Source organism: Agrobacterium sp. ST15.16.055 (assembly GCF_027956555.1).
Classification (GTDB): Bacteria; Pseudomonadota; Alphaproteobacteria; order Rhizobiales; family Rhizobiaceae; genus Agrobacterium; species Agrobacterium salinitolerans.
Genome location: NZ_JAQKGN010000021.1, coordinates 1 through 57,671, shown reverse-complemented (window position 1 = coordinate 57,671; position 57,671 = coordinate 1). Strand labels below are relative to the sequence as shown.

Here is a 57,671-nt window from a genome sequence, read left to right as displayed (position 1 = left end):
CGACCGGCTTTATCGCATAGTCCTCGAATTCCTTCTCACCGAGCACACCGGCCCAGGAATCGAAGATTTGAACCGCATCGGCACCGGCATCGACCTGCGCCACCAGATAATCGGCGGAAACCTCGGCCAGAAAAGCCAACAGCTTTTCCATGGCGGCCGGCTCCTGATAACCGAACAGCCGCGCCGGGGCCTGATCCGGCGTTCCGTGTCCCGCGATCATGTAGGTCGCAACCGTCCATGGGGCACCGCAAAAACCGAGAAGCGTCGTTTCATCCGGCAAAGAGGTGCGCAGACGGGAAACGGTTTCGAAAACGGGCGAAAGATGCGCCATGACATTTGCGCCGTCCAGCTTCTCGATACCGCTGACATTGATCGGGTCCATGGCCGGACCTTTTCCTTCGCTGAAAGACACGTTGCGATGAAGCGCATCCGGAATCACCAGAATATCGGAAAAAAGAATGGCGGCATCCAGCCCAAACCGGCGAATGGGTTGGAGAGTAACCTCCGTCGCCAGTTCGGGATTATAACAGAGATCGAGGAAACTACCGGCGCTCTTTCGCGTTTCCCTGTACTCGGGAAGATAACGCCCAGCCTGTCGCATCAGCCATATGGGTGGTGGTGTGACCGTCTGCCCGTTCAACACCGTCATAACCTTGCGTTCGCTCATGGCACCCAGCTTCTAAAAAATAAAATCAAAGAGATTTAAAAGATTTTCTATTTCTTAGAGTCTGTGGGTAGCAAGGATTAAAATCATTCCAGTCGAAATGCCGCAGCCACCAAGTTTCAAGCGTGCCTGCGGATATTATCGGTCCGTTTGTTCTGTAATAATCCGTAGAATCTGAATTTTATAAATTATTTCAGTAGTTTATGTCAGAACAAAATAATAGAGCGATTGTGGATGATTTGTGGAAAATTTTGAACAGTTGCGCATTCTTCCAACAATCCACAAGCACGTCGGAGACGACTTAAGCCACTTGCGGATTGTGGAAAAACACCACTTTATTCACGTCGCGGTTCGACCCGCAGGACAATTCGGAGATTTGTCCCGGTTTATCAACAGCGGGAGAAAAACAGCGTGGAGAACAATAAAAGCTTCTTCCATCTGCACCTGATTTCGGACTCAACGGGGGAGACTCTAATGTCGGCTGGTCGGGCCGTCTCGGCCCAGTTCCATGCTTCCATGCCTGTGGAACATGTCTATCCGATGATTCGAAACCAGAAGCAGCTCGCGCAGGTCGTCGATCTCATCGACAAGGAACCGGGCATTGTTCTCTATACGATCGTCGACCAGCAGCTGGCGGAGTTTCTGGATTTGCGATGCCACGCGATTGGCGTACCCTGCGTGAATGTTCTTGAACCAATCATCGGCATCTTCCAGACCTACCTCGGTGCGCCGTCCAGACGGCGGGTGGGTGCGCAACATGCCTTAAATGCGGATTATTTCGCGCGGATCGAGGCGCTTAATTTCGCTATGGATCATGATGACGGGCAAATGCCGGAAACCTATGACGAGGCCGATATCGTCATTATCGGCATCAGCCGCACATCGAAAACACCAACCAGCATCTATCTCGCCAACAGGGGAATAAAGACCGCCAATATTCCTGTTGTTCCCAATGTACCGCTACCCGAAAGCCTGTATGCCGCCACCCGGCCGCTGATTGTGGGCCTGGTCGCGACATCGGACCGCATATCGCAGGTGCGGGAAAACCGCGAACTCGGCGCGACGGGCGGATTTGACAGCGGTCGCTACACGGATCGCGCCACCATCATGGAAGAGCTGAAATATGCGCGAGCGCTCTGCGCCCACAACAATTGGCCGCTGATCGACGTTACGCGCCGCTCCATCGAGGAAACGGCGGCGGCCATCCTTGCCCTTCGTTCGAGGACACGATAATCCGAATCGCATCATTCGGAGCAGACAGTCGATGAAACAGGAACTGATCCTCGCCTCGTCCAGCGCATCCCGCCAGATGTTGATGCGCAATGCGGGGCTGACATTTTTAGCCATCCCGGCGGATATTGACGAGCGCGCGCTCGATGAACAGCTGGAACGAGACGGAGCCAGCCCGGAAGAGGTGGCACTGGAACTCGCCAGGGCCAAGGCTCTTGCCGTCAGCAGGCTCTATCCCGGAGCATTGGTTCTCGGCTGCGACCAGACCATGGCGCTCGGCGCCCGCGTCTATCACAAGCCAAAAACCATGGCGGAGGCCGAATCGCATCTCCTGTCATTGTCCGGCAAGGTTCACCGCCTGAACAGCGCCGCCGTTCTCGTACAACATGGTGAGGTGGTGTGGCAGATTGTTTCCAGCGCTGAGCTGACCGTTCGGACTTTGAGCGCCGAATTTGTCTCCCGCCACCTGCAACGGGTGGGAGAAAAGGCCTTGAGCAGTGTCGGTGCGTACCAGCTCGAAGGAGAAGGAATCCAGCTATTCACCTCGATCGAGGGTGACTATTTCACGATTCTCGGCTTGCCGCTTCTGCCGCTTTTATCCAAACTGCGCGACATGGACGTTATCGATGGCTGATTCACGTGAAACATTAACCATAAACGCATTCGTTGTCGGCTATCCGATCAAGCATTCCCGATCGCCCATCATCCATTCTTATTGGCTGAAGAAATTCGGCATTGCCGGTTCCTACAAGGCTGTGGAAGTCTCCCCGGATGATTTTGCGAATTTCATTGCAACGCTGAAGCAAGGAAAACCGGGCACGGCCGTCGGTGGCAATGTCACCATTCCCCATAAGCAAGCGGCTTATCAGCGAGCAGACAGGCCCGATGCGCTGGCGGAAGAACTCGGTGCCGCCAACACAGTCTGGATGGAGGAGGGCGAACTCCACGTTACGAATACGGATGGTTATGGTTTTGTCTCCAATCTCGATGAGCGACATCCGGGTTGGGACAGGGCCGAGCGGGCCGTGGTTCTAGGCGCTGGCGGTGCAAGCCGGGCGGTCATCCAATCGCTTCGTGATCGCGGCATTGCCGAAATCCACGTCCTCAACCGTACCGTCGAACGGGCCCGCGAACTGGCCGACCGTTTTGGGCCGCGGGTTTTTTCCCATCCCCAGGCAGCGCTTTATGAGGTCATGCAGGGTGCCGGACTTTTCGTGAATACGACGTCGCTCGGCATGGACGGGACGGAAGCGCCGCATCTTGATTTTTCGCTGTTGGCCGCCCAGGCCGTCGTAACCGATATCGTCTATGTGCCGCTGAAAACCCCGATCCTCAAAATGGCGGAAGAGCAGGGCATGGCTACCGTCGACGGGCTCGGCATGCTGCTTCACCAGGCAAAACCCGGCTTCGAGCGGTGGTTCGGCAAAACGCCGGAGGTCGATGAGGCCCTGCGTTCTCTCATCATCGAGGATATGGAGAAACAGTGATGATCGTCATCGGTCTCACCGGCTCGATTGGAATGGGAAAAACGACGACGGCGAGGTTGTTCGCGGGAGAAGGCGTTCCGGTTCTCGATTCCGATGAGGTCGTGCACGGGCTTTACCGGGCGGAAGCCGCCCCGCTGATCGAAGCGGCCTTTCCGGGCACGACCGTTTCCGGTGCGGTGGACAGGCAGAAACTCGGTGAGATCTTGCGGCAGAATCCGGCTAATTTTAGCAGACTGGAAGAGATCGTACATCCGCTGGTGCGTGGAAGGCAGGAGGCTTTTCTGGCTCAAGCAAGGAAAGAGGATCGGCAATTCGCCCTCCTCGATATTCCGCTGCTGTTCGAAACCGGGGCGGAAAGCCGCGTCGATAAAGTCGTTGTGGTCAGTTGCGCGCCGGAGATTCAGCGAGAGCGAGTTTTGTCCCGACCGGGAATGACGGAGAAGAAATTCGAAATGATCCTCGCCCGCCAGATGCCCGATGTGGAAAAGCGCCGGCGTGCCGACTTTATCGTCGATTCCGGAAATGGTGTCGAAGCGGCAAGGGATCAGGTAAAAGAGATTCTGCAGAAACTGGCCGCTGAGTCGCGCCGTGGAGATATGAATGCGTGAGATCATTTTCGATACGGAAACGACGGGGCTCGAATCGAAGCTGGACCGCGTGATTGAAATCGGCGGCATCGAGTTGATCAACCACTTTCCCACCGGCCGAACTCTGCATCTGTACATCAGCCCGGAAGATCGCAAGGTTCACCCCGACGCACTTGCCGTTCACGGGATTACCGATGAGTTTCTGAAGGATAAACCCAAATTCGCTGAGGTCGTCGACCAGATTCGTGACTTCTTCGAGGGTGCGCGCTGGGTGGCGCACAACGCCACGTTCGACATGGGCTTCATCAACGCCGAATTTGCCCGTCTCGGTATTGAACCGGTCTCTGCCGAGCTGGTGACGGATACGCTTTCGCTCGCCCGTCGCAAGCACCCGATGGGACCGAACTCGCTGGACGCGCTTTGCCGTCGTTACGGCATCGACAATTCCCATCGCACCAAGCACGGCGCGCTTCTCGACTCCGAACTGCTCGCCGAGGTTTATATTGAAATGATTGGCGGGCGCCAGACGGCGCTCGGTTTCGGTTCCGCCGCCAAGCAGGAAACCATCATCGTCGAGGATGATGTACCGCTTGAGCCGCTGCAAAGGCCGCGGGCTTTGCCCTCGAGGCTGGATGCGGAAACCGTCGCGGCCCATTGCAAACTCGTTCTCGGCATGGGCGACAAGGCGATCTGGAACCGTTACCAGAATTGATACCTGTCCAGGCACTGTAAACGGTGAATGCCGTCAAAGAAAAACCCGGGCATGAACCCGGGTTTTGTTTTGTCTGAATTCTGCAGCGCAGAGCCGCGTCACTTAGTTCGGTACCGCCTGAACCTTGGCCTTGGCCTGTTCCTCGGCAACGCGCTGGGCGAACATCTGCGCGAAATCGATTGGATCGATCATCAGCGGCGGGAAACCGCCATTGCGGGTAACGTCCGCAATGATCTGGCGCGCGAAAGGGAACAACAGGCGCGGGCATTCAATGAACAGCACCGGCAGCATATGTTCCTGCGGGAAGCCGGCAATGCGGAACACGCCGCCGTAAACCAGTTCGGCCGCGAACAACACCTTGTCGCCATCCTTGGCTTCCGCGTTCAGCGTCAGAACAACATCGAAATCCGAACCGGAGATCGGGTTTGCGTTGACGTTGACATTGATATTAATCGACGGCGCATTGTCACGTGCCTGAAGCGAGCGAGGAGCACCCGGATTTTCGAAGGAAAGATCCTTGATGTACTGGGCAAGAATGTTGAGGGAAGGACTTACTGCGTCCTGTGCACCATTTTCAGCGGTCATTACATTTCCTCACGGCATGAATTCGTGGAAGGCGGTCTACCATTTCGACCGGGGGCTTACAACCCTTCGTGATCGGGTCACCGCGATCCGTTCCGCCCGGGATCAGGGTTTTGGCAGGTCGCGATTGTCCGGTTTGCGCGACCATGGGGAATCATCCTTTGGCTCGTCGCGATGAAACTCTTCCTCGTCGAGATCCACTACCTTCGAATTGCCCGTATGTCCCGGGTCGTTCCGAAAGCCGGAAAAATCTCCGGGCTGAGAACCAGATTGCTGGCCGGAGTGCCGAAAGGAACCAGCAACGACGACGCGCGGCCCGAAGGCCTTCCAGAAAAAGCGCCGTACGGTGGGCGACAGAAGCAGAAGGCCGAGAATGTCGGTAATGAAACCGGGAATGAAAAGCAGGATCCCGGCAACGACGCGCATGGCGCCATTCACCAACTCATCCGCCGGCTGCGCGCCGGTACGCCCCGCGTCCTGGAGGTTTCTCACCATGCCGATGCCTCCGAGCCGCAGGATGAGCAACCCCAGAAACGAGGTGAACAGGACAAGCGCCAATGTCAGCCACAAACCGATTGTCTTGCCAATAATGATGAAACCGGCAATTTCGAGGATGGGCATCATCAGGATGACGATGGGGAGAAAGGAAAAACGCATCTTCTAGCCTTGCGTGTGCATCTCTGGCAGATTGCCGGTTCCCGGGACACCGATGATTGAATCTGCGCATTTGAATGATGATAAGATGCAGACTATATGATGGTGTAGTTTTCGAATTTAAATGGCGGTTTTGGTAAAAGATGGGCTTTAGCGACTTTATCACATTGTTTTTTCTCGTTGCAGCGGTGCTGATCTTTTTTCAGCTGCGCAGTGTCCTCGGCCGCCGCACGGGCAATGAGAAGCCGCCATTCGACCCCTATAGCCCGCGAGATGCGGTGAAGGGCCCGGTTGCAGATGATAACAAGGTCGTGACCTTGCCAAAGCGCAGCGAGGGGGACGACGAAAACCGTTTTGCCGAGGCGGACGCGCTTGCGCCCGTCGATACGCCGCTCAATGCGGCTCTGCGTGAGGTGATGACCAGGGACCCGTCCTTCGGGCCGAAGGAATTCCTGAACGGCGCCCGCATGGCCTATGAAATGATCGTCATGGGCTTTGCCGATGGCGACCGCAAGACGCTCAAGAACCTTCTGTCGAAGGAGGTTTTTGACGGTTTCGAGGCGGCCATTTCCGAGAGGGAAGGTCGTGGCGAGGTGGTGAAGTCCACCTTCGTGGGCATCGAGAAGGCAGATATCACCCAGGCCAGTGTGCGTGATTCCGAAGTGCAGATCACCCTGAGGATCGTCAGCCAGTTGATTTCGGCGACCTATGACAAGGATGGCAAGCTGGTGGATGGCGATCCGGATGCGGTTGCGGAGGTGGACGACATCTGGACCTTCTCGCGCGATATCCGCTCGCGCGATCCGAACTGGAAGCTGATCGCCACCGAATCCGAGCAATGACCGCGCCCTTTTCGATCGAAGAAGTTTCTTTCAGCGACCTGCCCGGTTGGCGGCAAGACGATCCGGGCAAGCTTTTTCCGGCGATGGCGACAATCCTGTCGCACCTTCGGAACGCAAAACCCTACAGGACAGGCGCGCTCGGGGTCACGGCAGCGGAACTGGTTTCGCTTCTGGAAAGCGCAGAGAAAAGCCCAGTAGACAGCCCGGAGCAGGCGCGCCGGTTTTTCGAAACCAATTGCGTGCCTTTCAGGATTTCTTCGGCTCCGGGAAAAAGCGGTTTCGTGACCGCTTTTTACGAACCCGAACTGGAAGTGTCGTCTGAAGCCGACGACATCTGGCGTTATCCGATTTACCGCCGTCCGCCCGAACTGGTGGATATCGACGACGCCAATCGGCCCGCCGGTTTCGATACGTCCTATGCTTTCGGCAGAGCGGATGAAAACGGTATTTGCTATTTTCCCGACCGGCGGGAGATCGATGAAGGGTATCTGGAGGGCAGGGGCCTTGAGATTGCCTGGGCAAGATCGAAGGTCGACGTGTTTTTCGTCCATGTGCAGGGTGCGGCGCGTCTGGTGTTTCGCGATGGCGCGGTAAAGCGCATCACCTATGCGGCAAAGGCCGGGCATGCTTTTTCACCGATTGGCCGTCTGCTTATCGATCGCGGGGAACTTGATCCGAAAACCGTGTCGATGCAGACGATCCGCAAATGGCTCGCTGACCATCCCGACGAGGTGGATGGGGTACTATGGCATAACCGCTCCTATATTTTTTTCCGGGAGGCGGATGTCGCCGGTCAGGATATGGGGCCGATTGCGGCTGCGAAGGTTCCGTTGGTCGCGGGGCGCGCGCTTGCGGTGGACAGGCTCATCCACACGTTCGGGCTTCCCTTCTTCATCCATTCACCGTCGCTTACGCATCTCGATGACGGAAAACCTTTTGCGCGGCTGATGCTGGCGCTCGATACGGGTTCAGCCATTGTCGGCCCGGCCCGTGGCGATATCTTCACTGGCTCCGGTTTCGAAGCAGGAGAGCTTGCCGGTACGGTGCGCAATGAGGCCGACTTTTATATACTGATACCGCAGGTGGCTGCGCAGAGGTATCGGTGATGAAGAGCAGTCGCAAGCTCGGCAAGGAAGAGCGCATTCTGTGGGGAAAGGTCGCAAAAACCACGCGGCCGATCTCCGGCAGACTGGAAGATTTGCTGGCTTTCGAGGACATGGAGGAGCCTCTGGTTGAACCCGAGCTTTCCCAGACCGGAAAAAGCAGCTTTCCGCGCATGCTTGCGGAGCCGGCCGAGCCGCCAGCAGCGGCTCCGGACAAAAAGCCGAAAATTCATCAGCCGATGGAAAAACCGGTCAAGCGCAAGCTCACCCGTGGCCGGCTACCGCTGGAAGGGCGGATCGATCTGCACGGTATGTTCCAGAGCGAAGCTCATGCGGTGCTGCTTGATTTTCTGTTGCGCGCGCATGAACGCGGTCTGAGGCATGTACTCGTCATAACGGGCAAGGGCCGTTCCATCGGCAGCGACGGTGCGCTAAAAAGGGCGGTGCCCATGTGGTTTTCCAAACCGGAATATCGCCACCTGATTTCATCCTATGAGGATGCATCCGCCAATCACGGCGGCGACGGCGCGCTTTATGTGCGGCTGGCGCGTCGGCGCGGTGAAAAATCATGACACCTTTTGCGGAGGCCGTGCGGCAGCTTCGTGAGCGCAAGGGCGTGACGCAGAAGGAAATGGCCGCCGCCATCGGCGTGTCGCCCGCCTATCTTTCGGCGCTGGAGCACGGCAAGCGCGGCAAGCCGAGCTTTGATCTGTTGCAGCGCATTGCCGGATATTTCAACATCATCTGGGACGAGGCGGAGGAATTGTTCTTTCTGGCCGGCTCGTCCGACCCGAAAGTGGTTATCGACACCATCGGCCTGCCGCCGCAATATACGGCTTTCGCCAACCGGCTGGCACGGGATATTCGCAAGCTGTCGCCGAGTGTGGTAGAGGAACTGTCAGCCGTGCTGCAAAAAAGCCGTTCTTGCGATTGAAACCCCTCTATCCCCTGCTTTATGCAGCATCCTGAAGCATGCGGCCTTTGGGATTGGGTGTAGAATTTCTATAGTCGCATGTCGGATTTGAGTGATTCGCTGGCTTCAGGCCCTCTCACTGGAAACCTGGCCCGAGAAAACTTTGGAAAGAGTATTTATGACCGAAACATCGTCAAGCGAAGTCGGCGCGAACGCGGAATATGGAGCCGATTCGATCAAGGTCCTCAAGGGCCTTGATGCCGTGCGCAAACGGCCCGGCATGTATATCGGCGATACCGATGACGGTTCCGGCCTGCACCACATGGTCTATGAGGTCGTCGACAACGCCATCGATGAAGCGCTTGCCGGCCATGCCGATCTGGTGACGGTGACGCTGAACGCTGACGGATCGGTGACGGTGACGGATAACGGGCGCGGCATTCCAACCGACATCCATTCTTCCGAAGGCGTTTCCGCCGCTGAAGTCATCATGACCCAGCTGCATGCGGGGGGTAAATTCGACCAGAACTCCTATAAGGTTTCCGGTGGTCTGCACGGCGTCGGCGTCTCGGTGGTGAACGCGCTTTCCGTCTGGCTGAAGCTCAGAATTCGCCGCAATGGCAAGGTGCATGAAATCGGCTTCACCCATGGTGTCGCCGATGCGCCGCTTTCCGTCATTGGCGAATATGAAGGCCGCTCGGGCACGGAAGTGACCTTCCTGGCAAGCCCGCAGACCTTCACCATGACGGACTATGATTATGGAACGCTGGAGCATCGCCTGCGCGAACTCGCATTCCTGAATTCCGGCGTGCGCATTCTGCTGACAGACAAGCGCCATTCCGACGTCAAGCAGGAAGAGCTGCTGTATGATGGCGGTCTCGAAGCCTTCGTCCGTTATCTCGACCGCGCCAAGAAGCCGCTGGTTGACAAGCCAGTCGCCATCAAGGGTGAAAAGGACGGCATTACGGTTGAGGTCGCGCTGTGGTGGAACGACAGCTACCACGAGAATGTGCTCTGCTTCACCAACAACATTCCCCAGCGCGACGGCGGCACCCATATGGCCGGTTTCCGCGCGGCGCTGACCCGTCAGGTAACCTCCTATGCGGAAACCTCGGGCATACTGAAAAAGGAAAAGGTGAGCCTGCAGGGCGAGGACTGCCGTGAAGGTCTGACGGCCATTCTTTCCGTCAAGGTTCCCGACCCCAAATTTTCCTCGCAGACGAAAGACAAGCTCGTTTCGTCCGAAGTGCGTCCGGTCGTGGAAAGCCTTGTCAACGAAGCGCTCTCCACCTGGCTGGAAGAACATCCTTCCGACGCACGAATTCTGGTCGGCAAGGTGGTGGAAGCGGCGGTTGCCCGCGAAGCTGCCCGCAAGGCGCGCGAACTGACGCGCCGCAAGGGCGCTCTCGATATCGCCTCTTTGCCCGGCAAGCTTGCCGATTGCTCAGAGCGCGATCCGGCGAAATCCGAACTTTTCCTCGTCGAGGGTGACTCCGCTGGCGGTTCGGCCAAGCAGGGCCGCTCGCGCGAGACTCAGGCCATCCTGCCGCTGCGCGGCAAGATCCTCAATGTAGAACGCGCCCGTTTCGACAAGATGTTGTCCAGCCAGGAAATCGGCACGCTGATTACAGCGCTCGGCACCTCCATCGGCAAGGATGAGTTCAACGCCGACAAGCTGCGTTACCACAAGATCATCATCATGACGGATGCTGACGTCGACGGCGCTCACATCCGTACCCTGCTCTTGACCTTCTTCTTCCGCCAGATGCCGGAACTGATCGAGCGCGGCCATCTCTATATCGCCCAGCCGCCGCTTTATAAGGTCACGCGTGGCAAATCCGTGCAGTACCTCAAGGATGAGAAGGCGCTGGAAGAATACCTCATTTCGATGGGTCTTGAGGAAGCATCGCTGACCCTCGGCACCGGTGAGGTTCGCGTCGGCGCCGATCTTCGCGAAGTCATTCTCGATGCGCTGCGCATGCGTTCGCTGATCGACGGGCTTCATTCCCGTTACAGCCGCTCGATCGTGGAACAGGCGGCGATAGCCGGCGCGCTGAACCCCGAGCTTTCGGCCGATGCCGCCCGCGCCGAGGAGACCGTTGCTGAAGTGGCACGGCGTCTCGACATGATCGCGGAAGAAACCGAACGTGGCTGGTCCGGCACGGTGCTGCAGGATGGCGGCTTGCGCTTCGAGCGCATGGTGCGCGGCGTCAAGGAAGTCTCGACGCTGGATATGGGCCTGCTCGGTTCGGCCGATGCCCGCCATATCGATCAGCTCGCAGCTCGTATGCGCGATATCTACGCCACGCCGCCGGTCCTGCAACGCAAGGACGGCACGATGGAACTGGCCGGTCCGCGCGCGCTTCTGGATGCAATTTTTGCCGCTGGCCGCAAGGGTCTTTCCATGCAGCGTTATAAGGGTCTCGGCGAAATGAATGCCGAGCAGCTGTGGGAAACGACGCTTGACGCCAATGTTCGCTCGCTTCTCCAGGTCAAGGTCAACGACGCCACCGATGCCGACGGCCTGTTTGCCCGCCTGATGGGCGACGAAGTGGAGCCGCGTCGCGACTTCATCCAGGAAAACGCGCTTAGCGTCGCGAACCTCGATATCTAATCCTGTGGAGCGTTTCGCGGAACGATTCACGTGAAACGAAACTTTAACAAAAGGCCCGGTGGTCAATTCCGCCGGGCCTTTTGTCGTTCTGAGAACATCAATCAACCTTGCCGGTGAAGCGACCTTCGAAGGCCACATCCGAAAGCGGCAGACGCTTGCTCGGCACTTCCCGCTCCGCTAGATCATCAGGGAGAACGGACTTGTCGGTCAGCGTGCCGATGGCGACCGCGGCCTCAACCTTGTAGCCTTCCGGAATGTTCAGTTTTTCAACGATTTTATCCTTCAATATGCCACCCATGCCGTGCGCGTGGTAACCGAGCAGATGTGCCTGCATGGCAAGCGAAAACCAGGCGGCACCCGCATCAAAGGAATGGGTAGCGGATGGCTTTTTCTCGCCTTCACGCGAGATGTTGTGGTCGCGGGAAGTGACGAAGAGCAGCACGGAGGCATTTTTTGCCCAGCGCTGGTTTCCCTCCATCAGCAGTTCCACGAAGAGCGGCCAGTCTTCGCTATCCTTGTGCGCATAGACAAACCGCCATGGCTGATAGTTGGAGGCAGACGGCGCCCAGTGCGCGGCATCCAGAATGGTCATCAGATGCTCTTGCGGCATGGCGTGGCCATCGAAGGCGCGTGGAGACCAGCGATCGAGGAAGAGGGGATCGACGGGATATTCTGATTGCCGGGAATTACTGTTCGTCACGAGCCATGTCCTTATGATTGAAGGGAAGGAAAAGGTATTTTTCGAAACTTGGCTCAGTCAAGGGGTGACAAGTATGAATGCATCGTTCATATATGCATCACCTTGTCTGACAACCGGGAGAGAGTTCCATGAAATTGATGCGTATTGGCCAGCCCGGCCAGGAAAAACCAGCCATTCTCGACGCGGAAGGAAAAGTCCGCGATCTGTCCGCCCATGTCAAAGACATTGGCGGCGATGCCATTTCTCCAGAGGGCCTCAAGAAGATCGCCGCGATCGACCTCGGCACACTTCCGGTGCTGAACGAAGAGCGCATCGGCGCCTGCGTTGCCGGAACGGGAAAATTCATCTGCATCGGCCTCAATTTCTCCGACCACGCCGCCGAAACAGGTGCGACCGTACCGCCGGAACCGGTCATTTTCATGAAGGCGACCTCGGCCATTGTCGGTCCGAACGATAACGTCACCATTCCGCGCGGTTCTGAGAAGACCGACTGGGAAGTCGAGCTCGGCGTCGTCATCGGCAAGACCGCCAAATATGTCTCGGAAGCCGATGCTCTCGACTATGTCGCCGGTTATTGCGTTTCGCATGATGTTTCCGAGCGCGCCTTCCAGACGGAGCGCGCCGGTCAGTGGACCAAGGGCAAGTCCTGCGACACTTTCGGCCCCATCGGCCCCTGGCTGGTGACGAAGGACGAAATCACCGATCCGCAGAACCTCGGCATGTGGTTGAAGGTCAATGGCCAGACCATGCAGGATGGCTCCAGCAAAACCATGGTTTACGGCGTTGCCCACGTTGTCTCCTATCTCAGCCAGTTCATGTCGCTGCATCCCGGCGATGTCATTTCCACCGGCACTCCCCCCGGCGTCGGCATGGGTCAGAAGCCGCCGCGTTACCTGAAGGCTGGTGACGTCGTGGAACTCGGTATCGAGGGCCTCGGTTCCCAGAAGCAGACTTTCGTCGCCGATATCTGATCGCTACGGCGTTCAACGGAAAGTGAGGCGCTGGCGGGAAACCGCCGGCGCCTTAAATTTTGTGCACCTGCGAAAAGCTGCTATGGTTGAAAAAAAGAGCGTGATCGCGAGGGAGGCGTCATCAGTGTTCTACCACCTCTATGAAATGAACCATGCAGCCATGGCGCCGCTGCGCGCCGGTGCCGATATGATGCGCCAGGCCTGCAACAATCCTATGAACCCGCTTTCCAGCACGGCTTTCGGAAGAAGCCTCGATGCTGGCTTCGAGGTTTTCGAACGCCTGACGCGCCGTTATGTCAAACCGGAATTCGGACTTGCCACGACTATTGTCGATGGTGAGACCGTCGCCGTTGCCGAAGAGACCGTCTGGTCGCGTCCGTTCTGCAATCTCGTTCATTTCAAAAAAGAGGTCGATCCTGCCCGCCCGCCCGAGCCGAAGGTACTGCTGGTTGCGCCGATGTCCGGCCATTATGCCACATTGCTGCGCGGCACCGTGGAGGCCTTGCTGCCTTCGGCAGATATTTACATTACCGATTGGATCGATGCCCGCATGGTGCCGGTGAGTGATGGGACCTTCGATCTTGACGATTACATCAGTTATGTCATCGACATGCTGCGCGAGATCGGTCCAGGCGCGCATGTGGTCGCCGTCTGTCAACCGTCCGTGCCTGTTCTGGCCGCCGTTTCGCTTATGGAGGCCGATGGCGATAAATTTGCACCGGCATCCATGACGCTGATGGGCGGTCCTATCGATACGCGCATCAATCCCACAGCCGTCAATGGCCTGGCCACGGCGAAGCCAATCGAATGGTTCCGCGATAATGTCGTCATGCAGGTGCCGTGGCCCCAGCCCGCCTTCGGCCGCAATGTCTATCCCGGCTTTCTGCAACTCTCCGGTTTCATGTCGATGAACCTCGACAAGCACATGACGGCGCATAAGGATTTTTACCTCAACCTGATCAAGAATGACGGCGATTCCGCGGAAAAACACCGCGAATTTTACGATGAATATCTGGCCGTCATGGACCTGACGGCGGAATTCTATCTGCAGACGGTGGAAACCGTCTTCATCGACCATGCGCTTCCGAAGGGGAACATGCTGCATCGGGGTAGGGCGGTCGATCCCGCTGCTATTCGCAAGGTCGCATTGTTCACTGTCGAAGGGGAGAATGACGATATTTCCGGCGTTGGCCAGACGAAGGCGGCCCATGATCTCTGCCGTAACATCCCTGAAGATAAACGCGCACACTACATGCAACCGGATGTAGGGCATTACGGCGTCTTCAACGGTTCGCGCTTCCGCAAGGAAATAGTGCCGCGCATGCTGGATTTCATTGGCAAACACCAGACAGCCTAAGGCAAAACGGCAGGTGACGCCGCGCATTTGCGTGGCCAAGGGATGGACGAATCGGTTATGAAGGCTTCATGTTTTCGCTCCTCAGAAAGTCCCTGAAGTCGCCGGCGCCAAAGAAGATCGTGCCGAGCCAGCGCACCGTCGCGGTTGCGGGCCGGCAGGTGCCGATCACGGTCAGGGAAAACCCGCGGGCCACGCGCATCACCTTGCGCATCGAGCCGGGCGGCCGGGCGCTGAAGCTGACGATCCCGATGGGCCTGCATCACCGTCAGGTCGACGATTTTCTCGAAAGGCATCAGGGCTGGCTGGAGGGCAAGCTTCAGAAGTTCAGCCCTGATGACGGTCTGCGTCCCGGTGCGACCATCGATATCAGAGGCATCTCCCATCGCATCGAACACACCGGCAGCCTGAGGGGCCTGACCCACGTCGCGAAAGACGCTGATGGTGCGGCTGTTCTGAAAGTCAGCGGCGCGCCCGAGCATCTGAGACGGCGGATCGCGACTTTCCTGAAAAAGGAAGCAAAGGCTGATCTCGAACGGTTGGTTGCCATTCACGCCCGCGCCGCCGGCAGGCCGGTGCGATCCATCAGCATGAAGGATACACGCAGCCGCTGGGGCTCCTGTTCCCATGATGGAAACTTGAGTTTCTCCTGGCGCATCGTCATGGCCCCGGAAAGCGTCATCGATTATCTCGCAGCCCATGAGGTCGCGCATCTCCGGGAAATGAACCATGGCCCGAAATTCTGGGCGCTGTGCGAAAAACTCTGCCCGCACACCAATGAAGCCAAGGACTGGCTGAAACGCCACGGCTCCAAACTTCACGCCATCGATTTCGATTGAAACTGGCGGCGGGCATCGCCATCTGGATTCACGTGAAACATTCCATCAAAAAGGGATGCGATTTGGCTCGACTCTTGTCGCATTTCATGTCAGGTCGCGGGTATGAAACCGGATATCAAGATTTGCGGATTGAAGACACCGGAAACGCTGGAGCGCGCCATCAGGCGCGGTGCGTCCCATGTCGGTTTTATTTTCTTTGAAAAAAGCCCGCGCTACATCGAGCCGGATCTTGCCGGCAGGCTGGCCGAAGCCGCCCGTGGCGCCGCCAAGGTGGTTGCCGTCACCGTCGATGCCGACAATGATTATCTCGATGAAATTATCGATCTCGTAAGGCCGGACATTCTGCAACTGCATGGCAGCGAAAGCCCGGAGCGGCTGCTGAACATCAAGGCGCTTTACGGTCTGCCTGTCATGAAGGCGATTTCCATTCGCGATGCCGGTGATCTCGCCAAAATCGAGCCTTATATTGGCATTGCCGACCGTTTCCTGCTGGATGCCAAGGCGCCTGCCGGTTCCGACCTGCCGGGTGGAAACGGCATCTCGTTTGACTGGACGATTCTGCGCTCACTTGACGAAAGTGTAGATTACATGCTTTCCGGTGGGCTGAATAAGGACAATGTCGCCGAGGCTCTGGCGGAAACCAAGGCAGGCGGACTAGATTTGTCGTCCGGCGTCGAAAGCGCGCCGGGCGTCAAGGATTTGTCCATGATAGATGCGTTTTTTGATGTGGTGAATGATTGGTCGAAAGGCCCAAAGGGAGCTTGAAGTGAACGACGCGCCAACACCCAATTCTTTTCGCGCTGGTCCTGATGAGGACGGACGTTTTGGCATTTACGGAGGTCGCTTCGTTGCCGAAACGCTGATGCCGCTCATTCTGGATTTGCAGGCGGAATGGGATAAGGCCAAGACCGATCCCGCGTTTCAGGCGGAACTCAAGCATCTTGGCGCGCACTATACCGGCCGCCCGAGCCCGCTTTATTTTGCGGAGCGCCTGACGGCGGAACTTGGCGGCGCGAAGATTTATTTCAAGCGCGAAGAGCTGAACCACACGGGTTCGCACAAGATCAATAATTGCCTCGGCCAGATTCTGCTTGCCAAGCGCATGGGCAAGACCCGCATCATTGCCGAAACCGGTGCCGGCCAGCACGGCGTTGCCTCGGCAACCGTTGCGGCGCGCTTCGGCCTGCCTTGCGTCGTTTACATGGGCGCGACCGATGTCGCCCGTCAGGCCCCGAATGTGTTCCGCATGAAGCTTCTGGGTGCCGAGGTGAAGCCGGTCACGGCCGGTCATGGCACGCTCAAGGACGCCATGAACGAGGCCCTGCGCGACTGGGTCACCAATGTTGAAGATACCTATTACCTGATCGGCACCGCGGCCGGCCCGCATCCCTATCCGGAAATGGTCCGTGATTTCCAGGCGGTCATCGGCGAGGAAGCCAAGGCACAGATGCTGGAAGCGGAGGGCCGCCTGCCGGATATGGTCATCGCGGCCGTTGGCGGTGGATCGAACGCCATCGGCATCTTCCATCCTTTCCTCGATGACAAAAGCGTGCGCATCGTCGGCGTCGAAGCTGGGGGCAAAGGCCTGTCGGGCGAAGAACACTGTGCCTCGATCACGGCTGGCTCCCCCGGCGTGCTGCATGGCAACCGCACCTATCTGCTGCAGGATGAGGATGGCCAGATCAAGGAAGGCCATTCCATTTCCGCCGGCCTCGATTATCCCGGCATCGGCCCCGAGCACTCCTGGTTGAGTGATATCGGCCGCGTGGAATATGTGCCGATCATGGACCATGAGGCGCTGGACGCCTTCCAGATGCTGACCCGCCTTGAAGGTATCATCCCGGCTCTCGAGCCGAGCCATGCCTTGGCCGAGGTCATCAAGCGGGCGCCGAAGATGGGTAAGGATGAGATCATCCTGATGAACCTCTCCGGTCGCGGCGACAAGGATGTCCACACCGTCAGCAAGTTCCTTGGAATGGATGTATAAGATCATGACCGCACGTATGGACAAGCGCTTTGCCGATCTGCGCGCTGAAAACCGCCCGGCTCTGATTACCTATTTCATGGGCGGCGACCCGGATTTCGAAACCTCGCTCGGCATCATGAAGGCGCTGCCGGAAGCGGGCGCTGACGTCATCGAACTCGGCATGCCCTTTTCCGACCCGATGGCGGATGGCCCGGCCATTCAGCTGGCCGGCCAGCGCGCGCTGAAGGGCGGACAGACGCTGAAAACCACGCTCGATCTCGCCCGCGAATTCCGCAGGCAAGACGATGCAACGCCGATCGTGATGATGGGATACTATAATCCGATCTATATCTACGGTGTGGAGAAATTTCTGGACGACGCGCTCGCGGCTGGCGTCGATGGCCTGATCGTGGTCGATCTGCCGCCGGAAATGGACGATGAACTCTGCATCCCGGCACTCGCGCGCGGCATCAATTTCATCCGTCTGGCGACACCCACGACCGATGGCAAGCGCCTGCCTGCCGTCCTTAAAAATACCTCAGGTTTCGTCTATTATGTCTCGATGAACGGTATCACCGGTTCAGCACTTCCCGATCCCTCGTTGATCTCGGGCGCTGTCGGTCGTATCAAGGCGCATACGGAACTGCCGGTTTGTGTCGGTTTCGGTGTCAAGACGGCCGATCATGCAAAAGCGATCGGCACCGTGGCGGATGGCGTTGTGGTCGGTTCGGCCATCGTCAACCAGATTGCGGGCAGCCTGACCAAGGACGGGCAGGCGACCGCCGACACCGTGCCGGCCGTTACGACGCTGGTAAAAGGACTTTCAACGGGCGTGCGTGCATCGCGCCTTGCCGCTGCGGAATAAGCGCGCGGCCCAGTCAGGAGTAGACAGTTGAACTGGATCACCAATTACGTTCGGCCGCGGATCAATTCCATGCTTGGCCGCCGCCCGGAGGTTCCGGAGAACCTATGGATCAAGTGCCCGGAAACGGGCGAGATGGTCTTCCACAAGGATCTCGAGGACAACAAGTGGGTCATCCCGGCGTCCGGTTACCACATGAAGATGCCGGCCAAGGCACGCCTTGCCGATCTTTTCGATGATGGCGTCTATGAGGCCTTGGTCCAGCCGAAGGTCGCACAGGACCCCTTGAAGTTCCGCGATTCCAAAAAATACACCGACCGTCTGCGCGACAGCCGCACGAAGACCGAACAGGAAGATACGATCCTTGCCGGTGTGGGCCTCTTGAAAGGCCTGAAGATCGTCGCCGTCGTGCACGAATTCCAGTTCATGGGCGGATCGCTCGGCATTGCCGCCGGCGAAGCCATCGTCAAAGCCTTCGAGCGCGCCATTTCCGAGCGCTGCCCGCTGGTGATGTTCCCGGCCTCGGGCGGCGCGCGCATGCAGGAAGGCATTCTTTCGCTGATGCAGCTGCCACGTACCACGGTTGCCGTGAACATGCTGAAAGAAGCCGGCATGCCCTATATCGTGGTTCTGACGAACCCGACGACCGGCGGCGTCACGGCCTCCTACGCCATGCTGGGCGATGTGCATATCGCCGAGCCGGGCGCCGAGATTTGCTTCGCAGGCAAGCGTGTGATTGAGCAGACCATTCGCGAAAAACTTCCCGAAGGCTTCCAGACCTCGGAATATCTGCTTGAACACGGCATGGTGGACATGGTGATTGACCGCCGCGAAATCCCCGACACGCTCGCCAATATGCTCAAGATCATGACGAAGGCGCCTGCTGAGAAAGCAAATGCGGTCGTCCCGCTGGCCGCTTCGGCCTGAGGAAAAAAATATGTCGCCCGGAGGCATAAATTGCCTTCGGGATGATGCTATACGTTGCCTGATTTCATTTTTGGGGCGGCGGACAAATGGCAAGCAAAACGCCTGAAAGGCGAACGGAAGACATGACGAAGCCCGCGATCGGTGAGGCCGAAAAGATCATTGAAGAGCTGATGCAGCTCCACCCCAAGGGCTTTGATCTTTCACTCGACAGAATTTCCCGTCTTCTCGAAAAACTCGGCAATCCGCAAAACAGAATGCCGCCAGTGATCCACGTGGCGGGCACCAATGGCAAGGGCTCCGTCAGCGCCTTTTGCCGTGCCCTGCTCGAGACTGCAGGGCTCTCTGTCCACGTTCATACCTCGCCGCATCTGGTAAATTGGCACGAACGATACCGTATTGGCGTGGCGGGCGATAAAGGCCGTTACGTCGAAGACGAGATATTTGCGGATGCGCTGCGCCGCATTGAAGCTGCCAATGCTGGTCAGACAATCACGGTTTTCGAAATCCTGACTGCGGCTATGTTCGTGCTTTTTGCGGAACAGCCCGCCGATGCTGCGGTCGTTGAGGTTGGCTTGGGCGGCCGTTTCGATGCGACCAATGTCATCAATAACCCGGCGGTTTCCGTCATTATGCCAATCTCGCTTGATCACCAGGCTTATCTCGGCGACCGCGTGGAACTGATCGCTGCCGAAAAGGCCGGTATCATGAAAAAGGGCTCGCCTGTCGTCATTGGCCACCAGGAATATGACGCCGCACTAGACACGCTTGTCGCGACGGCCGAACGTATTGGTTGCCCGGTCTCCGTTTATGGGCAGGATTTTTCCGCCCATGAAGAATTCGGCCGCATGGTCTATCAGGATGAGTTCGGCCTGACGGATGCGCCGTTGCCAAGGCTTCCCGGCCGCCATCAGCTCGCCAATGCCGCCGCAGCGATCCGCGCTGTGAAGGCAGCCGGTTTTGAGGTGACGGAACGGATGATTGAAAAGGCCATGACCTCCGTGGAATGGCCCGGCCGTCTTCAGCGCATCCTGACCGGCAAAATCGCTGAAATGACCCCGAAGGATTCGGAAATCTGGATCGATGGCGGTCATAACCCCGGTGCGGGTGAAGTGATTGCCGAGGCCATGGCCGGCTTTGAGGAAAAGACGCCGCGCCCGCTCTTCATCATCGCGGGCATGATCAATACCAAGGATCCGGTGGGGTATTTCAAGGCTTTCGCCGATATAGCCGAATATGTCTTCACCGTGCCCATCGGCGGCACGGATGCGGCGATCGATCCCGTCGTGCTTGCCCATGCCGCTTTTGATGCCGGTCTGGTGGCAGCGCCCACATCGTCGCTGACGCATGCTCTGGAAGAGCTGTCGCGCCGTTTTAATGCCGAAGGACCAGCGCCGCGCATCCTGATCGGGGGCTCGCTTTATCTTGCCGGCAACGCGCTTGCCCTTAACGGCACGGTTCCCCAATAAAAAAAGCCCGGCAGCGATGCCGGGCTTTCTCATTCCATTGATATTGCTTATGCGGCGCCGGAAATCCAGGCTGAGAGCGCTGTCTTGGGGGCAGCGCCAACCTTGATGTCGGCCACTTCGCCGCCCTTGAACATGGCGAGCGTCGGGATGGAACGCACACCGAACTGGGCCGCGAGTTCCGGGTTTTCGTCGATGTTGAGCTTCGCGACCTTGACCTTGCCGGCCAACTCGGACGAAATTTCTTCAAGGCTCGGCGCAATCATCTTGCACGGGCCGCACCATTCAGCCCAGAAATCCACCACGACGGGTTCGGCGGATTCGAGGACTTCGGACTGGAAGTTGGCGGCATCGACTTTTACGGTAGCCATATCTGGCTCTCCTTTCAGTAAATCTTTTCCGCTATCGATGTGATGCGGGCGCGTCGAAATTTCAATGCCCCGGTATCTCACTTTGTCTTTATTGCGGCAAGTGCCTCCGCCATGGCATCGTCACCAACCCGCACGAAAGCGGCATTTTCCGTATAGATCAGCGCGCAGACAAATTCCTTGCCGGGATAAAGCGGTGCAAGAATTTCGCGATAGATCGCAAGCTGCGCGGTGTGGGAGAAAGGTATCTCGCGTGACGTGCGCGGCGGAACCCGGTTTGTCTTGTAGTCGACCAGAATGACCCGATCACCGTCTACCGCCAGCCTGTCGATGCGGCCGGAGACGGCATAGTGCTGCCGGCCGAGGGTCATCGTGCCCATGATCGACACTTCCGCACGGCTGTTGGCGGAAAAGGCCGGCTGCACCGCCGGTTCGGAGAGAACCCGCAAAACCGCCTGGATCAAATGTTCGCGCTCACTGGCAGGCCAGAAACGCGCTGCACGTTCGGCATAACGTCGGGCTGCCTCTTCCCGCTCGCTTTCCGCAAAATCCGGCAGGGCTTGCAGCATGCGATGCACCAGCTTGCCCCTTTGCAGGGCAAGGCTGGAAGCTTCCGTTTTTTCCCCGAACAGTGGTGAACGCACGGCCAGATCGTCCGCGCCGTCATCAATGATGGTGCCCGCACCCGATGGGCTGAGCGGCCTTGGCAGGGAGGGCAGGGCAGGCAGGGGTGCAAGAAGGCCTAGCGGAAGCTTGTGGTCTTCTTCCTGCTGGGTTTCCGCCGGCTTCTGCGGCGCAGGTGCCTGGCGTGCTTCAGACTTGCGCCAGACAAGCCCCTGCCATTCCTCGCCATCGGCACTGAACAGTTGCGGCTGGCAATGATCCTGATTCTCCGCAAGCGCCGCCTTGACGATGGCGTGCCAACATTCAGGGTTTTCTTTCTGGCCGCGATAACCACAGACGACAAGATGATCGGCGGCGCGCGTCATCGCCACATAAAGCAGCCGTCGATATTCGTCTTCCGCTGCCGTTTTCAGGCGTTCTTCGTCCGAGCGAATGAGGTGGTTGGAAAAGCCGCTGCCGGGCAGCCAGACCGGGAAGGCGTCTTCAATCGCTTCCACGAAGCGCAGTTTCGGCACATGGCTGTGGTTGAAGGCTTTCGAGCCGCCATCCACCACAAAAACCACCGGTGCTTCCAGCCCCTTGGAGGCGTGCACGGTCATGATGCGCACTTCGCCGCGATCCTTGTCCTGCTCGCGCTTCACTTCCGGTGAATCGGTTTCCAGGACGGAAAGAAAGGCCTGAAGGCCGGGCAGGCCAGTTCTTTCGTAATCCAGCGCAAAGGACAGGAACTCGTCGAGAACGTCGCTCGCTTCGTTGCCAAGCCGTCCAAGGAATTTTTTGCGTCCGTCATGCAGGGTCAGAACAGCCGCGAAAAAATCATGCACTGTGGCGGTTTTCGACAGTGAAACAAAATGCCGAAGTTTGTCGGTGACGATGGATAAACGGCTGGTTTCTTGGCCCGAAAGGACTTGCAGCCTCTGCCACACGCTCTCCGTCTCGGATCGCGTGGCGGCGATCTCGAAGACATCGTCTTCCGTCAGGTTGAAGAGCGGGCTTTTCAGCAGCGCCGCCAGCGAAAGATCATCTTCCGGCAGCACCACGAACCGGCCAAGCGCCAGAAGGTCCTGTACGGCGATATGGTCGGTCAGACGGAGGCGGTCGGCACCGGCGACGGGAATGTTCTTGCGCCGCTTCAACTCGCGGGTCAGCGCGTTGACGAAGGCGGCGCGTTTTCTGACAAGCACGAGAATGTCGCCGGCCTCGATAGCGCGCTCCACGCCTTTTTCGATGATAGTTTCGTTTCCGATCATGTCGGCAATGCGCGCGGCGATACGGCGGGCGACGATCGTGGCCGGCGCGCTTTCCCGCAGCGCATCGAAGGGGGCCGTCCAGTCTTCTTCATCCTCTGTGGTTTCCGGCGCCACCATATCCCACACTTCAACGGTGCCGGGATGGCCGGCGCGGTTGGAACGATGTTCGACTGGCTCATTATCGGCACTGAGGCCGCTCGCATTTTGCGGGATCGAGAAGACCTGATCGACGGCGGCCAGCACATCTTCAGTGGAACGGAAGGAGAGCGGCAGGCGGATGCGATGAAAGGCCTGCTCCACCTGATCGACACGCCTTTGGGTCTCGTCGCGCTCCTGCGAGAACCGTTCCGGCCGGGCGCCCTGAAAGGAATAGATCGACTGTTTTTCGTCACCCACAGCAAACAGCGTCCGGCGTCCCATGCGGGCGCTTTCTCCGGTGAAGAAATCCGCCGCCAGCGACTGGATGATCGACCATTGCACCGGGCTGGTATCCTGCGCCTCGTCGACCAGAATATGGTCGATGCCCTGATCCAGCTTGTAATGCACCCACGCACCCGCCGTATCGCGGTTGAGCAGATTGGCGGCGCGCTCGATAAGGTCTTCGAAATCGAGTTGGCTGCGCTGCTTTTTCAGATCCTCGAAATCGCTGATCAACCGTTCGGCCAGCACAAGGGCGCTTTTTGTCGCCGCTAGCATGCGCACCAGACGATAGCGATTGCGGCAGGCCACGACATGGTCGCGCGCCAGCGTCAGCGCATCGACGAGATCAGGCGCGGATTTCTGCATGCCCTTGTTGATGACGTAGGCATCCGATTTCCTTTCGCCTTTGGCTGTCAGAAGCGCCGCTTCGATGAATTCCATCCGCCGCACCGGGTCCGACTGCCGTTTTGCCTCCCGGAGCGCATAAGCGACCTCTATGACGCGTGATCCTCCCACCTCGTCAGCAAGGGTTAGATACGTATCGAGCGCAAGGCCCGAGAGGCCGGGCAGAGGCCAGAAGGCGGCCGCAGCGGTTTCTTCGGTTTCCCCATCTGCGATCTGCATCGCCTGCCGCAACCGCGCATCAATGCCGCCCGACTGTTTGGCATCGAGCAGAAAGCCACGAAGGGCACTGCGATTGGCGATGATGGCGGAAAGCAGCGATTCCAGCCCGCTTTCGTCAGCCAGATCGAGCACGTAAGCGAGCGATTGCGCCAGCTCCTCGTCCCGCTCCGTCGAAACCGCCGTCAGAAGCGAACGGCGTGCTTCGGCGAGCAGCGTTGTTGCGGCGCGGTCGTCAAGAACGGAGAAATGGCCGGCGACATTGGCCTCCAGCGGGAACTGGTGCAGCAGGGCTTCGCAGAATGCGTGGATGGTCTGGATTTTCAGCCCGCCCGGTGTTTCCAGCGCCTTGGCGAACAGCCTGCGCGCTTCGGCAAGCTTGATGCGATCCGGTACCTTGCCTTCGATGGCGGCGATGCGGTCCTTGAGATCGGAATCCGGCAAAGTTGCCCATTCCGCCAGCCGGTCGAACACGCGGCTCGACATTTCCGATGCTGCGGCCTTGGTATAGGTGAGGCACAAAATCGCCGAGGGGCGGCACCCGGCCAGAAGCAGGCGAATGACGCGCTGGGTCAAAACATGGGTCTTGCCGGAGCCGGCATTGGCCGACACCCAGGCGGAACTTGCGGGATCGGAGGCAAGCCGCTGACGGGCACTGGTCCAGTCGATCCAGCTTTCAGGCGTATCGCCGGCGGGTCCGGCGTCAAACGGATCAATCGTCATCGCCGTCTCCCGGTTCCGCCGTCGACCACTCCGAAACCCGCGCGAGGTGGTCATATTCCCCGCCATAGGATTGCTGCTCTTCCGGCACCAGCCGTGAGGCGAAACCGTTTTCACCTTCGCGCAGCGAGCGCACGAATTTCGCGAGCTGGTCGATCGATTCCGTTGCCAGTTCGATAGCGGATTTCGGTGGTCTTTTGCCGCTTCGGCTGGAATGTTCGTTATTCACCTGATCGGCAAAAAATCGGTCTCCCGGTCGCAGGCGTACATAAATGAGGTTTTCGGGCGTGGGCGAACCCGTTTCGCGGAAGGCACCGCGCATCAGTGCCGCCGCTTCCAGCGCCAGCTGCGGGTCGAGCAGCGCGCGCGCCTGATTGACGGAAGGCGCAAGTCCTGTCTTGTAGTCGATAATATCCGCCTGACCGTTTGTCTTGATGTCGATGCGGTCGGCGATCCCAGTCAGCCTTATGCCCGCTTCGGCAATTTCCTGCCCGGCGCGAGCCTCGTAGAAGCTGTGGCGAATGGATGGATGACGTTCTTTTTCCCAATCGATGAAGGCGCGGGCCACCGCCGCAAAACGCGGACGCCAGATGACATCCACATGCACAGGCAGGTTTTCCGCGTCGAAACAGTCGTCGAGAATGCGTTGCATCGCCTCAAGCGAGGCCGGTGTGCCGGGAATATGCCCCTCACGGGAATAGCGCTCGATAATCCCGTGATAGAGCGTGCCGCGATCGGCGGCGTTCGGATCGCGATTGAAGGGGGCGAGCGGGTCCAGCTTCAGGATGCGCCGCGCATAGATTGAATAGGGATCGCGGCGCAGACGTCCCACTTCACTGAAGGAGTAGCTCTTCGGCTGCAGATCGGCCGGCGGTTTGGGGGCAGGGCGCTTTGCCGTTTCCTGATTGATGTTTTCATCCATCAGACCCGCCCAATGGCGATAGGTCTCGCCGCGCTTCCTCAGTTGTTCGGCGAAATTTTCGCCGCCCAGCGCCAGCAGCCGTTGCAGCCAGCGGGAGGCGACGGCCGGGGTGGAGCCCTGCCTCAGCGCCCGGGTGTAAAAGATTTGCCGGGTACCGTTCGCCATCTCGAAGTCATGCGCGAGCTGTCCGATGCGCCGTTCCGGCGGCTCCAGCCCGATGGCGGTCTTCATGCTGCGGGACAGGAACGGATTGTTCGCCGTCTGGCCGGGCCAGAGCCCTTCGTTGAGACCGCCGATGACGACGGTGTCGACGCTTTGCAGCCGTGCCTCCAGCGCGCCGAAGATGAAAATGCGCGGATGGCGCATGGATCGTGGCTTGATCGATTCGCCTGCCACCAGCGCTGCAAAAATATCGATCCATTGCGGCCCGTCGGCGTCGAGGATCTCGCCGCTCTCCATCAGTTCCGCAAACAGGCTTGAGAGCTTGTCTCCCGCTTCGCCGGACCATAATGCGGCCAGATCATTGCTGTCGTCGGCACAGATGGCCTCGATGACCCGGCCTGTCCGCCCGGCCCAATCGGAAAGCGGCAATTTATCGGTGAAGGCGCGGCCGGAGCGGTCACGACGAATGAAGGCGGAGCCGAGTGGCTCCGTGGCAATGGCGATCCGCCGCGCGAGATCACGGGCCGCATCGACACTTCCCTCCGGCAGCGCCACCCGCCATGCGGGCGGGTGCCGGTCATCACGCTGTGCAAGGAGTTGCGTATCGAGAACCACCTCGAGATTGCCTATCTCGGTTTCGACACGGCCGCCGCGCAGCGCGATCAGCTCCAGCGCTTTGGAGGCTCTGATAAAAGCATCGCCGGAAAGCCCGAAGCGGGCGAGGGGATGCTTTAGAAGCGAAATGATCGGCACCGGGTCTCCGGGCCTGAGAATGGCTTCCAGCGCGAGTTGCGTCAGTCCTGCCTGCGGCGTGGCCGAAAGCGGCGTACCGGCCGAATCGTCTGCCTCGATGCCAAAACGTTGCAACTCTGTCGCGACCCGCCGCGCCAGTCCGCGGTCGGGCGTTATCAGCGCCGCCTGAGAGGGTCGTTCAGGCCCCGGAGCCTCCAGCGCCAGCCGGAGCGCCACCGCGATGGCGGTTGCCTCTTCACGCTCATTGGCGGCCTCGATCAATGTGGCCGCCGCGAAGGCTTCGTCGAAAAAGCCGGGTTCCCTGTCTTCGCGCCAACGGTTCCAGTCGCTTGTGGATTTCGCGGGCGCGAGTGCGGTCGAAAACACCGCCGCCCGTTTTTCCAGATCACGATCAAGAGCGCCGATCTGAACCACCTCGTCCCTGAGCATGCCGAGCTTCTGCAGCAGCATATAAAGCCCATATTGCGAGTGCGTGCGGCTCGAAGGATCGGTGGGGTCCTCGGCAATCGCCTGCCATTGCTCTTCGGGCATGGCAAGATCGAGTCCCGGCAGCACGACCGTACCTTGCGGCAGGGCGGCAACGGCGGCGATGAGATCGGCGGCGGCCGGAATGGAGCCCGTGGAGCCCGCCACGATGATCGGCCCCGTGTCCGGCAAACTGGCAAGCCGGTCCGCTTCCGCTCGCAGGATGGCGTTGCGATGCCGGCCTGCGGAGGAACGGTTGAGTTCGGCAAGCCGCGCCGGCCAGAAGACGCTGGCGATCTTCAGGAAGTCCGCCGTCAGCTGCCACCATTGCGCATGTTCGCCGGTATCGAGATGCTGAAGCGTCTCCCAGTCCTTTTCTTCGGTATCCATGGCATCGATCACCTCGCCGAGCGCCCGCGCGAGCCAGATGGCATCCGCGGGGCTGGCAGGGGCGACGAGCGGTGAATCCGAATGGATCGCCCGGATGGCGTCAGGCAGGCTGTTGCGCCAGGCGAGTATGAGGCGTGCCAGTTCGATCAGCCGGCCGGTGCCGGAAATCGGCGGCGCCAGATCCATGATCTCAGGATTTTCGATATCGAAGAAACCGCTATCGTCATCCGTTTCACCAAGAGGCCGGATCAGCGGCAGAATGGCGGATCGGCCGCCCAGAAGATCGACGAATTCGGAGCGCAGCACGCGCGCAGAGCGCCGCGTCGGCACATAGATCGTCACGCTCGCAAGCGAAAGAGGATCGGTCGGATCATATCTATAGCCTGATGTCAGCCGCCCGTCACACAGCGTTTCCGCGAGCGTTTTGAGGAACGGTGTTCCCGCAGCGATCGTCAGGACGCGCTTTGCGTGATGGGTGAGCGTCATGCGAAACGTTTTTCCCTGAATTGCCGGATGATGCTTTCCGCATCGTCAATTGCATCAGGCGTTCCCACGGTAATCCAGTGGCCATCCAGCGACAGCCCGAAAAGCCGGTCTTTTTCAATGGCGCGGTCGAAATAGATATTGAGGTTGAAAGCGTCCGCCGGCGCATCGTCAAGCAGCCGCGAATCCATGGCGATGGCGCCGGCATAAACCACCGGGTTAGCGTCACCGTCGCGATAGCGAGCCAGCTTTCCGTCGTCGGCTAGGTCGAAATCCCTCTTGCCGTTGTGGCCGGTGGTGCGATCCATGTCGACACAGAGCAGGGCCATGTCCATGCGGGCCGTGTCAAAGAATTGCGCAAGCTTTCGCAGATTGCTGACGGCGTTCAATTGCTCGCCGATCCAGAAAAGATCGGCGTTCATGACAAAAACCGGGCCGGGCTTCAGAAGCTTCAGGCCCTTGGCCAGCCCGCCGCCGGAATTCATCAGCTCCGACCGTTCGTCGGAAATCAGGATTTCGGCGTCTGCGCGGTTTTCGAGATGGGCGATCATCTGTTCGGCATGGTGATGCACATTGACGACGATGGTTTCAGTCCCGGCTTCGACAAGGGCGTCGAGCGCGTAATCGATCATCGGCTTGCCGGCGATTTTCACAAGCGGCTTTGGGATCGTATCGGTGATCGGGCGCATCCGTGTGCCAAGCCCGGCGGCCAGCACCATCGCGTTTTTGATCGTCATCGTGGTCAACCGTCTTTCAGTTGTCGAATTCCATGCCCATGCGCAAGCACCAGTCCTTGAGCGGCGCGAGTTCCGGATGCGAAAGCGCTGCACTGAGATAACGGAACGTCCTCGGCATATGTTTCATATAACCGGGTTTCTTGTCCCGTTCCAACAGCCTCACCCAGATGCCTGCAAGCTTGCAGTTGCGCTGCGCCGACATGATGGCGAAAGCCTTGAGGAATGTGGTCTCATCGAAAGCGGGCGTCGCTTTTCTGCTATCGAGATAATGCGAAAGCAGGCGTGTCTGCAATTCGGGAGAGATGGTAACCCGCGCATCCTGCACGATGGAAGCGAGATCATAGGCGGTGGGGCCAATCATCGCATCCTGAAAATCGATCAGGCCGACCTGACGGATGCCGCTGTTCTGCGCCTGCCAGAGAATGTTCGGCGAATGGAAGTCACGCAGCAGAAGCCCCGTCTCGCAGCCGGCCAGCGCATCGATCAGGCCGTCCCAGATGGCGTAATAGTCCTGTTTCTCGCCATCGGTAAGCGCTCCGCCGCGTTTATGGGGCAGATACCATTCCACCAGCAGCGAGACTTCGATCTTCATCGCCTGCCGGTCGAAGGGAGGAATGTCGTAGGTGCTGCCATCGCGCATCGGCAGCAATGCCGGGGGTGGTGTCTGGTGAAGGGCGGCGAGACAGGCGACACTTTGAAGATAACGCTCTTCTATTGGTGTGCCGTCGGCAGCCAGCACGCCCTCCCGTCCGAGGTCCTCCAGCAGGAGAATGCCCTGATCGACATCCGCAGCCAAAATCTCCGGCGCGCAGAAGCCGCTGTCTCGCAGATAATCGCCGATCGCCACGAAGGAGCGGGCATCCTGGGCAAGATGGGCGATTTCCGCATAGGTCTTGCCATCCGCAACGATCGCGCCTCTCATGGGGCGGCGCCAGTCCATCAGAATAAGCTCGGGACCATCGGTGGAAATCGTCTCATAGGCGCGTGTGGAGGCATCGCCACTCAGAAAACGGCGGGTCGCATCGCCTCTACCACTTTTCGCCAGGAATTCACGAATGGCGAAAACACGGTCGAGCCGTGCTTTTTGTTGTGCGGGAGCCTCTATTACGGCCACGCGGCCTTCGCCCGAATGCGTCAGCCGCAGGGTGATCGTCTGCTCCGGCGGCAGAACCTCTGCGGCGATGTCAGGCCACTCGATCAGGCAGACGCCCTCCTCCAGCATCTCGTCAATGCCGAGTTCATCCAGCTCCGAAACATCCGAAAGCCGGTAGAGATCGAGATGGGCGACGGGGATTCGGGTGGCATAGGTCTGGATGATGGTGAAGGTGGGGCTTGGGACCTCAAGATCGGGTTCATCCGCCATCGCCCGGATGAAGGCACGGGCGAGCGTGGATTTGCCGGCGCCGAGATCACCGATCAGCGCCATGCAATCGCCGGGCTTCAGGGCCAAGGCGAGGTCTTCACCGAGCCTTATGGTGTCCTTTTCTCCCGCCAGCGAAATGGTGATTGGCAAGATCTCTCGGCTCATTCTGCGGCGATGGAGTGCGGCCGTGTGGCGGAGGGAATACGGCAGGTGACGATGGTGCCGTTGCCGGGGCGGCTGTCGATGCTGACGGTGCCATGATGCAGGCTGACGAAGCTTTCGACGATGGAAAGGCCAAGCCCCGCACCGGTCCGCCGTCCGCCATTGCCACGCGTCGCAAAGCGGTCAAACACCGTTTTCAGCATGTCTTCGGGAATGCCCGGCCCCTTATCCGCAACGGAGAATACGAAGTCGCCTTCGCTGCGCTGGCAGGAGAGCTGCACGGAGGAACCTTCGGGTGCGAAGTTGATCGCATTGGTCAGGAGCTTGATGAGAATCTGCTTCAGCCGCTGGTGGTCGGCCACCAGACTGCCGAGATGGGCAGGCGCGACGATCTCGAGCGAAATGCCGCTTTCCTGCAGCCGGTCGGCGATCTGCACCGAAACATCGTCGAGCAACTCGTTCAGATCATTATCCGAATAATTGAGCTGCATGATGCCTGCATCGACGGTCGCGAGATCGAGAATATCGTTGACGATGGTCAGGAGAACGGAGGACGAGGTGGAAATATGATCGAGATATTCCGCCTGCCGTTCCGTCAATTGGCCGATGCCGGGGGTCTTCAGGAGATCGGTGAAGCCGATTATATTGGTCAGTGGCGAGCGCAACTCGTAGGAAACATGCTGCACGAAATCGTTCTTCAGCTCGTCCGCCTTCAGAAGCGCGTCGTTCTTTTCCTTGAGCGCCCGCTCGGCGCGCACGCTGTCCGTCATGTTGACGAAGGTCAGCATTGTCTGCGCATCCGGCAGCGGAATGATCGCATAATCGAGCACGAGGCCGGAAAGCAGTTCCAGCGTTCCCTGCCGCGACGGCCGTTCGTCATCGAAGCTGGTGATGAACTGGCTGAAGGCGCGCCAGCCGTCCGGTCCGTCATAGGATTGGGCGCAGGCGGTTTCTATGGCGCGAATATGCGTGCCCGTTTCAGCCTGTTCAGCGGTTACACCCCAGAGGGCCCGGAATGCGGGGTTGGACAGGCGAATGCGCCCGTCTGCACCGAATACGGCGACACCTTCTGCCAGATGGTCGATGGTTTCGCCCTGCACCTTCACCAGGGTGTTGTAGCGCATCTGAAGATCGACCTGCTCGGTCAGGTTCTCGAAAACCCAGGTCGCGCCACCCTGCGGATGCGCGGTGGCGATGACCCGCAGGGTCTGGCCATTGGGCAGGTGCCAGAGATCCGTCTTGGTATCGAGCGAACGGTAGACGGAAAGCGCTGTCTCCTTCCAGTTCTTCCAGTTCAGCTGCTCCGGCAATTTGCCGGCGCTACGCAGCCTGTCCAGAAGTTCGGAATTATCAGGGCCCGACTCCAGGAAAACCAGATCGAAACCCCATAGGTTGGCAAAAGCCTGATTGTAGAATTGCAGCCGCTGCCGACCGTCGAAAATGGCGACGGGCGTCGCCAGATGATCGAGCGTTTCGGCGTGACTTTTCAAAACTCGCTTGAGTTCCTCGCTGATGGTTTCCGCTTCGGTGGCATCGATGGCGATACCGGCTGATCCGCCCGCCGTCTTGATGTCGACAACGTCGAAGAAGCTGCGGTTACCGGAAACGACTGTCGAAATGCGGTCGTGATAGGGCGATTCCGGCGTCGCGGCCGCGCGTATCTTCTGCCGGGTAACCGTGTTCAGAAGTTCGCGCTTTTCCTGAACCGCCTGCTCGGCATTTCGCGCATCTACTGCATGGGCATAAGCGTGGTTGACCCAGGTGAGTTCACCCTCGCCATTACGACGCCAGACGGGCTGTTCGATGGAATCGAGAAGTTCCTGAAATGTCGATACGGAGGCGAGCAGACGCTCGCGCTCGACCTGCAATTCAGCGAGTTCGGCGCGCAGATTGTTGAGGGCTATGAAACGCGCAAAGGCGTTTCCGCCGGAAACCCGGCCCTGAACTTCAATGACTTCGCCGCGCTGCGTCTCGATGGTCAGGTCGAAGCTCTGGGCGTGGCTGCGCAGTTTCTCGATGGATTTCTCAAGCTGGCTTGCGGATGCCGGCTTCAGCCAGCGGCCGAATGCCAGAAAATCCTGGTCCGCTTGCGGCACACCGGTCTCGGCTGGTAGCTGGCCCAGAAATTCCGGACGTTTGTCCGCACCGTCCCAGATGACAATGCGGCGGCTCTTGTCGGAAATCAGCGCCTCGTATTTCGCGATCTTGTGGTGGGACTGCGCAAGCGCCTGTCGGTATTCGCTGCTTTCCGCCTCGATATTACCGCGCTGGCGCACCAGCCAGACAACAGAAAACAGCGTTGCCGAAAGCATGCCGACGAAAAGCGAATAGGTGATGGTTTCTCCGGATGAGAACAGCCGCGCGCCGGTCTTTGCCACAAGGCCGTCCTGCGCCATCGCAACGGTTGTCGAGCCGGCGAGAACCGTGCCCGAAAGCAGGACAGGTAGCCTCGCAAAGCCTGTCTGAACCGCACTGACGACCAGCCGGCAACGCGCAAGAGCCGCACTCAATGCCACGCCCGCATGCGTGTTTTCAAGGCGTTGAACTGTCTGCTTGCGCAGATCCGAATTTTGAACCGTCATCCCCGGTCTGTCTCCGTCCTATGTGCCGCATCTTCGACAAGACATCCCATTTCGTCCCCGCCGCCCTTTGGCGTGTCCGAATCAAGTCTGCTGACAATACCGTCTTCATAAATCTGCGGGAAGTGAGCGCGCAAAAAAGATGCCGTGCGCTTTGTCAAGCGCACGGCATCTAGATATTGTGTAATTTCAGTGGATATTAACTATGAAATTAATATCTGTAGTGTTCCGCCTTGAACGGACCTTCCTTCGAGATGCCGATATAATCTGCCTGAAGGTCGGAAAGTTCGGTCAGGCGCACGCCAAGCTTCTCGAGATGAAGGCGCGCGACCTTCTCGTCGAGGTGCTTGGGAAGCACGTAAACTTCATTCTTGTATTCGCCCTGCTTGGTGAAGAGCTCAATCTGGCCCAGCACCTGGTTGGTGAAGGAGGCCGACATGACGAAGGACGGGTGACCGGTGGCGTTGCCGAGGTTCAGCAGGCGGCCTTCGGACAGAAGAATGATGCGGTTGCCCTTCGGGAACTCGATCATGTCGACCTGCGGCTTGATGTTCGTCCACTTCAGGTTACGCAGCGAGGCGACCTGAATTTCATTGTCGAAGTGGCCGATATTGCCGACGATCGCCATGTCCTTCATCTCGCGCATATGCTCGATGCGGATCACGTCCTTATTGCCTGTCGTGGTGATGAAGATGTCAGCGGAAGAGACGACGTCTTCCAGGCGAACGACCTCAAAACCGTCCATGGCGGCCTGAAGCGCGCAAATCGGGTCGATTTCGGTCACCTTCACGCGGGCGCCAGCGCCCTGCAACGAGGCTGCGGAACCCTTGCCAACGTCGCCATAACCGCAGACCACGGCAACCTTGCCGGCCATCATCACATCGGTCGCGCGGCGAATGCCGTCGACGAGAGATTCCTTGCAGCCATACTTGTTGTCGAACTTCGACTTGGTGACGCTGTCATTGACGTTGATCGCGGGGAAGGGCAGCAGGCCCTTCTTGCTGAGATCGTAGAGACGGTGAACGCCGGTCGTCGTTTCTTCGGTGACACCCTTCAGCGCGTCGCGCTGCTTGGTGAACCAGCCGGGCGAAGCCTTGAGGCGCTTGTTGATCTGCGCGAAGAGGATTTCCTCTTCTTCCGAACCGGGATTGGACAGAACGTCCTCACCGGCTTCGGCGCGTGCGCCGAGCAGGATGTACATGGTGGCGTCGCCGCCGTCATCGAGGATCATGTTAGAGAGACCGCCGTCGGTCCACTGGAAGATCTTGTCGGTATATTCCCAATATTCCGTCAGGCTTTCACCCTTGACGGCGAATACCGGAATGCCGGTTGCTGCAATGGCTGCCGCCGCATGGTCCTGCGTCGAGAAGATGTTGCAAGAGGCCCAGCGAATCTCCGCGCCCAGTTCCTTCAGCGTCTCGATGAGAACGCCGGTCTGGATCGTCATGTGAAGAGAACCGGTAATACGTGCGCCCTTCAGGGGCTTGCTTTCACCGAATTCCTTGCGGCAGGACATCAGGCCCGGCATTTCGGTTTCGGCGATGTCCAGCTCCTTGCGGCCGAATGCGGCAAGGTTGATATCGGCGACGATGTAGTCCTTCTCAAGGCTCATAAGGTTCTCCAGATCAGAAACGCCGCGCCTCACAGCCCGGCTTTTAAACGTAGCTGCGGTTTAGCAGGCCACGAACGATCTGGCAATGATGATATAAAGAAGTCTTTATGTCTTTATATGTGCCGGCTCAGGCTTCTTCGCCGAAGCGGTCGGCGACCAGCGCCTCCAGTGCTTCCAGCGCTTCTTTCGCCTGATTGCCGCTTGCCTCGACATAAACGCTGCAGCCGGGGCTGGCCGCCAGCATCATCAGGCCCATGATGGAGGTGCCGCCAACGGTCATGCCATCCTTGGAAACCGTGATCGTCGCGTCGAAACCTTCAACCATCTGTACGAATTTGGCAGAAGCCCGGGCGTGGAGACCGCGTTTATTGATGATCGGTAGTTCCCGGGAGAATGGCGACATGGGCTGACTTCTCACTTGCCGCTTAAAACGCGGCTGGCGACGTTGATATATTTGCGGCCGGCATCGGATGCATCCTGAAGTGCCTTGTCCATATTATCTTCGCTGCGAACGCCGGCAAGCTTGATCAGCATGGGAAGATTGACCCCTGCGATGACTTCGACATTGCCGTTATTCATGACGGAAATCGCAAGATTGGAGGGCGTGCCGCCGAACATGTCCGTCAGGATGATGACGCCGTTGCCGTCATTGGCGCGTGCAACAGCGTCGATGATATCCTGCCGGCGCTGATCCATGTCGTCTTCGGGACCGATACAAACCGTCTCGATCAATTTCTGGGGACCGACGACATGCTCCAACGCATGGCGAAACTCCTCAGCCAGCTTGCCATGGGTGACAAGCACTAGTCCGATCATGAAATGCTCCCTTGCACACGCACTCTCATTGCCGACTATCGCAACGCGGCAATCCTGTCCATCGGTGGGATTTCATCTTGATGAGGAAAATGCGAATCGCAAGCCTAAAATCGCCCGAATCATCGTCACTTCACATTCGTTTTAAAAAGATTCTGAGCAAGTGCAGCAAATTTTCCATAGGGCGTCAGGCTGGAAAGCGGAATGCGCAGAAGCCGGATATGCCCGCCGCAGGGCAGGGAAAACCTCTCGTCATCTTCGGGAAGTCTTGGATTTGTCCCTGAAAGAACTGTCGTGACGGCAAAATGTAGTGGAGCGCGCGCAACGCTTCTGATGGAAACGATGCCGCTGCCGCGCAATTCCAGCAGGCCGGCGATGGCGTCCGGCCGCTCGCCAATGATGTTGTCGCCATCGCGATACACGAAAATCTGATCGTCCGCGATCAGCGCCGCCGGCAATCCGCAGCGTTCGGCCTCCGTTAGAAAGCTGAAGGCAAGTTCGCTTTTGCCGCTGCCCGACGGTCCGACGAAAAGAATGCCGGTGTTTTGAACGGTGATGGCGGTGGCGTGCAGGTTGAAGCGTTCAGCGGTCATGGGTTTCGGCCGCCGGCAGCGACAGGGTGAAGCGCGCGCCGGAAATCACGCCATATTTGTCGACTACGTTCTCCGCCCGCAGACTGCCACCATGGGCTTCCGCGATCTGGCGGCTGATGGAAAGGCCAAGGCCGGAATTCTGTCCGAACCCTTCGCTCGCCGGCCGGTCTGTGTAGAAGCGCTCGAAAATCCGGTCGATGTCTTCTGCCTGAATGCCGGGCCCGTTGTCCTCCACCTGCACGATGCAACGATCCTTGTGACGGGAGAGGCGCACGGTGATGCGGCCGCTTTCCTCGGCAACGAAGGATCGCGCATTCTCGATGAGGTTGGTGACGATCTGACCGATACGCAGATCGTGACCATTCACCACGAAGGAGGTCTTTGCGCCCGCTTTCCGGTCGATGACATAGTCGATCGTCACACTTTTCTTCTTGGTGCTTATCTGGCGGGATATATCCACCAGACCCTTCATCAGCACATCGAGATCGAGCGGAGAGGCGTCGGCGCGCGCCAGTTCGGCATCGAGCCGCGACGCATCCGAAATGTCGCTGATCAGGCGGTCGAGACGGCGCACATCGTGGAAGATGATTTCGGTCAGGCGCTGTTTGGACTCTTCGGTCTTGGCGCGCGGCAGGGTTTCCACGGCGCTGCGCAGCGAGGTCAGCGGGTTCTTGAGCTCATGGCTGACATCGGCGGCGAAGCTTTCGATGGCGTCGATACGGTCGTAAAGCGCCGTCGTCATTTCACGCAATGCAATCGAAAGATTGCCAATCTCATCCTGACGCGCCGAGAAATCCGGTATTTCCTCGCGGGTTCTCGCCCCGCGGCGCACGCGGATTGCAGCCGCCGAAAGCCGCCGAAGCGGCGTGGCGATGGTGGAGGAGAGGAGCAGCGACAGGACGATATTGACCAGCGTCGCGATGCCGAAGACGCGCATGATGGCAAGGCGCTCCGCATGCACGATCTTGTCGATGTCGCCCGCTTGCGTAGAAAGCAGCAGAACGCCGAGCACGGCCCGGAAGCGCTGCACCGGTACGGCCACGGAAACAATCAGCTCGCCCTTTTCCGTGACACGCACGACCGCGCCGCGCACGCCGGTCAACGCATTCATCACTTCGGGATAGATCGAACCGTCGCCGCCGGGCGCTTCCTTATATTGCGGCAGGCTGCTCGGCTGCAGCATGCGGTTGAACATGCTGGTGAACCAGTCGCCCCAGCTTTGCGTCTCCGGTGTTACCGGCGGCAGGTCGAAACGCAGCACCTGACCGCGCGAATAAAGATGACGGGAATCGAGCAGGAGGTTGGCGTCGGCATCGAACAGCCGCGCACGGGTGCGCGTCGGCGAAATCAGCCGCCGCAGCACAGGTGCGACCCGCTCCGGATTGATCGGGAAACTCAAGTCCTCGTCATTGGGGGCAGGGGTGATGCTCTGCCCCGCCTGCAATTCGAGCAGCTTTTCCGGATTGATGGTGATCGAGTTGGTATCGACCGAGGCGGAAGCGGAGACAGCGCCGGCGATGATCTCGCCCTGCGTCAACAGGCTTTCCACGCGCGCGTCGATCAGCCCCTCGCGGAACTGGTTGAGATAGAGAATGCCGCCGACCAGAACCACCGTCGCCGCGACGTTGAAAAAAAGGATGCGGCGCGTGAGGCTGGAAAACACCGCATTGCCGAAGATGCGCCGGATGATCGTCAACGGATGGATACGATGGCGGCGTTCGCTGCCGCGTTCTTCGGCATCGTCACTGTCCGAGACGGTTTCCGGCGTTTTCTTCAACACGTATTCAAGTCCTCACCGCCGCTTATCGGGCGGTCCCTTCTGCGTGAGTCGGCTCTTCAAGCCGCTTCGCGGAAGCGATATCCTACGCCATAAAGCGTTTCAATCATATCGAAGTCGCCATCGACCAGTTTGAACTTCTTGCGAAGGCGCTTGATATGGCTGTCGATGGTGCGGTCGTCCACATAGACCTGTTCGTCATAGGCGGCATCCATCAGCGCGTCGCGGCTTTTCACCACGCCCGGTCGCTGCGCCAGCGAATGCAGGATGAGGAATTCGGTGACCGTCAGCGTCACCGGCTCACCCTTCCAGGTGCAGGTGTGGCGTTCCTGGTCCATGGCGAGCTGCCCGCGCTCCAGCGTGCGCGCCTGCTGATCGGCGGTCGGCTTCAGCACGCTGCCGGTTGCAGCAGACGCTTCGCGGCTGCTGGCGCGGCGCAGGATGGCTTTGACGCGTTCCACCAGAAGACGCTGCGAGAAGGGTTTCGTGATGAAGTCGTCCGCGCCCATCTTCAGGCCGAACAATTCGTCGATCTCTTCATCCTTGGAGGTGAGGAAGATAACCGGCAGATCCGACTTCTGGCGAAGACGCCGCAGAAGCTCCATGCCGTCCATGCGTGGCATCTTAATATCGAAAATGGCGAGCTGCGGCGGGCGGGCGATCAGCCCGTCAAGCGCGGAGGCGCCGTCCGTATACGTTTCGACCCGGTAGCCTTCGGCTTCGAGCGCGATCGATACCGAAGTCAGAATATTCCGGTCGTCGTCGACAAGCGCGATCGTCTGCATGTAGTTGGTCTCCATCGTCATTTTCTCGTAACTCCCGACATTCACCCAGCCAAGGTTGTGCGCCGCGAGCCACTCTCTTGAGTATAAAGGTGGAACAAATTGTGGCAAAGGAAAACTCGCCCCGAAATCGCCAGTGAGGCGGGAGCGGATTTTGCAAAAAGGCCGCAGCTGGATTTTAATGCGTCTTCAACCGATTTAAAAAGAAATAAAATCTTTTAAATCGATTAATATATTGAAATCACTAAGTTTTTTAAAGTCAGGCTCTTGCGTTTCCAAAAGCTGCCACGTATTTTCCGTGAAAATTTCAACGGCCTTATCGTCATTTACAAGGAACGCGTCATGAACGAGCTTGGGGTTCATAATCCTGCCAATGGAGTTGCGGAACTCGGACTGGGCGAGGCCTCCCGCGTCTTTTATAACCTCAACGAGAGCGAATTATACGAACACGCTATCCGCAACGGTGAAGCCGAACTGACCATCGATGGTGCGCTGCGTGCCGTCACCGGCCAGCATACGGGCCGCTCGCCCAAGGACAAATTCGTCGTTCGTGATGCTTCCACGGAAAACACAATCTGGTGGGACAACAACAAGCCGCTGTCGCCGGAAAATTTCGAGCTGCTGCGTCAGGACATGCTGGCCCATGCCGCCGGCAAGACGCTTTACGTGCAGGACCTGATCGGCGGCGCCGATGAGGAAAATGCGCTGCCGACCCGCGTCGTCACCGAGCTTGCCTGGCATTCGCTGTTCATCCGCAATCTGCTGATCCGGCCGAAGCGGGAGACGCTTTCGGGCTTCAGCCAGAAGCTCACCATCATCAACCTGCCAAGCTTCAAGGCTGATCCGGCCCGTCACGGCGTTCGCACGGAAACGGTCATCGCCTGCGATCTGACCAAGGGCCTCGTCCTCATCGGCGGCACCTCCTATGCCGGTGAAAACAAGAAGTCGGTTTTCACGGTGCTGAACTACCTGCTGCCGGCCAAAGGCGTGATGCCGATGCATTGCTCGGCCAATGTCGGTCCTGAGGGTGACTCCGCCGTGTTCTTCGGCCTCTCCGGCACCGGCAAGACCACGCTCTCCGCCGACCCGGCGCGCACGCTGATCGGCGATGACGAACATGGCTGGGGCGAACACGGCATCTTCAATTTCGAAGGCGGCTGCTACGCCAAGGCGATCAAGCTTTCGGCGGAAGCCGAGCCGGAAATCTATGCCGCGACCCGACGTTTCGGCACGGTTCTTGAGAACGTTGTGCTGGATGAAAATCGGGTTCCCGATTTCAACGACAATTCGCTGACGGAAAACACCCGCAGCGCCTATCCATTGCACTTCATTCCGAATGCGTCGGAAACGGGCATTGCCGGCCATCCGAAGACGATCATCATGCTGACGGCGGATGCCTTCGGTGTGCTGCCGCCGATCGCGCGTCTGACACCGGAACAGGCCATGTACCACTTCCTCTCCGGATACACCGCTAAGGTTGCCGGCACGGAAAAGGGCGTGACCGAGCCGGAAGCGACCTTCTCCACCTGCTTCGGCGCGCCTTTCATGCCGCGTCACCCAGCGGAATACGGCAACCTGCTGCGTGAACTGATCGGCAAGCACGGCGTTGATTGCTGGCTGGTCAACACCGGCTGGACCGGCGGTGCTTACGGCATCGGCAAGCGCATGCCCATCAAGGCGACCCGCGCGCTTCTGACCGCCGCACTGACCGGCGATCTGAAGAACGCACAGTTCCGCACCGATGCGAATTTCGGCTTCGCTGTCCCTCAGTCGCTTGATGGCGTCGACAGCGCAATCCTCGATCCGCGTTCCACCTGGGCCGATGGCGCAGCTTACGACGCGCAAGCGAAGAAGCTGGTGTCGATGTTCGTCACGAACTTCACCAAGTTCGAAGATCATGTCGACAGCAAGGTGCGCGACGCAGCGCCGGGCCTTTTGCTCGCGGCTGAATAATAAAGCCTCATTTGTGAGGAGGAGCGGACCCGGCCTTGTGCCGGGTTCTTTCGTTTGCTCCGCTGTTTTCATTTTTCGCGATCTGTGGCATCACCGGCGCGGAGAGAAAACATGGCCAGCGACCCGCTTTACATCAATAACCGCATCACCATTGCCGGCTGGGAACTGACGGAGCAATTCGTGCTGGCCGGCGGGCCGGGCGGCCAGAACGTCAACAAGGTCTCGACGGCGGTTCAGCTGTTTTTCGACATTGCCAATTCGCCCTCCCTTCCGGATCGGGTAAAGACCAATGCACTGCGCCTCGGTGGCAGGCGTGTGTCGAAAGATGGTGTGCTGATGATGGAGGCAAGCCGGTTTCGCAGTCAGGAACGCAATCGCGAAGACGCCCGCGAGCGGCTGAAGGAAATGATTCTCGAAGCTGCCGCCCCTCCGCCGCCGGTGCGCAAGGCCACCAAGCCCACCAAGGGGTCGGTTGAGCGCCGCCTCAAGGCGAAGTCTGGCCGCTCCGATATCAAGAAAATGCGCGGCAAACCCTCGGGCGAATAAGGGCCAAATGTTTCGCCCTTGTCATAGAGCTTCAAATATCGTCTGGTAAGCCTCCCTACAACCAAGGAGGGTGCTATGGGTCTGTTCAATTTCATCAAGGAAGCGGGAAAGAAGCTCGGTATCGGCGGTGACGATGCCCCTGATGTCGAAGCTGTCAAGAAGGAACTCGCTTCCCACGATCTCGGCACGGACAAGGTTCAGGTCGAAGTGGTGGACGACAAGGTCGTTCTGAAGGGCGAAGTAGCCGATCAGTCGGTTTTCGAAAAGGCGGTCATCGCGGTCGGCAATACGCTCGGCATTTCCAAGGTCGAGGCTGGCGAGCTGAAAGTGACTGACGCGCCCGCGAAAGAACCCGTCTTCTACACGGTCAAGAAGGGCGACAATCTCTGGAAGATTGCGGAAGCCCAGTATGGCAAGGCAAATGGCGCGAAGAACAACATCATCTTCGAAGCCAACAAGCCGATGCTGACGCATCCCGACAAGATTTATCCCGGACAGGTCCTGCGTATTCCTGAGCTTGCATAATAGCGGATTTTAACCGCCGAAGGTGCCGCCATGCGCGGCATCTTCACAGCTTGCGAAGCGCTACCGTGTCGATCAGGTGGTTCTTGCCCTTGCGAAGGATGAGATCGGCGCGCGGGCGCGTCGGCACGATGTTCTGGCGCAGGTTCTTCAGGTTGATGTTCTGCCAGAGCCCTTCGGCAATGCTGAGCGCTGCCTCTTCGCTGATCGACGCATAACGGTTGAAGAATGAATTCGGGTCGCGGAAGGCAGTCTGTCTCAGATTCATGAACCGGTTCACATACCAGTTGTGAATGAAGTCCTCGTCGGCATCGATATAAATCGAAAAATCGAAAAAGTCGGAAACGATCGGCACGATCCGCCCACCCGCCGGCAGGTCGCGCGATTGCAGTACGTTGATGCCTTCGAAGATCAGGATATCCGGCTGGTCTATGACAGTGAATTCGTTCGGCAGAACGTCGTAGGTCAGGTGCGAATAACGCGGCGCCTTCACATTCGGCTGGCCCGCCTTTATCGCCGATAGGAAACGCAGGAGCGCGCCGATATCGTAACTTTCGGGAAAGCCCTTGCGCTCCATCAGGTTTTCCCGCCGCAGGACCTCGTTTGGATAGAGAAATCCATCAGTCGTGATGAGATCGACCTTCGGGCTGGAGGGCCAGCGGGCCAGAAGCTCCTTCAGTATACGCGCCGTTGTGGACTTGCCAACGGCCACCGATCCGGCAATGCCGATGACAAAGGGCGTCTTGTTGACGTCACCCATGTTGAGGAAGCGGTTGCGCTGTTCGAATAGCAGCTGCGAGGCTTCTACATGGGAGGACAACAGGCGCGATAGCGAGAGATAGATGCGCCGCACTTCATCCAGATCGATCGGATCATCAAGCGAACGTAGCCGTTTGACCTCGTCGGCGGAAAGGGTCAGTGGCGTATCGGCGCGAAACTTCGCCCATTCTTCCGAACTGAAGAAGTGGTATGGCGAATATTCATCCGGTCGGAAATGATCGAGTGTGCCTGGCATGCCTCTCTCCCCGCTGCCTGCCTCCACATTCATGATGTCGGCCTCGCCGCCTTTTCCGCAAGGCCGGTCTGCCCGGTCCGGCGCTCCAGTTCGGCAAAGACGTCACTCAAGGGAATCTCGGCGACCTTCAGCACCACCAGCAGATGGTAAAGCAGGTCGGCGGCCTCGTTCTTCAGCCCATCACGGTCTTTCGCGATGGCGGCGATGACGGCTTCCACGGCCTCTTCGCCGAGTTTTTTGGCGGCGCGTTCCTGACCGGCAGCAACCAGCTTGGCCGTCCAGGATTCATCAGGAGAGGCGGCGGCGCGTGTCGCGACGATACGCTCCAGATCGGAAAGGGAAAATGCGCTCATGGGGAAATCCTGCAATCAGTCGAGACGCATGGCGATACCATGCTCGGCCATGTAGTTCTTGGCTTGCCCGATCGAATAGGTGCCGAAGTGGAAGATGGAGGCTGCAAGCACCGCAGTTGCATGGCCATCGCGCACGCCCGCCACCAGATCGTCCAGAGTTCCAACGCCGCCCGAGGCGATGACGGGCACGCGAACCTGATCGGCAATGGTGCGTGTCAGGCCGATATCGTAACCGCTTTTGGTGCCGTCGCGATCCATCGAGGTTACAAGCAATTCGCCGGCGCCGCGTTCGACCATCTTGATGGCGAATTCGACGGCGTCGATCCCGGTCGGCTGGCGCCCGCCATGGGTGAAGATTTCCCAGCGACCTTCTTCTCCGTCCTTCGAAACGCGCTTGGCGTCGATGGAAACGACGATGCACTGGTTGCCAAATTTATCGGCCGCCTGCGCCACAAAATCCGGATCCTTGACGGCTGCGGAATTGATCGAGACCTTGTCGGCCCCGCACAGAAGCAGCTTGCGGATGTCGGCGACGCTGCGAACCCCGCCGCCAACGGTCAGCGGCATGAAGCAATGGTCGGCGGTACGCGAGACGACATCGAAGATCGTGTCACGATTATCCGAAGAGGCGGTAATGTCGAGGAAGCAGAGTTCGTCCGCTCCGGCCGCATCATAGGCTTTCGCCGCCTCGACGGGATCGCCAGCGTCGATCAGGTCGACAAAGTTCACGCCCTTGACGACACGACCGTCCTTCACATCCAGGCAGGGAATAACGCGGGCTTTGAGGGTCATACGTTTACCTCCTTTGCAGCCTTGATGAGGGCAAGCGCCTCGGCGGGGTCGATGCGGCCGTCGTAAAGCGCGCGGCCGGAAATCGCGCCCTCGAGCTTTGCGGCATCCGGCTGCAGCATGCGCTTGATGTCGTCGATGGAGGCAAGGCCGCCGGAGGCGATGACCGGGATGGAGACGGCACTCGCCAGTTCCAGCGTCGAGGCCCAGTTGATGCCGGCTAGAATGCCGTCACGATCGATATCGGTATAGATGATGGCGGCAACGCCAGCGCCTTCAAAACGTTTGGCAAGTTCGATGACACCGAGTTCGGAGGCTTCCGCCCAGCCTTCCACCGCCACCTTGCCGCCTTTGGCGTCGATGCCGACGGCGACCTGGCCGGGGAAACGTTTGCAAGCCTCAATGACCAGGACCGGATCGCGAACTGCCACCGTGCCGAGAATGACGCGCGCAAGACCACGGCTCAGCCAGGCCTCGATATGATCCAGCGTGCGGATGCCGCCGCCCAGCTGCACCGGGTTTTTCGTGGCTTTCAGAATGGCATCAACCGCTGCACCGTTGACTGTTTCACCAGCAAAGGCGCCGTTGAGATCAACCACATGCAGCCATTCAAAACCCTGATCCTCGAAGGCCTTGGCCTGTGCGCCGGGATCGGTATTGTAGACGGTTGCCTGGTCCATATCGCCGAGTTTCAGGCGAACGCACTCACCGTCTTTGAGATCGATTGCGGGGAAAAGAATCATGTCAGGGCTTCCAGCGCAGGAAATTGGAAATCAGGGCAAGGCCGAGCGTCTGGCTTTTTTCCGGGTGGAACTGCGCGCCCGCCATATTGTCGCGGCCGACGAAAGCCGTCATCGCGCCACCGTAATTGGTAGTGGCGATGACGTCTGCCGAATGCTTGGCCGCCAGATGATAGGAATGCACGAAATAGGCGTGCAACCCGTCAGCGCCTGTCTTGATGCCGTCGAACAGCGGGTGGGCGTGGCGGATTTCCAGCGTGTTCCAGCCGATCTGCGGAATCTTCAGGCCCGGATCGGACGGCGTCATTTCCACGACATCGCCTTCGATCCAGCCAAGGCCCTTGCTGACAGTCTTTTCCAGCCCGCGCGAGGACATGAGCTGCATGCCGACGCAGATGCCGAGGAAGGGATGGGCCTTTTTCTCCACGGCTTCGATGAGTGCGTCATGCATTCCGGGAACGGCGTCAAGACCGGCGCGGCAATCCGCATAGGCGCCGACACCCGGCAGCACGATGCGGTCCGCCGAGGCGACATGATCCGGCCTGTCGGTCAGGTCGATAGTTGCATCGATGCCGGCTTCGCGGGCGGCACGCTCGAAAGCTTTGGTGGCCGAACGCAGGTTGCCCGAACCGTAGTCGATAATCGCGACACGCATGTCAGCGCCTTCCATTCAAGTCGAAAAGAAACGATCCGGCGGGATCGTTGACGAAGTTTTTGCCGCCGCTCTTTTGCGGCGAAGGGGTCCAGACTGGCTGGGACAGCTGTTCTGTCACGCCAGGATTCTCGGATAGACCGGAGAAATATATGTCTTCGGCACTCGAAAGATCAGGGGCGGAAACGACTGACGCCAGCGTCCAGCCTTTGCGCATCAGGTGCCGGACGAGAAAATCGCGACCCTCCAACGCCGTGATAATCCCGATGGCAAAATTGCACAGAATGCCGATTGGTTCGAATCCGGCTAACATCGAGGCCTGCCCGGCCGCGACGAGGGCGATGACGACGATAGCCGCCGCCAGCCACAGCCGGTTAATCGCAAGCCATAACCATGGCGCAATGAGAGCCAGCCAGACGAAACGATCGGCAATGAAGTGGGTCGTCTTGTGGTTCCTGTCCGGCCCGTTGGGGGCTTCCAGAACGAGATAGCTTGTCATGGGCTTCCTGACGCTTTGGCGTCAGGCCAGCATACCCTTCGTCGAGGGAACGCGGCCTGCCTGCCGGGGGTCGATCTCGGTTGCCGTGCGAAGAACGCGGGCAACGGCCTTGAAGCACGTTTCGGCGATATGATGGTTGTTGGCGCCGTAATGGTTCAGGATATGCAGCGTAATGCCGGCATTCTGCGCGAGCGCCTGAAAGAACTCGCGCACCAGTTCGGTATCGAAGGTGCCGATCTTCGGCGCGGAGAAATTGACGTTCCACACAAGGAACGGCCTGCCGGAAATATCGACGGCGGCCTTGGTCATCGTTTCGTCCATGGCCAGATCGAGCGAGGCGTAACGGGTAATGCCACGCCGGTCGCCCAAGGCCTTGGCAATTGCCTGGCCGATGGCGATGCCGGTATCTTCCACGGTGTGGTGGTCATCGATATGCAGGTCGCCCTGAACTTCGATGTCCATGTCGATCAACGAATGGCGGCTCAGCTGGTCCAGCATATGGTCGAAAAATCCCACGCCGGTGGAAATTTTCGATTTGCCGGTGCCGTCGATATCCACACGGACCGAAACCGAGGTTTCGTTGGTCTTGCGGATAATCTCGCCTTTACGTTCTGCCATTTTGGCCGCTCCGTGAAAATATTGCCGTTCCTTATCAGCACGGGACACAAATATCCAGTTGTTCCATCGTCTTGGCTGACTTGCGGAAAACCCGGTGTGATCCCGATGATTGCAATCGGAAAAACCAGACTTACATAGAACCCGAAAAGGGCCGTAACCCGGCCCGTTAACCCCAGGCCCGGCAGGGCAGACAGGTGTTTGATGACAACAATCATTACAGTCAGAAAGGGCGGCAAGGTCGTCATGGCTGGCGACGGGCAGGTAAGCCTTGGCCAGACCGTCATGAAGGGCAATGCGCGCAAGGTTCGCCGCATCGGCAAGGGCGAAGTGATTGCCGGTTTTGCCGGCGCGACGGCGGATGCTTTTACGTTGCTCGACCGTCTCGAAAAGAAACTCGAGCAATATCCCGGCCAGCTGATGCGCGCCGCCGTGGAGCTCGCGAAGGACTGGCGCACGGATAAATATCTGCGCAATCTCGAAGCCATGATGCTGGTGGCCGATAAATCGACCACACTTGCCATTACCGGCAATGGGGACGTGCTGGAGCCGGAACACGGCGCGATCGCTATCGGTTCCGGTGGCAATTATGCCTTTGCCGCCGCACGCGCCATGATGGATACGGACAAATCGGCTGAAGAGGTGGCGCGCCAGTCGCTCGATATCGCCGCCGATATCTGCGTTTATACCAACCACAGTCTCGTCGTCGAAACCCTCGACGCCGAATAAGCAATTACTCACCAAGGGTCCTGTGGGCCGGGCCAAATGGCCGGCCGGAACAGGAAAGCCGAGAGGATAGAATGACCACTTTTTCTCCCCGGGAGATCGTCTCGGAACTCGACCGCCACATCATCGGTCAGCATGATGCGAAACGTGCGGTCGCGATTGCACTGCGCAACCGTTGGCGCCGCCAGCAGCTCGATGAGAGCCTGCGCGACGAAGTCATGCCGAAGAACATTTTGATGATCGGGCCGACCGGTGTCGGCAAGACGGAAATTTCCCGTCGCCTCGCCAAGTTGGCCGGTGCGCCTTTCATCAAGGTTGAAGCCACCAAATTCACCGAAGTAGGCTATGTCGGCCGCGATGTCGAGCAGATCATCCGTGATCTGGTCGAGATCGGCATTGGCCTTGTGCGCGAAAAGAAGCGCGCCGAAGTCCAGGCCAAGGCGCATCAGAGCGCCGAAGAGCGTGTGCTTGACGCACTGGTGGGCGCAACGGCATCGCCGGGCACCCGTGAGAACTTCCGCAAGAAGCTGCGCGACGGCGAATTGGACGACAAGGAAATCGATATCGAGGTGACGGATAGCGGCTCGGGCATGCCCGGTTTCGAAATTCCCGGCATGCCGGGCGCCAATATCGGCGTGCTCAACCTGTCGGAAATGTTCGGCAAGGCCATGGGCGGACGCACCAAGAAGGTGCGCACGACGGTGTCCAAATCCTATGCCGATCTTATCCGCGACGAATCCGACAAGCTGCTCGACAATGAAATGATCCAGCGCGAGGCGGTGAAATCGGTCGAAAATGACGGCATTGTCTTCCTTGACGAGATCGACAAGATCGCCGCCCGCGATGGCGGCATGGGCGCCGGCGTGTCCCGCGAAGGTGTGCAGCGCGATTTGCTGCCGCTTGTCGAAGGCACGACGGTTTCGACGAAATACGGGCCGGTGAAAACCGACCATGTTCTCTTCATCGCCTCGGGCGCCTTCCATGTGGCAAAGCCTTCGGACCTCCTTCCCGAACTTCAGGGCCGCCTGCCGATCCGCGTCGAGCTGAAGCCGCTGACGAAGGAGGATTTCCGCCGTATCCTGACCGAGACGGAAGCAAGCCTCATCCGCCAGTATAAGGCGCTGATGGCGACGGAAGAACTCGATCTCGATTTCACCGATGACGCCATCGATGCGCTGGCCGATGTGGCCGTTCATCTCAATTCGTCGGTCGAGAACATCGGCGCCCGCCGTTTGCAGACGGTCATGGAGCGTGTTCTGGACGAAATTTCCTTCAATGCGCCGGATCGCGGCGGTTCCGCCGTCAAGATCGATCAGGAATATGTCCGCAAGCATGTCGGCGATCTCGCCGCCGATACGGATTTGTCCCGTTATATTCTCTGAAGATTTCAGGGATCCAAGAAAGAAGAGTGCGGCCATATTTGCCGCACTCTTTTATTTTATCCGCCTTGTCTCGCATTCAGCCCGCATTTTGTTTATGGGAAGGGCTGCATTCCGGTTGGAACCGCTTTCGTGGAATGGTCCGGTTTTCCCAGCACCTTTCGCTGGCGGAAGCCGCAGGCTTGAGAAAAGGCATTCGCTCGTGCGCAAAACTCTTCTGGCATTTGCCGCTGCTTTGACGTTCACCGTCACCGCGTCTTCTTACGTCGAAGCCGCGACGGTCGTTCCGCCAGGCAATCGCAATGCCGAACAGCCCGGCGTTCCCGGCGCTTCTGCAAAAAGAACAAAAGCGTCCAACACCTCTTTCGAGCGCAAATACCAGAAGGTCATCGACCTCTTGTCCTCCGACAAAGCTCTAATCGCCAAGATCAAGTCGACGGCCGGGCGCTACGGCATCGATCCGATCCATATGATCGGCGCGATCGTTGGCGAACATACCTATAATGTCGACGCTTATGACCGACTGCAGTCCTATTACGTCAAGGCTGCTTCTTATGCGGGCAACAGCTTTCGTTTCGGCTACAAGGACGAAACCATCGCGCAGTTCCTCACGCATTCGCAATTTGCAAAATGCCAGTCGAAAAGGGATTCCTACAGCCTCTGGAACTGTCGGGAAGATGTCTGGGAAGACAACTTCCGCGGCAGGACGGTTGATGGCGTCGCCTACCCGAACAATCGCTTCAGCGCCGTGTTTTTCCAGCCCTTCTATGCCGGCCAGACCTTCGGCCTCGGTCAGATCAACCCGCTGACGGCGCTGATGTTGTCCGATATGGTGTCGAGAACGTCCGGCTATGAGAAGCTGGATGAGAACGACGCCGCTGCCGTCTATACCGCCATCATGGACCCTGACCGGTCGCTCGCTTTCATGGCGGCGTCCATCCGCAAGTCTATCGACGACTATAGATCGATTGCCGACATGGATATTTCGAAGAATCCGGGTGTGACCTCGACGCTTTATAATGTCGGCGGATCTCAGCAGCGCGCTACCATCCTTGCCCAGAAAAATCGCCAGCGCGCTTCAGGCGGGGAGCAGCCTCTGTTGCCGGAAGAAAATTATTATGGCTGGCTGGTGAATGACCGCATCAAGGATCTGCAGGCGCTTTTGTAGAAAAAGGCGACGATCGCCCACATTGTTTCCAAAATGGAAATAATATTTGGCTGTCCGCCGCAATTGACGAGCGACCGCCTCCGCGTCCAATCTGTGCCTTCAGAATAAAGGAGGCGCATGTGAGCCGCACGAATAAATTCGGTCTTTCCATCGATGACAGGCTTTATGCCTTTTTGACAGACGATGTTCTGCCAGGCACGGGTCTGGACAACGAAGCGTTCTTTGAAGGTTTTTCGACCATTGTTCACGAGCTTTCTCCGAAGAACCGCGAATTGCTTGCAAAGCGCGACGCCCTGCAGGAAAAGCTGGATGGCTGGTATCGGCAGAATGGCGCGCCGGCAGACTTTGACGCCTATGAGGGCTTTCTGAAGGACATCGGCTATCTGCTGCCGGAAGGCCCGGGCTTCCAGGTGGAAACCAGCAATGTCGACCCTGAAATAGCCGCCGTTGCCGGCCCGCAGCTCGTCGTTCCGGTCATGAATGCGCGCTATGCGCTGAATGCGGCCAATGCCCGCTGGGGTTCGCTTTATGATGCGCTTTACGGAACGGATGCCATTTCTGACGCCGACGGCGCGGAGAAGGGCAGGGGGTACAATCCGAAGCGCGGTGAAAAGGTCATTGCCTGGGCGCGAAATTTCCTCGATGAATCCGCTCCGCTGGAGACGGGAAGCTGGTCCGAGGTGACCGGTTTCAAGACCGAGGATGGCCTGTTGCAGCTTGCCATCGGCGACGCCAGGACTGGCCTCAAGGATGCAGCCCAGTTCAAGGGTTTCAGCGGCGAAGCGGCAAAGCCTGCAACGATCCTGCTCGGCAAGAATGGTTTGCACACCGAAATCGTCATCGATCCCACGACCGAAATCGGCAAGGGTGACAAGGCGGGAATCTCAGATGTCATTCTCGAATCCGCCCTCACGACCATCATGGATTGTGAGGATTCGGTTGCCGCCGTCGACGCCGAAGACAAGGTGCTGGTTTATGGCAACTGGCTTGGCCTGATGCGCGGCGACCTGACCGAAGAAGTATCAAAGGGCGGCAAGACCTTCACCCGCAGCCTAAACCCGGATCGCTATTACGCCGCTCCCAATGGCTCTGCGCTTACACTGCCGGGTCGGTCCCTGATGCTGGTGCGCAATGTCGGTCATCTCATGACCAATCCGGCGATCCTCGACAGGGAGGGCCGCGAGGTGCCGGAAGGCATCATGGATGCTGTCGTCACGGCGCTGATCGCCCTTTATGATGTCGGTCCATCCGGGCGGCGTCAGAATTCCCGCGCCGGCTCGATGTATGTCGTCAAGCCGAAGATGCACGGGCCGGAGGAAGTGGCCTTCGCCAACGAAATCTTCAGCCGGGTCGAACAGCTTGTCGGCATGGCGCCGAACACCATGAAAATGGGCATCATGGATGAGGAGCGCCGCACCACGGTCAACCTCAAGGAAAGCATCCGCGCCGCAAAGGATCGCGTCGTCTTCATCAATACGGGCTTTCTCGACCGCACGGGCGACGAAATCCACACCTCGATGGAAGCAGGTCCGATGATCCGCAAGGGCGATATGAAGCAGGCGGCGTGGATCGCCGCTTACGAGAACTGGAACGTTGATATCGGCCTCGAATGTGGCCTTTCCGGCCATGCGCAGATCGGCAAGGGCATGTGGGCCATGCCGGATCTGATGGCGGCCATGCTGGAGCAGAAGATCGCGCACCCCAAGGCTGGCGCCAACACCGCCTGGGTGCCTTCGCCGACGGCGGCGACTCTGCACGCCACGCACTATCACAAGGTCGATGTCGCTTCGGTGCAGGAGGGGTTGAAAAGCCGCGGCCGTGCAAAGCTCTCCGATATTCTGTCGGTGCCGGTCGCGCCGCGTCCCAACTGGACACCGGAAGAAATCCAGCGCGAACTCGACAACAATGCGCAGGGTATTCTGGGCTATGTCGTGCGCTGGGTCGATCAGGGCGTCGGCTGCTCCAAGGTGCCCGATATCAACGATATCGGGCTGATGGAGGACCGCGCCACGCTTCGAATTTCCGCGCAGCACATGGCGAACTGGCTGCGCCATGGTGTGGTGACAGAGGGGCAGATCGTCGAGACGATGAAGCGCATGGCTGCCGTGGTCGATACGCAGAATGCGGGTGATCCGGCCTATCTGCCGATGGCATCCGACTTCGATGGATCGGTGGCATTTCAGGCGGCTGTCGAACTGGTGCTGAAGGGTCGCGAACAGCCTAATGGTTACACCGAACCTGTTCTGCACCGCCGTCGCCTGGAACTGAAGGCCAAACAGGCAGCCTGAAACCGTCAGCAGTCCTGAGAAACAAAAAAGCCGCCGGGGATATCCACGGCGGCTTTTTCTTATCCGGTATCTGATCTTTACTGGATCACGACCACTTTCGTGCTGCGTCCGGGACGGACGCGGCTGTAGAGGTCGATCACATCCTGATTGATCATGCGGATGCAGCCGGAAGAGGCCGCGGTGCCGATAGAAGCCCACTCGGGCGAACCATGGATGCGGAACAGCGTGTCCTGTCCCTTTTCGTTGAAGAGATACATGGCGCGCGCGCCGAGCGGGTTGGAAAGGCCCGGGCCCATGCCGGCCTCGACATATTTCGCCACTTCCGGCTTGCGGTCGGCCATTTCCTTCGGCGGATGCCACATCGGCCATTCCTGCTTCCAAGCGACATAGGCTTCACCGGCCCAGGCAAAACCCGCCTTGCCGACGCCGATGCCGTAACGAACCGCACGGTTGCCGGACAGGATGTAATAGAGGTAGCGATCGCGCGTATTGACGATGATGGTGCCAGGGCGCTCCGAAGTCTGGAATTCGACGATCTGGCGACGGTACTTCTCATTCACGCGATTGATCGGAATGGCCGGCAGCGCATAGCCCGCATCGGTCACGGGACCGTACACATCGTTGAAGATCTGGACCGTTTCGACCTTCGCCGGAACGGGATCGGCAACCGGTACTGACGCTGCGATCTTGCCGGAGGTCGGAGTGGAGGATTGGGAGGTTGTTTCGGCGCAGCCGGCCAGAGCCAGTGCTGCCGTCAGACCGAGTGCGGTCAATGGGGTACGGATGCGCATGTTGTTCTCGCGGAAAATTCGCCAAATTGTGCGAAGGAGTAGGCTTAATTGGATAAATCGGTTATTTTCCATTCAGCCGCTCTTGGCAAGCCGTTGCGCCGCCGCGAGGTGGTTGCGCCTTTAAAATTGCCGGTTGATTGCCTTTTTTGCAACAATGGGCCAAACGCTTCAGCAGCCTTTATCCATGACTATTCTTTCCGTTACCAACAATAATCCGTTAATCGACGGCCGCCAGTCGGACAAGGCGATGCTGGTGCGCCGCGGCGTTCAGGTGCTTCTGCACGAAATGCGCCATTCGGTGCTGCCGGAGTTGCCGCTTGCAAGCGGGCGACGGGCCGATCTCATCAGTCTGTCGGTCAAGGGTGAAATCTGGATCATCGAAATCAAATCCTCCATCGAGGATTTCCGTGTGGATCGCAAATGGCCGGACTATCGCCTGCATTGCGACCGACTGTTCTTCGCCACCCATCCAGAGGTTCCGACCGATATATTCCCGGAGGAATGCGGGCTGATCCTGTCGGATGGATATGGTGCCCACGTGCTGCGCGATGCGCCGGAACATAAATTGCCGCCGGCGACCCGCAAATCGGTGATGTTGGATTTTTCGAGAACCGCTGCGACCCGGCTGATGCTGGCGGAATGGACAACCGGGCGCAGCTTCGGCGAATAATACCGTTACTTTGGCGCGCGTTTCGCGAGAATGCGCTGCAAGGTGCGCCGGTGCATGTTGAGCCGGCGCGCTGTTTCCGAAACGTTTCGCTCGCACATTTCATAAACGCGCTGAATATGCTCCCACCGAACCCGGTCTGCCGACATGGGGTTTTCGGGAACTTCGGTCTTTTCACCCTTGCGCTGCGTCAGCGCATTGAACACATCGTCCGCATCGGCGGGCTTTGCCAGATAGTCCAGCGCTCCGAGTTTCACGGCGGTAACGGCGGTTGCAATATTGCCATAGCCGGTCAGAACCACGATCTGCGTATCGTCCCGGTTCTGCCTGATCGCCTCGATGACTTCCAGACCGTTGCCATCCGCAAGCCTCAGATCGACCACCGCATACTTCGGCGGCGCAGCCCTGGAGCGGGCAATGCCGTCGCTCACCGTCTCGGCCGTATCGACGGCAAAGCCGCGTGTTTCCATTGCCCGGGCAAGCCGGCGCAAAAACGGGCCGTCATCATCGACAATCAGCAGCGATCTGTCGGGTCCGATCGGATCGCCGTCGTCCGTTGGCGCGCTGGTAGAGTTGTTCTCGTCGTCTGTCTTCATGTTTGCGGCCTTCCGGCAACTTCGTCGGGTTTGTTTTCTTCTTCTTATCGCCGCTTCAACGTGGATGGTAAAGTCAACGGCTTCTTTTATCGTCCATAAGCGCTCGAGGCCAGACGATTGTCACCCTTGCTCCCTTTTCGCTTGTGCCACGATTTTCAAAAGTGACACTGGCGCCGGAGCGCTCCAGCAGGGTCTTGGCGATGAAAAGCCCAAGCCCGAGCCCGCCCGCCCGTGTGTCGTTGTGACGTTCGGTCACATAGGGTTCGCCGATGCGCGCAAGCACGTCATGGGCGTAACCCGGCCCGTCGTCTTCAATGATGACGGCGACGTTCTGCTGATCGTAATCTACGGTTACGGTCACCTTTTCCCGCGCATAATCCACGCCGTTTTCAATGAGGTTGCCAAGACCGTAGATGATACCGGCATTGCGGATACCGACAGGTTCGTCGGCGCGATTGTTCTTTTCAACGAGTTCGAGGCGGATGCCGAATTCCCGGTGCGGCGCCATCACCTCCTCGATCAGCGAGGAGAGCGGCAGGCGGCGCATATGTTCTTCGTTGTCGGTGGAAAGAGAGGTGAGCCGGCGCAGAATATCGCGGCATCTTTCGCTCTGGCTGCGCAGCAGCGCTATATCTTCGCCAAATTTTTCGTCGTGTCCAAGTTCCCGCTCCATCTCCTTCGCGACAACGCTGATTGTTGCGAGCGGCGTGCCGAGCTCGTGCGCCGCCGCCGCCGCCAGCCCGTCCAGCTGCGAGAGATGTTTTTCCCGCTCCAGCACCAGCTCCGTTGCAGCCAGCGCATCCGCCAGCTGGTTTGCCTCATGCGAAACGCGATAGGCATAAAAGGCCGCAAAAGAGGTTGTGGCGATGATCGCGACCCAGGTGCCGACATGCAGCAGAAGCTGGATCGGCAAAACCTCGCCGGGATACCACGGAACCGGAAAGGGTGAAAAGGCGATTGCGGTCGAGCAGATGATGGCAAAGCCAAGAAGAATAAGCGAATGCCGTAACGGCTGGGAGGCAAACGCAATGATGACCTGCACGCAGATCAGCGGCGCGAAGGGATTGGAAAGTCCGCCGGTGATGTAAATGAGCGCCGTCAATTGCAGCAGGTCGAAGGCCAGAAGCAATGTCGCTTCCCAGGGCTCCAGACGATAGGTGGAGGGAAAACGAGCGGTGAGAAACAGATTTGCAAGAGCGAGCGCCGCAATCAATAGGCTGCAGGCCAAAAGCGGCAGGGGAAAATTGAATCCGAAGGCGACAAGCAGGATCGTCGCCGTCTGTCCCGCAACCGCCAGCCAGCGCAGCCAGACGATTGTCTGCAACCTTATCCTGCGGCTGGCGCGGCCGAGCCTCGTGGTTTCGATAGAATGGCCAGCCACCGTCATCTCCTTTACCCTGTCCCTCATCATCACGTTCCGCGCGGTTTCGCGCGGCTAGTCGGCAGGGCCGATGCCGGGTCCTCCGGCCATGGATGGCGTGGATAACGCCCGCGCATATCCGCCCGCACATCCTTCCAGGACCCCGACCAGAAGCCCGGAAGATCGCGTGTCGTCTGTATCGGCCTGTGCGCCGGCGAGGTCAATTCCAAGAGCAGCGGCAACCGCCCCTGCGCAATGGTCGGGTGAGCTCTCAAGCCGAAAAGTTCCTGCACGCGAATGGAAAGCGTCGGTTCGCTGGCGTCGTAACGGATGGGATGCCGCTGGCCCGTCGGTGCTTCGAAATGCGTCGGCGCCAACTTGGCGAGATCGCGCGCTACCTCATGCGGCACCAGAGACAGGATCCCTTCGGAGAGGCTGCCGGGTCGAATGTCCTGCAGGCTACGCGCGCCGTTCTGAAAAGGGACGAACCACTCTTCCAGCCGCGAAAGCAACGCCTCTTCGCTGACATCTGGCCAGGGCTCCCCGATACTGGCGTTCAGAAAACCGATCCTGTCGCGCAACTGCAGCGTCTCTTTCGAAAAAGGAAGGATGCCGATGCCGAATTCCCGAACGCCATTGGCGAGCGCCTGTGCCGCCTGTTCACCCTCGGGACGGGGGAGGGGTGTCTCATCGAGGATGATGGCGCCAAGCCGTGTCACCTTTCGCGCGCGGGCCTGGCCGCTCGCCTTGTCGAAAAGCAGCTGGTCCTGCTGAACGATGAGGTGCGGCATTCGCTCCTCCATATCGGTCCTGTCTATGCCTGCCGCGGCAAGGATGCGCGGCTGCGCCGCTCGTCCGGTAATATCGGCAACCACCAGCATTTTGCTCGCCGCCAGCCGTTCTGTCTCTGCAAGCTCTGCGCCACGCCCGTTGGCCATCACATACCGTCCCCGCGCGCCGCGCTGAAGCGCGATCCTGTCTGGATAAGCGTGCAGCAGCAGCGGACCGGCCCCGCTCGGCAATTCGGCTGCCGCCGTTTTGTCGCCGATCGCGTCAAACAGCCTCGATGCCAGCTTGCGCGCCGCCTGCGCCCTTTCGCTCCTGTCGGAAAGAAAGCGCCGCAGCCTTTCATCTAGATCGATGTCGTTTCCGCCGAGCCCCTGTTCCGTCAGCATGACGGCGAGCATCGCCGCCTTCTTCCCCGCGCCTTCGCTTGCCGCCGCAATCACCATGGCCGCCAGCCGTGGCGGCAACGAAAGGCCGCGCATCAGATGGCCGCGCTGCGTCAGCGCTCCGACTTTGTCGAGCGCGCCCAGATTTTTGAGAAGCGCCATCGATTCTTTAAGTGCGGCTTCCGGGGGCATATCCAGAAAGGCAAGAGAAGAGGGATCCTGAACACCCCAATGGGCGAGATCGAGCACAAGGCCGGCAAGATCGCTTGCCAGAATTTGCGGTGGCGTGAAGGCGTTGAGCGCCGCCGTCTGCCCCGGATGCCACAGGCGGATCGCAACACCGGGTTCCGTTCGCCCGGCGCGTCCCGCCCGCTGGTCGGCGGAAGCGCGCGACACCCGCAACGTCTCCAGCCTCGTGATTCCCGTTGCGGGCTCGAAGACAGGTAGTCGCTGCAATCCGCTGTCGATCACTACACGCACGCCATCGATGGTAATCGAGGTCTCCGCAATCGAGGTGGCAAGCACGATCTTGCGTCGTCCGGCCGGCGCCGGCTTTATCGCCGCATCCTGCTCCTTCTGCGAAAGGTTGCCGTAAAGCGGGATGATATCCGTATCTGCGGGAAAACGTCCCTCCAGCCGTACGGCCGTTCGGGTAATTTCCGACTGTCCCGGCAGAAAGGCGAGGATGGAGCCGTTTTCCGACCCATGGACCTCAGTGATCGCCTTGGTAACTTTCTCTTCAATCGGCACGCCCTGCCAACGATCCTCATAACGGACGTCGATTGGAAACGTCCGCCCAAGGCTCTGAATGATCGGGGCGTCTGCCATGAGCGTGCTGATGCGTTCGACATCGAGCGTGGCGGACATGACGAGGATACGCAGATCGTCGCGCAACCCACCCTGCACATCAAGCGCTAGCGCCAGTCCGAAATCGCCGTCGAGCGAACGCTCGTGAAACTCGTCGAAAATCACCGTCGAAACGCCGGCAAGTTCAGGATCGTCCAGGACCATGCGGGCAAACACGCCTTCGGTCACCACTTCGACGCGTGTTTTCGAGGAGATGCGATTGTCGAGCCGCATGCGGTAGCCGACGGTTTGCCCGACATCCTCGTGAAGCAGTTCGGCCATGCGCCCGGCTGCGGCACGCGCGGCGAGCCGGCGCGGTTCGAGAAGAATGATCTTGCCGTCACCCCGCCAGTCCTGCTGCAAAAGATGAAGCGGCACCAGCGTCGTTTTACCCGCGCCCGGTGGAGCCGAAAGAACTGCGCGCTTCGCCCCGGCCAGAGCCTCGGCGATATCGCCGAGAACGGCACTCACGGGAAGTTCGGGCAACTCGGCCTTTATAGGAACGGGCATTCTAGTCATGCAAACAGGCCTGCGGCTCTGGGGTGGTGTTTAAGCGTCTCATATGCCGTTTTCTAATGCACCGTCCCGCACTTTGACAGCCGTATGTAAGGAGCAGGCAAATGCTCCGTCGTTAAAGTCACGGTTCCTTGCGCGCTATTTGCAGTCAAGACCGGAGAAGCAGGCATTGGGCGCGTGGCGAAATGTCGGAAGCTTCCGTCTCTTTCGCTTGTTTTCGCTTCGCTTCACGAAACTACCTAATAAAATCAATAGTTTGATAAAAATGTCAGTTTTTTGACGATAGGTGTGTTGACTTGTTTGGTGAGGTTCTCTTATAAGTCCGCTCACTGAACGAGGGCGGCGGCGCTGCTGGCGACGAAGTCTTTCGTTCTAAGAAAATCAAGAAGATGAGCTGAATGCTTGTTTGTTT

53 protein-coding genes (1 of these 53 running past the window's edge) are annotated in these 57,671 nt (G+C 58.9%); 26 read left to right on the top strand and 27 right to left on the bottom strand.

Translation table 11 applies throughout. From position 1 onward, the window contains the following. Window positions 1-667, bottom strand: partial view of a uroporphyrinogen decarboxylase gene (hemE, locus tag PL599_RS21700; RefSeq protein WP_269825269.1) — the 5' portion only. The gene continues 365 nt to the left of window position 1, outside the view; 667 of the gene's 1,032 nt are visible here — the first part of the coding sequence; it begins with the start codon at window positions 665-667; its stop codon lies off the left edge, out of view. Between the two features lie 408 nt (window positions 668-1,075). Between hemE and PL599_RS21695 the strand changes: the two genes are divergently transcribed. The 5 genes from PL599_RS21695 to dnaQ are packed head-to-tail and all read left to right on the top strand — an operon-like array spanning window position 1,076 to window position 4,680. Beyond that, window positions 1,076-1,897, top strand: coding sequence for a pyruvate, water dikinase regulatory protein (locus PL599_RS21695; protein WP_271359875.1), 822 nt, complete (start codon window positions 1,076-1,078; stop codon window positions 1,895-1,897). A gap of 31 nt (window positions 1,898-1,928) precedes the next feature. Then, complete coding sequence (locus tag PL599_RS21690; protein WP_142912885.1) at window positions 1,929-2,528, top strand: Maf-like protein; 600 nt, start codon at window positions 1,929-1,931, stop codon at window positions 2,526-2,528. Next, on the top strand, window positions 2,521-3,381 hold the full coding sequence (locus PL599_RS21685; RefSeq protein WP_269825267.1) for a shikimate dehydrogenase: 861 nt from the start codon (window positions 2,521-2,523) through the stop codon (window positions 3,379-3,381). Before PL599_RS21690 ends, PL599_RS21685 begins: the two co-directional genes overlap by 8 nt. Beyond that, a complete protein-coding gene (gene coaE / locus PL599_RS21680) occupies window positions 3,381-3,989 on the top strand; it encodes a dephospho-CoA kinase (RefSeq protein WP_269825266.1) in 609 nt (202 codons plus the stop codon). Before PL599_RS21685 ends, coaE begins: the two co-directional genes overlap by 1 nt. Next, window positions 3,982-4,680 carry a DNA polymerase III subunit epsilon gene (dnaQ, locus tag PL599_RS21675; RefSeq protein WP_269825265.1) on the top strand — a complete coding sequence of 233 codons (699 nt, stop codon included), beginning with the start codon at window positions 3,982-3,984 and terminating at the stop codon, window positions 4,678-4,680. Before coaE ends, dnaQ begins: the two co-directional genes overlap by 8 nt. A 102-nt stretch (window positions 4,681-4,782) precedes the next feature. Here dnaQ and secB read toward each other — a convergent pair whose 3' ends face one another. Both secB and PL599_RS21665 read right to left on the bottom strand, forming a co-directional pair. Further along, on the bottom strand, window positions 4,783-5,265 hold the full coding sequence (gene secB / locus PL599_RS21670) for a protein-export chaperone SecB (RefSeq protein ID WP_077983679.1): 483 nt from the start codon (window positions 5,263-5,265) through the stop codon (window positions 4,783-4,785). Window positions 5,266-5,367: 102 nt separating this feature from the next. Continuing rightward, window positions 5,368-5,919, bottom strand: a complete 552-nt coding sequence (locus PL599_RS21665) for an FxsA family protein (RefSeq protein WP_269825264.1) — start codon at window positions 5,917-5,919, stop codon at window positions 5,368-5,370. Window positions 5,920-6,059: 140 nt separating this feature from the next. Between PL599_RS21665 and PL599_RS21660 the strand changes: the two genes are divergently transcribed. The 5 genes from PL599_RS21660 to gyrB all read left to right on the top strand — a co-directional run bounded on the left by PL599_RS21660 (window position 6,060) and on the right by gyrB (window position 11,388). Further along, a complete protein-coding gene (locus PL599_RS21660; RefSeq protein WP_142912881.1) occupies window positions 6,060-6,758 on the top strand; it encodes a Tim44/TimA family putative adaptor protein in 699 nt (232 codons plus the stop codon). Then, on the top strand, window positions 6,755-7,864 hold the full coding sequence (mltA, locus tag PL599_RS21655) for a murein transglycosylase A (RefSeq protein WP_269825263.1): 1,110 nt from the start codon (window positions 6,755-6,757) through the stop codon (window positions 7,862-7,864). The genes PL599_RS21660 and mltA overlap by 4 nt, the downstream gene beginning before the upstream one ends. Then, entirely contained in the window at window positions 7,864-8,433 is a 570-nt protein-coding gene (locus PL599_RS21650) for a Smr/MutS family protein (protein ID WP_269825262.1), read from the top strand. The genes mltA and PL599_RS21650 overlap by 1 nt, the downstream gene beginning before the upstream one ends. Next, window positions 8,430-8,795 (top strand): helix-turn-helix domain-containing protein, encoded by a 366-nt coding sequence (locus PL599_RS21645; RefSeq protein ID WP_269825261.1) that lies wholly within the window; start codon window positions 8,430-8,432, stop codon window positions 8,793-8,795. The genes PL599_RS21650 and PL599_RS21645 overlap by 4 nt, the downstream gene beginning before the upstream one ends. Window positions 8,796-8,952: 157 nt before the next feature. Beyond that, window positions 8,953-11,388 carry a DNA topoisomerase (ATP-hydrolyzing) subunit B gene (gene gyrB / locus PL599_RS21640; RefSeq protein ID WP_077983721.1) on the top strand — a complete coding sequence of 812 codons (2,436 nt, stop codon included), beginning with the start codon at window positions 8,953-8,955 and terminating at the stop codon, window positions 11,386-11,388. A gap of 97 nt (window positions 11,389-11,485) precedes the next feature. On the opposite strand, the gene PL599_RS21635 is transcribed toward gyrB, so the two are convergent. Next, the gene (locus tag PL599_RS21635; protein WP_142912879.1) at window positions 11,486-12,088 is read right to left on the bottom strand and encodes a nitroreductase family protein; all 603 of its coding nucleotides are present in this window, start codon (window positions 12,086-12,088) and stop codon (window positions 11,486-11,488) included. Between the two features lie 128 nt (window positions 12,089-12,216). On the opposite strand from PL599_RS21635, the gene PL599_RS21630 reads away from it, so the two are divergent. The 8 genes from PL599_RS21630 (at window position 12,217) to PL599_RS21595 (ending at window position 20,473) form a co-directional block, all read left to right on the top strand. Then, the gene (locus PL599_RS21630; RefSeq protein WP_269825260.1) at window positions 12,217-13,059 is read left to right on the top strand and encodes a fumarylacetoacetate hydrolase family protein; all 843 of its coding nucleotides are present in this window, start codon (window positions 12,217-12,219) and stop codon (window positions 13,057-13,059) included. Window positions 13,060-13,183: 124 nt separating this feature from the next. Further along, window positions 13,184-14,416, top strand: coding sequence for a polyhydroxyalkanoate depolymerase (locus tag PL599_RS21625; protein ID WP_269825259.1), 1,233 nt, complete (start codon window positions 13,184-13,186; stop codon window positions 14,414-14,416). 68 nt (window positions 14,417-14,484) lie between these two features. Continuing rightward, complete coding sequence (locus tag PL599_RS21620) at window positions 14,485-15,252, top strand: M48 family metallopeptidase (RefSeq protein ID WP_271359874.1); 768 nt, start codon at window positions 14,485-14,487, stop codon at window positions 15,250-15,252. Between the two features lie 102 nt (window positions 15,253-15,354). Beyond that, on the top strand, window positions 15,355-16,017 hold the full coding sequence (locus PL599_RS21615) for a phosphoribosylanthranilate isomerase (protein ID WP_077983687.1): 663 nt from the start codon (window positions 15,355-15,357) through the stop codon (window positions 16,015-16,017). A 1-nt stretch (window position 16,018) separates the two neighbouring features. Continuing rightward, window positions 16,019-17,239 (top strand): tryptophan synthase subunit beta, encoded by a 1,221-nt coding sequence (gene trpB, locus PL599_RS21610; protein WP_077983723.1) that lies wholly within the window; start codon window positions 16,019-16,021, stop codon window positions 17,237-17,239. 4 nt (window positions 17,240-17,243) lie between these two features. Then, a complete protein-coding gene (trpA, locus tag PL599_RS21605; protein ID WP_269825257.1) occupies window positions 17,244-18,083 on the top strand; it encodes a tryptophan synthase subunit alpha in 840 nt (279 codons plus the stop codon). Window positions 18,084-18,110: 27 nt separating this feature from the next. Further along, on the top strand, window positions 18,111-19,007 hold the full coding sequence (accD, locus tag PL599_RS21600) for an acetyl-CoA carboxylase, carboxyltransferase subunit beta (protein ID WP_137412378.1): 897 nt from the start codon (window positions 18,111-18,113) through the stop codon (window positions 19,005-19,007). An 86-nt stretch (window positions 19,008-19,093) separates the two neighbouring features. Then, window positions 19,094-20,473: a bifunctional folylpolyglutamate synthase/dihydrofolate synthase gene (locus tag PL599_RS21595; protein WP_269825256.1), complete on the top strand. Its 1,380-nt coding sequence runs from the start codon at window positions 19,094-19,096 to the stop codon at window positions 20,471-20,473. Between the two features lie 47 nt (window positions 20,474-20,520). Here PL599_RS21595 and trxA read toward each other — a convergent pair whose 3' ends face one another. The 12 genes from trxA to chvI all read right to left on the bottom strand — a co-directional run bounded on the left by trxA (window position 20,521) and on the right by chvI (window position 38,069). Further along, window positions 20,521-20,841 carry a thioredoxin gene (gene trxA / locus PL599_RS21590; RefSeq protein ID WP_003505361.1) on the bottom strand — a complete coding sequence of 107 codons (321 nt, stop codon included), beginning with the start codon at window positions 20,839-20,841 and terminating at the stop codon, window positions 20,521-20,523. Between the two features lie 77 nt (window positions 20,842-20,918). Beyond that, window positions 20,919-24,476, bottom strand: a complete 3,558-nt coding sequence (gene addA, locus PL599_RS21585) for a double-strand break repair helicase AddA (RefSeq protein WP_269825255.1) — start codon at window positions 24,474-24,476, stop codon at window positions 20,919-20,921. Next, window positions 24,466-27,651 (bottom strand): double-strand break repair protein AddB, encoded by a 3,186-nt coding sequence (addB, locus tag PL599_RS21580; protein ID WP_269825254.1) that lies wholly within the window; start codon window positions 27,649-27,651, stop codon window positions 24,466-24,468. The genes addA and addB overlap by 11 nt, the downstream gene beginning before the upstream one ends. Beyond that, complete coding sequence (locus PL599_RS21575; RefSeq protein ID WP_269825253.1) at window positions 27,648-28,385, bottom strand: nucleotidyltransferase family protein; 738 nt, start codon at window positions 28,383-28,385, stop codon at window positions 27,648-27,650. Before PL599_RS21575 ends, addB begins: the two co-directional genes overlap by 4 nt. 16 nt (window positions 28,386-28,401) lie before the next feature. Further along, the gene (gene tsaE, locus PL599_RS21570; protein WP_269825252.1) at window positions 28,402-29,913 is read right to left on the bottom strand and encodes a tRNA (adenosine(37)-N6)-threonylcarbamoyltransferase complex ATPase subunit type 1 TsaE; all 1,512 of its coding nucleotides are present in this window, start codon (window positions 29,911-29,913) and stop codon (window positions 28,402-28,404) included. After that, complete coding sequence (locus PL599_RS21565; RefSeq protein WP_269825251.1) at window positions 29,910-32,492, bottom strand: sensor histidine kinase; 2,583 nt, start codon at window positions 32,490-32,492, stop codon at window positions 29,910-29,912. Before PL599_RS21565 ends, tsaE begins: the two co-directional genes overlap by 4 nt. A 208-nt stretch (window positions 32,493-32,700) precedes the next feature. Then, window positions 32,701-34,101, bottom strand: a complete 1,401-nt coding sequence (ahcY, locus tag PL599_RS21560) for an adenosylhomocysteinase (protein ID WP_271359873.1) — start codon at window positions 34,099-34,101, stop codon at window positions 32,701-32,703. Between the two features lie 127 nt (window positions 34,102-34,228). Then, on the bottom strand, window positions 34,229-34,504 hold the full coding sequence (locus PL599_RS21555) for an HPr family phosphocarrier protein (protein ID WP_003521181.1): 276 nt from the start codon (window positions 34,502-34,504) through the stop codon (window positions 34,229-34,231). Window positions 34,505-34,515: 11 nt separating this feature from the next. Then, window positions 34,516-34,917 (bottom strand): PTS sugar transporter subunit IIA, encoded by a 402-nt coding sequence (locus PL599_RS21550; RefSeq protein ID WP_003505374.1) that lies wholly within the window; start codon window positions 34,915-34,917, stop codon window positions 34,516-34,518. 125 nt (window positions 34,918-35,042) lie between these two features. Beyond that, entirely contained in the window at window positions 35,043-35,507 is a 465-nt protein-coding gene (locus PL599_RS21545) for an HPr kinase/phosphorylase (protein WP_269825250.1), read from the bottom strand. After that, window positions 35,497-37,287 (bottom strand): two-component system sensor histidine kinase ChvG, encoded by a 1,791-nt coding sequence (gene chvG, locus PL599_RS21540; protein ID WP_077983697.1) that lies wholly within the window; start codon window positions 37,285-37,287, stop codon window positions 35,497-35,499. Before chvG ends, PL599_RS21545 begins: the two co-directional genes overlap by 11 nt. Before the next feature lie 56 nt (window positions 37,288-37,343). Then, window positions 37,344-38,069, bottom strand: coding sequence for a two-component system response regulator ChvI (gene chvI, locus PL599_RS21535; protein WP_003505377.1), 726 nt, complete (start codon window positions 38,067-38,069; stop codon window positions 37,344-37,346). A gap of 339 nt (window positions 38,070-38,408) precedes the next feature. On the opposite strand from chvI, the gene PL599_RS21530 reads away from it, so the two are divergent. The 3 genes from PL599_RS21530 to lysM all read left to right on the top strand — a co-directional run bounded on the left by PL599_RS21530 (window position 38,409) and on the right by lysM (window position 41,090). Further along, window positions 38,409-40,019 carry a phosphoenolpyruvate carboxykinase gene (locus tag PL599_RS21530; protein WP_269825249.1) on the top strand — a complete coding sequence of 537 codons (1,611 nt, stop codon included), beginning with the start codon at window positions 38,409-38,411 and terminating at the stop codon, window positions 40,017-40,019. A 111-nt stretch (window positions 40,020-40,130) separates the two neighbouring features. Continuing rightward, window positions 40,131-40,565, top strand: coding sequence for an alternative ribosome rescue aminoacyl-tRNA hydrolase ArfB (gene arfB, locus PL599_RS21525; protein ID WP_269825248.1), 435 nt, complete (start codon window positions 40,131-40,133; stop codon window positions 40,563-40,565). A 75-nt stretch (window positions 40,566-40,640) separates the two neighbouring features. Beyond that, complete coding sequence (gene lysM / locus PL599_RS21520; RefSeq protein ID WP_080792060.1) at window positions 40,641-41,090, top strand: peptidoglycan-binding protein LysM; 450 nt, start codon at window positions 40,641-40,643, stop codon at window positions 41,088-41,090. 43 nt (window positions 41,091-41,133) lie between these two features. On the opposite strand, the gene coaA is transcribed toward lysM, so the two are convergent. The 7 genes from coaA to hisB are packed head-to-tail and all read right to left on the bottom strand — an operon-like array spanning window position 41,134 to window position 45,753. Continuing rightward, window positions 41,134-42,135 (bottom strand): type I pantothenate kinase, encoded by a 1,002-nt coding sequence (coaA, locus tag PL599_RS21515; protein WP_170985697.1) that lies wholly within the window; start codon window positions 42,133-42,135, stop codon window positions 41,134-41,136. Continuing rightward, on the bottom strand, window positions 42,132-42,455 hold the full coding sequence (locus tag PL599_RS21510; RefSeq protein WP_269825247.1) for a phosphoribosyl-ATP diphosphatase: 324 nt from the start codon (window positions 42,453-42,455) through the stop codon (window positions 42,132-42,134). Before PL599_RS21510 ends, coaA begins: the two co-directional genes overlap by 4 nt. Before the next feature lie 15 nt (window positions 42,456-42,470). After that, complete coding sequence (gene hisF, locus PL599_RS21505) at window positions 42,471-43,247, bottom strand: imidazole glycerol phosphate synthase subunit HisF (RefSeq protein WP_269825246.1); 777 nt, start codon at window positions 43,245-43,247, stop codon at window positions 42,471-42,473. Beyond that, entirely contained in the window at window positions 43,244-43,987 is a 744-nt protein-coding gene (gene hisA / locus PL599_RS21500; protein ID WP_269825245.1) for a 1-(5-phosphoribosyl)-5-[(5-phosphoribosylamino)methylideneamino]imidazole-4-carboxamide isomerase, read from the bottom strand. Before hisA ends, hisF begins: the two co-directional genes overlap by 4 nt. A gap of 1 nt (window position 43,988) precedes the next feature. After that, window positions 43,989-44,639 carry an imidazole glycerol phosphate synthase subunit HisH gene (gene hisH, locus PL599_RS21495; protein WP_269825244.1) on the bottom strand — a complete coding sequence of 217 codons (651 nt, stop codon included), beginning with the start codon at window positions 44,637-44,639 and terminating at the stop codon, window positions 43,989-43,991. Window position 44,640: 1 nt separating this feature from the next. Then, window positions 44,641-45,135: a DUF2628 domain-containing protein gene (locus tag PL599_RS21490; protein WP_271359872.1), complete on the bottom strand. Its 495-nt coding sequence runs from the start codon at window positions 45,133-45,135 to the stop codon at window positions 44,641-44,643. A 21-nt stretch (window positions 45,136-45,156) separates the two neighbouring features. After that, window positions 45,157-45,753, bottom strand: coding sequence for an imidazoleglycerol-phosphate dehydratase HisB (hisB, locus tag PL599_RS21485; protein ID WP_010970622.1), 597 nt, complete (start codon window positions 45,751-45,753; stop codon window positions 45,157-45,159). A gap of 201 nt (window positions 45,754-45,954) precedes the next feature. Between hisB and hslV the strand changes: the two genes are divergently transcribed. The 4 genes from hslV (at window position 45,955) to PL599_RS21465 (ending at window position 51,311) form a co-directional block, all read left to right on the top strand. Further along, the gene (hslV, locus tag PL599_RS21480) at window positions 45,955-46,479 is read left to right on the top strand and encodes an ATP-dependent protease subunit HslV (protein WP_142912861.1); all 525 of its coding nucleotides are present in this window, start codon (window positions 45,955-45,957) and stop codon (window positions 46,477-46,479) included. A 71-nt stretch (window positions 46,480-46,550) separates the two neighbouring features. After that, complete coding sequence (gene hslU / locus PL599_RS21475; RefSeq protein WP_137412392.1) at window positions 46,551-47,858, top strand: ATP-dependent protease ATPase subunit HslU; 1,308 nt, start codon at window positions 46,551-46,553, stop codon at window positions 47,856-47,858. A gap of 199 nt (window positions 47,859-48,057) precedes the next feature. Then, window positions 48,058-49,023 carry a DUF1402 family protein gene (locus PL599_RS21470; protein WP_077983726.1) on the top strand — a complete coding sequence of 322 codons (966 nt, stop codon included), beginning with the start codon at window positions 48,058-48,060 and terminating at the stop codon, window positions 49,021-49,023. A 119-nt stretch (window positions 49,024-49,142) separates the two neighbouring features. Further along, window positions 49,143-51,311 carry a malate synthase G gene (locus PL599_RS21465; RefSeq protein ID WP_269825242.1) on the top strand — a complete coding sequence of 723 codons (2,169 nt, stop codon included), beginning with the start codon at window positions 49,143-49,145 and terminating at the stop codon, window positions 51,309-51,311. A 77-nt stretch (window positions 51,312-51,388) separates the two neighbouring features. On the opposite strand, the gene PL599_RS21460 is transcribed toward PL599_RS21465, so the two are convergent. Beyond that, on the bottom strand, window positions 51,389-52,102 hold the full coding sequence (locus tag PL599_RS21460) for a L,D-transpeptidase (protein ID WP_077984989.1): 714 nt from the start codon (window positions 52,100-52,102) through the stop codon (window positions 51,389-51,391). Window positions 52,103-52,286: 184 nt separating this feature from the next. On the opposite strand from PL599_RS21460, the gene PL599_RS21455 reads away from it, so the two are divergent. Further along, complete coding sequence (locus tag PL599_RS21455) at window positions 52,287-52,772, top strand: MmcB family DNA repair protein (protein ID WP_077984991.1); 486 nt, start codon at window positions 52,287-52,289, stop codon at window positions 52,770-52,772. Window positions 52,773-52,777: 5 nt separating this feature from the next. Here the strand turns inward: PL599_RS21455 and PL599_RS21450 are convergent, their stop codons facing one another. From PL599_RS21450 to hrpB, 3 genes are all read right to left on the bottom strand, one after another. Next, window positions 52,778-53,365, bottom strand: coding sequence for an ActR/PrrA/RegA family redox response regulator transcription factor (locus PL599_RS21450; RefSeq protein ID WP_077984988.1), 588 nt, complete (start codon window positions 53,363-53,365; stop codon window positions 52,778-52,780). A 73-nt stretch (window positions 53,366-53,438) separates the two neighbouring features. Further along, on the bottom strand, window positions 53,439-54,746 hold the full coding sequence (gene actS / locus PL599_RS21445) for a two-component system sensor histidine kinase ActS (RefSeq protein WP_077984990.1): 1,308 nt from the start codon (window positions 54,744-54,746) through the stop codon (window positions 53,439-53,441). 29 nt (window positions 54,747-54,775) lie between these two features. Next, entirely contained in the window at window positions 54,776-57,262 is a 2,487-nt protein-coding gene (gene hrpB, locus PL599_RS21440; RefSeq protein ID WP_269825241.1) for an ATP-dependent helicase HrpB, read from the bottom strand. Between the last annotated feature and the right edge of the window lie 409 nt (window positions 57,263-57,671).

Coding starts and splice junctions, on each gene's coding strand:
- PL599_RS21630 (WP_269825260.1), top strand. CDS start 12,217: ATGAAATTGATGCGTATTGGCCAGCCCGGCCAGGAAAAACCAGCCATT.
- tsaE (WP_269825252.1), bottom strand. CDS start 29,913: ATGAGCCGAGAGATCTTGCCAATCACCATTTCGCTGGCGGGAGAAAAG.
- lysM (WP_080792060.1), top strand. CDS start 40,641: ATGGGTCTGTTCAATTTCATCAAGGAAGCGGGAAAGAAGCTCGGTATC.
- hslV (WP_142912861.1), top strand. CDS start 45,955: ATGACAACAATCATTACAGTCAGAAAGGGCGGCAAGGTCGTCATGGCT.
- PL599_RS21550 (WP_003505374.1), bottom strand. CDS start 34,917: ATGATCGGACTAGTGCTTGTCACCCATGGCAAGCTGGCTGAGGAGTTT.
- PL599_RS21685 (WP_269825267.1), top strand. CDS start 2,521: ATGGCTGATTCACGTGAAACATTAACCATAAACGCATTCGTTGTCGGC.
- PL599_RS21460 (WP_077984989.1), bottom strand. CDS start 52,102: ATGCGCATCCGTACCCCATTGACCGCACTCGGTCTGACGGCAGCACTG.
- hisF (WP_269825246.1), bottom strand. CDS start 43,247: ATGACCCTCAAAGCCCGCGTTATTCCCTGCCTGGATGTGAAGGACGGT.
- PL599_RS21545 (WP_269825250.1), bottom strand. CDS start 35,507: ATGACCGCTGAACGCTTCAACCTGCACGCCACCGCCATCACCGTTCAA.
- trxA (WP_003505361.1), bottom strand. CDS start 20,841: ATGGCTACCGTAAAAGTCGATGCCGCCAACTTCCAGTCCGAAGTCCTC.
- PL599_RS21615 (WP_077983687.1), top strand. CDS start 15,355: ATGAAACCGGATATCAAGATTTGCGGATTGAAGACACCGGAAACGCTG.
- hisH (WP_269825244.1), bottom strand. CDS start 44,639: ATGCGTGTCGCGATTATCGACTACGGTTCGGGCAACCTGCGTTCGGCC.
- coaE (WP_269825266.1), top strand. CDS start 3,381: ATGATCGTCATCGGTCTCACCGGCTCGATTGGAATGGGAAAAACGACG.
- PL599_RS21575 (WP_269825253.1), bottom strand. CDS start 28,385: ATGACGATCAAAAACGCGATGGTGCTGGCCGCCGGGCTTGGCACACGG.
- PL599_RS21690 (WP_142912885.1), top strand. CDS start 1,929: ATGAAACAGGAACTGATCCTCGCCTCGTCCAGCGCATCCCGCCAGATG.
- PL599_RS21595 (WP_269825256.1), top strand. CDS start 19,094: ATGGCAAGCAAAACGCCTGAAAGGCGAACGGAAGACATGACGAAGCCC.
- addA (WP_269825255.1), bottom strand. CDS start 24,476: ATGACGATTGATCCGTTTGACGCCGGACCCGCCGGCGATACGCCTGAA.
- trpA (WP_269825257.1), top strand. CDS start 17,244: ATGACCGCACGTATGGACAAGCGCTTTGCCGATCTGCGCGCTGAAAAC.
- chvI (WP_003505377.1), bottom strand. CDS start 38,069: ATGCAGACGATCGCGCTTGTCGACGACGACCGGAATATTCTGACTTCG.
- arfB (WP_269825248.1), top strand. CDS start 40,131: ATGGCCAGCGACCCGCTTTACATCAATAACCGCATCACCATTGCCGGC.
- gyrB (WP_077983721.1), top strand. CDS start 8,953: ATGACCGAAACATCGTCAAGCGAAGTCGGCGCGAACGCGGAATATGGA.
- PL599_RS21510 (WP_269825247.1), bottom strand. CDS start 42,455: ATGAGCGCATTTTCCCTTTCCGATCTGGAGCGTATCGTCGCGACACGC.
- hisA (WP_269825245.1), bottom strand. CDS start 43,987: ATGATTCTTTTCCCCGCAATCGATCTCAAAGACGGTGAGTGCGTTCGC.
- PL599_RS21455 (WP_077984991.1), top strand. CDS start 52,287: ATGACTATTCTTTCCGTTACCAACAATAATCCGTTAATCGACGGCCGC.
- PL599_RS21645 (WP_269825261.1), top strand. CDS start 8,430: ATGACACCTTTTGCGGAGGCCGTGCGGCAGCTTCGTGAGCGCAAGGGC.
- coaA (WP_170985697.1), bottom strand. CDS start 42,135: ATGAATGTGGAGGCAGGCAGCGGGGAGAGAGGCATGCCAGGCACACTC.
- PL599_RS21665 (WP_269825264.1), bottom strand. CDS start 5,919: ATGCGTTTTTCCTTTCTCCCCATCGTCATCCTGATGATGCCCATCCTC.
- PL599_RS21555 (WP_003521181.1), bottom strand. CDS start 34,504: ATGTCGCCATTCTCCCGGGAACTACCGATCATCAATAAACGCGGTCTC.
- hslU (WP_137412392.1), top strand. CDS start 46,551: ATGACCACTTTTTCTCCCCGGGAGATCGTCTCGGAACTCGACCGCCAC.
- PL599_RS21530 (WP_269825249.1), top strand. CDS start 38,409: ATGAACGAGCTTGGGGTTCATAATCCTGCCAATGGAGTTGCGGAACTC.
- hrpB (WP_269825241.1), bottom strand. CDS start 57,262: ATGACTAGAATGCCCGTTCCTATAAAGGCCGAGTTGCCCGAACTTCCC.
- ahcY (WP_271359873.1), bottom strand. CDS start 34,101: ATGAGCCTTGAGAAGGACTACATCGTCGCCGATATCAACCTTGCCGCA.
- PL599_RS21620 (WP_271359874.1), top strand. CDS start 14,485: ATGTTTTCGCTCCTCAGAAAGTCCCTGAAGTCGCCGGCGCCAAAGAAG.
- secB (WP_077983679.1), bottom strand. CDS start 5,265: ATGACCGCTGAAAATGGTGCACAGGACGCAGTAAGTCCTTCCCTCAAC.
- PL599_RS21565 (WP_269825251.1), bottom strand. CDS start 32,492: ATGACGGTTCAAAATTCGGATCTGCGCAAGCAGACAGTTCAACGCCTT.
- PL599_RS21450 (WP_077984988.1), bottom strand. CDS start 53,365: ATGAAGACAGACGACGAGAACAACTCTACCAGCGCGCCAACGGACGAC.
- PL599_RS21660 (WP_142912881.1), top strand. CDS start 6,060: ATGGGCTTTAGCGACTTTATCACATTGTTTTTTCTCGTTGCAGCGGTG.
- dnaQ (WP_269825265.1), top strand. CDS start 3,982: ATGCGTGAGATCATTTTCGATACGGAAACGACGGGGCTCGAATCGAAG.
- PL599_RS21490 (WP_271359872.1), bottom strand. CDS start 45,135: ATGACAAGCTATCTCGTTCTGGAAGCCCCCAACGGGCCGGACAGGAAC.
- mltA (WP_269825263.1), top strand. CDS start 6,755: ATGACCGCGCCCTTTTCGATCGAAGAAGTTTCTTTCAGCGACCTGCCC.
- addB (WP_269825254.1), bottom strand. CDS start 27,651: ATGACGCTCACCCATCACGCAAAGCGCGTCCTGACGATCGCTGCGGGA.
- PL599_RS21650 (WP_269825262.1), top strand. CDS start 7,864: ATGAAGAGCAGTCGCAAGCTCGGCAAGGAAGAGCGCATTCTGTGGGGA.
- hisB (WP_010970622.1), bottom strand. CDS start 45,753: ATGGCAGAACGTAAAGGCGAGATTATCCGCAAGACCAACGAAACCTCG.